General features: G+C 62.4%; 58 protein-coding genes and 2 tRNA genes (2 of these 60 running past the window's edge). 28 read left to right on the forward strand and 32 right to left on the reverse strand.

The genetic code is table 11. The features are described 5' to 3' along the window. The 3 genes from J2X43_RS05995 to J2X43_RS06005 all read right to left on the reverse strand — a co-directional run. Window positions 1-842, reverse strand: partial view of an EAL domain-containing protein gene (locus tag J2X43_RS05995; RefSeq protein ID WP_310291750.1) — the 5' portion only. The gene continues 964 nt to the left of window position 1, outside the view; 842 of the gene's 1,806 nt are visible here — the first part of the coding sequence; its start codon is at window positions 840-842; its stop codon lies off the left edge, out of view. Window positions 843-996: 154 nt separating this feature from the next. Continuing rightward, window positions 997-1,239 (reverse strand): type II toxin-antitoxin system ParD family antitoxin, encoded by a 243-nt coding sequence (locus tag J2X43_RS06000; protein ID WP_310291753.1) that lies wholly within the window; start codon window positions 1,237-1,239, stop codon window positions 997-999. A 175-nt stretch (window positions 1,240-1,414) separates the two neighbouring features. Continuing rightward, window positions 1,415-1,969, reverse strand: a complete 555-nt coding sequence (locus J2X43_RS06005) for an HdeD family acid-resistance protein (protein WP_310291756.1) — start codon at window positions 1,967-1,969, stop codon at window positions 1,415-1,417. 141 nt (window positions 1,970-2,110) lie between these two features. Between J2X43_RS06005 and betI the strand changes: the two genes are divergently transcribed. The 3 genes from betI to betA all read left to right on the forward strand — a co-directional run bounded on the left by betI (window position 2,111) and on the right by betA (window position 6,229). Then, window positions 2,111-2,698: a transcriptional regulator BetI gene (gene betI, locus J2X43_RS06010; protein ID WP_310291760.1), complete on the forward strand. Its 588-nt coding sequence runs from the start codon at window positions 2,111-2,113 to the stop codon at window positions 2,696-2,698. A 194-nt stretch (window positions 2,699-2,892) separates the two neighbouring features. Then, a complete protein-coding gene (gene betB, locus J2X43_RS06015) occupies window positions 2,893-4,356 on the forward strand; it encodes a betaine-aldehyde dehydrogenase (protein ID WP_310291763.1) in 1,464 nt (487 codons plus the stop codon). Window positions 4,357-4,576: 220 nt separating this feature from the next. Next, the gene (betA, locus tag J2X43_RS06020) at window positions 4,577-6,229 is read left to right on the forward strand and encodes a choline dehydrogenase (protein ID WP_310291766.1); all 1,653 of its coding nucleotides are present in this window, start codon (window positions 4,577-4,579) and stop codon (window positions 6,227-6,229) included. Between the two features lie 4 nt (window positions 6,230-6,233). Here betA and J2X43_RS06025 read toward each other — a convergent pair whose 3' ends face one another. From J2X43_RS06025 to J2X43_RS06050, 6 genes are all read right to left on the reverse strand, one after another. Further along, the gene (locus tag J2X43_RS06025; RefSeq protein WP_112386392.1) at window positions 6,234-6,533 is read right to left on the reverse strand and encodes a type II toxin-antitoxin system RelE/ParE family toxin; all 300 of its coding nucleotides are present in this window, start codon (window positions 6,531-6,533) and stop codon (window positions 6,234-6,236) included. Next, a complete protein-coding gene (locus J2X43_RS06030) occupies window positions 6,530-6,805 on the reverse strand; it encodes a YlcI/YnfO family protein (protein WP_112386393.1) in 276 nt (91 codons plus the stop codon). Before J2X43_RS06030 ends, J2X43_RS06025 begins: the two co-directional genes overlap by 4 nt. Window positions 6,806-6,871: 66 nt before the next feature. After that, window positions 6,872-7,237, reverse strand: coding sequence for a type II toxin-antitoxin system VapC family toxin (locus tag J2X43_RS06035; RefSeq protein ID WP_112386394.1), 366 nt, complete (start codon window positions 7,235-7,237; stop codon window positions 6,872-6,874). Then, entirely contained in the window at window positions 7,231-7,446 is a 216-nt protein-coding gene (locus J2X43_RS06040; RefSeq protein ID WP_310291771.1) for a ribbon-helix-helix protein, CopG family, read from the reverse strand. The genes J2X43_RS06035 and J2X43_RS06040 overlap by 7 nt, the downstream gene beginning before the upstream one ends. Window positions 7,447-7,528: 82 nt before the next feature. Continuing rightward, the gene (locus J2X43_RS06045; RefSeq protein WP_310291773.1) at window positions 7,529-8,005 is read right to left on the reverse strand and encodes a DUF6644 family protein; all 477 of its coding nucleotides are present in this window, start codon (window positions 8,003-8,005) and stop codon (window positions 7,529-7,531) included. 3 nt (window positions 8,006-8,008) lie between these two features. After that, complete coding sequence (locus J2X43_RS06050) at window positions 8,009-8,392, reverse strand: DUF6152 family protein (protein ID WP_112386396.1); 384 nt, start codon at window positions 8,390-8,392, stop codon at window positions 8,009-8,011. A 149-nt stretch (window positions 8,393-8,541) separates the two neighbouring features. On the opposite strand from J2X43_RS06050, the gene J2X43_RS06055 reads away from it, so the two are divergent. Then, window positions 8,542-9,891, forward strand: coding sequence for a chloride channel protein (locus J2X43_RS06055; RefSeq protein ID WP_310291777.1), 1,350 nt, complete (start codon window positions 8,542-8,544; stop codon window positions 9,889-9,891). Here J2X43_RS06055 and J2X43_RS06060 read toward each other — a convergent pair. Continuing rightward, on the reverse strand, window positions 9,888-10,334 hold the full coding sequence (locus J2X43_RS06060; RefSeq protein WP_112386399.1) for an Rrf2 family transcriptional regulator: 447 nt from the start codon (window positions 10,332-10,334) through the stop codon (window positions 9,888-9,890). The two genes, J2X43_RS06055 and J2X43_RS06060, sit on opposite strands and share 4 nt — an antisense overlap. 420 nt (window positions 10,335-10,754) lie before the next feature. Between J2X43_RS06060 and J2X43_RS06065 the strand changes: the two genes are divergently transcribed. The 3 genes from J2X43_RS06065 (at window position 10,755) to cysN (ending at window position 14,049) form a co-directional block, all read left to right on the forward strand. Continuing rightward, window positions 10,755-11,498 carry a phosphoadenylyl-sulfate reductase gene (locus J2X43_RS06065; protein WP_310291782.1) on the forward strand — a complete coding sequence of 248 codons (744 nt, stop codon included), beginning with the start codon at window positions 10,755-10,757 and terminating at the stop codon, window positions 11,496-11,498. A 114-nt stretch (window positions 11,499-11,612) separates the two neighbouring features. Beyond that, window positions 11,613-12,566, forward strand: a complete 954-nt coding sequence (gene cysD / locus J2X43_RS06070) for a sulfate adenylyltransferase subunit CysD (RefSeq protein WP_112386401.1) — start codon at window positions 11,613-11,615, stop codon at window positions 12,564-12,566. A gap of 1 nt (window position 12,567) precedes the next feature. Beyond that, on the forward strand, window positions 12,568-14,049 hold the full coding sequence (cysN, locus tag J2X43_RS06075; protein WP_310291786.1) for a sulfate adenylyltransferase subunit CysN: 1,482 nt from the start codon (window positions 12,568-12,570) through the stop codon (window positions 14,047-14,049). A 32-nt stretch (window positions 14,050-14,081) separates the two neighbouring features. Here the strand turns inward: cysN and J2X43_RS06080 are convergent, their stop codons facing one another. The 3 genes from J2X43_RS06080 to J2X43_RS06090 all read right to left on the reverse strand — a co-directional run bounded on the left by J2X43_RS06080 (window position 14,082) and on the right by J2X43_RS06090 (window position 15,737). Beyond that, window positions 14,082-15,116 (reverse strand): LacI family DNA-binding transcriptional regulator, encoded by a 1,035-nt coding sequence (locus tag J2X43_RS06080; RefSeq protein WP_310291789.1) that lies wholly within the window; start codon window positions 15,114-15,116, stop codon window positions 14,082-14,084. Window positions 15,117-15,359: 243 nt separating this feature from the next. Beyond that, window positions 15,360-15,596 carry a hypothetical protein gene (locus J2X43_RS06085; protein ID WP_162698651.1) on the reverse strand — a complete coding sequence of 79 codons (237 nt, stop codon included), beginning with the start codon at window positions 15,594-15,596 and terminating at the stop codon, window positions 15,360-15,362. Between the two features lie 64 nt (window positions 15,597-15,660). After that, window positions 15,661-15,737: transfer RNA gene (locus tag J2X43_RS06090), tRNA-Pro, on the reverse strand. 271 nt (window positions 15,738-16,008) lie between these two features. On the opposite strand from J2X43_RS06090, the gene J2X43_RS06095 reads away from it, so the two are divergent. Next, on the forward strand, window positions 16,009-16,422 hold the full coding sequence (locus J2X43_RS06095; RefSeq protein ID WP_112386511.1) for a hypothetical protein: 414 nt from the start codon (window positions 16,009-16,011) through the stop codon (window positions 16,420-16,422). Between the two features lie 160 nt (window positions 16,423-16,582). Here the strand turns inward: J2X43_RS06095 and J2X43_RS06100 are convergent. After that, a tRNA-Gln gene (locus J2X43_RS06100) sits at window positions 16,583-16,657 on the reverse strand. Between the two features lie 161 nt (window positions 16,658-16,818). On the opposite strand from J2X43_RS06100, the gene J2X43_RS06105 reads away from it, so the two are divergent. Genes J2X43_RS06105 through J2X43_RS06120 form a run of 4 tightly spaced genes read left to right on the forward strand, consistent with a single transcriptional unit; the run spans window position 16,819 to window position 20,218 of the window. Continuing rightward, window positions 16,819-17,115 (forward strand): cupin domain-containing protein, encoded by a 297-nt coding sequence (locus J2X43_RS06105; protein WP_112386405.1) that lies wholly within the window; start codon window positions 16,819-16,821, stop codon window positions 17,113-17,115. Window positions 17,116-17,118: 3 nt separating this feature from the next. Then, a complete protein-coding gene (locus J2X43_RS06110; RefSeq protein ID WP_310291794.1) occupies window positions 17,119-18,033 on the forward strand; it encodes an MBL fold metallo-hydrolase in 915 nt (304 codons plus the stop codon). Then, the gene (locus tag J2X43_RS06115) at window positions 18,033-18,491 is read left to right on the forward strand and encodes a thiol-disulfide oxidoreductase DCC family protein (RefSeq protein WP_310291796.1); all 459 of its coding nucleotides are present in this window, start codon (window positions 18,033-18,035) and stop codon (window positions 18,489-18,491) included. The genes J2X43_RS06110 and J2X43_RS06115 overlap by 1 nt, the downstream gene beginning before the upstream one ends. Beyond that, window positions 18,488-20,218 (forward strand): DUF4166 domain-containing protein, encoded by a 1,731-nt coding sequence (locus J2X43_RS06120; protein WP_310291800.1) that lies wholly within the window; start codon window positions 18,488-18,490, stop codon window positions 20,216-20,218. The genes J2X43_RS06115 and J2X43_RS06120 overlap by 4 nt, the downstream gene beginning before the upstream one ends. On the opposite strand, the gene J2X43_RS06125 is transcribed toward J2X43_RS06120, so the two are convergent. Further along, entirely contained in the window at window positions 20,170-21,078 is a 909-nt protein-coding gene (locus tag J2X43_RS06125) for a DUF1499 domain-containing protein (RefSeq protein WP_310291802.1), read from the reverse strand. The two genes, J2X43_RS06120 and J2X43_RS06125, sit on opposite strands and share 49 nt — an antisense overlap. 257 nt (window positions 21,079-21,335) lie before the next feature. Here J2X43_RS06125 and J2X43_RS06130 point away from each other — a divergent pair, with 257 nt between their 5' ends. Continuing rightward, window positions 21,336-21,725, forward strand: coding sequence for a hypothetical protein (locus J2X43_RS06130; RefSeq protein ID WP_310291803.1), 390 nt, complete (start codon window positions 21,336-21,338; stop codon window positions 21,723-21,725). Window positions 21,726-21,824: 99 nt separating this feature from the next. Next, window positions 21,825-22,100, forward strand: a complete 276-nt coding sequence (locus J2X43_RS06135; protein WP_310291805.1) for a hypothetical protein — start codon at window positions 21,825-21,827, stop codon at window positions 22,098-22,100. An 8-nt stretch (window positions 22,101-22,108) separates the two neighbouring features. On the opposite strand, the gene ppdK is transcribed toward J2X43_RS06135, so the two are convergent. The 5 genes from ppdK to J2X43_RS06160 all read right to left on the reverse strand — a co-directional run bounded on the left by ppdK (window position 22,109) and on the right by J2X43_RS06160 (window position 30,264). Beyond that, complete coding sequence (ppdK, locus tag J2X43_RS06140; RefSeq protein WP_310291809.1) at window positions 22,109-24,775, reverse strand: pyruvate, phosphate dikinase; 2,667 nt, start codon at window positions 24,773-24,775, stop codon at window positions 22,109-22,111. Window positions 24,776-25,188: 413 nt separating this feature from the next. Beyond that, a complete protein-coding gene (locus J2X43_RS06145) occupies window positions 25,189-28,650 on the reverse strand; it encodes a chromosome segregation SMC family protein (RefSeq protein WP_310291811.1) in 3,462 nt (1,153 codons plus the stop codon). 90 nt (window positions 28,651-28,740) lie between these two features. Continuing rightward, window positions 28,741-29,433 carry a DsbA family protein gene (locus J2X43_RS06150; RefSeq protein WP_112518146.1) on the reverse strand — a complete coding sequence of 231 codons (693 nt, stop codon included), beginning with the start codon at window positions 29,431-29,433 and terminating at the stop codon, window positions 28,741-28,743. Between the two features lie 109 nt (window positions 29,434-29,542). After that, window positions 29,543-29,725: a hypothetical protein gene (locus tag J2X43_RS06155; protein ID WP_310291814.1), complete on the reverse strand. Its 183-nt coding sequence runs from the start codon at window positions 29,723-29,725 to the stop codon at window positions 29,543-29,545. A 53-nt stretch (window positions 29,726-29,778) separates the two neighbouring features. Next, window positions 29,779-30,264, reverse strand: a complete 486-nt coding sequence (locus tag J2X43_RS06160) for a DUF721 domain-containing protein (RefSeq protein ID WP_112518220.1) — start codon at window positions 30,262-30,264, stop codon at window positions 29,779-29,781. Between the two features lie 95 nt (window positions 30,265-30,359). On the opposite strand from J2X43_RS06160, the gene mutY reads away from it, so the two are divergent. Genes mutY through J2X43_RS06185 form a run of 5 tightly spaced genes read left to right on the forward strand, consistent with a single transcriptional unit; the run spans window position 30,360 to window position 33,606 of the window. Next, window positions 30,360-31,451 (forward strand): A/G-specific adenine glycosylase, encoded by a 1,092-nt coding sequence (gene mutY / locus J2X43_RS06165; RefSeq protein ID WP_310291820.1) that lies wholly within the window; start codon window positions 30,360-30,362, stop codon window positions 31,449-31,451. Between the two features lie 3 nt (window positions 31,452-31,454). Beyond that, the gene (locus J2X43_RS06170; protein WP_310291822.1) at window positions 31,455-32,063 is read left to right on the forward strand and encodes an HAD family phosphatase; all 609 of its coding nucleotides are present in this window, start codon (window positions 31,455-31,457) and stop codon (window positions 32,061-32,063) included. Window positions 32,064-32,065: 2 nt separating this feature from the next. Continuing rightward, a complete protein-coding gene (locus J2X43_RS06175; protein WP_112386415.1) occupies window positions 32,066-32,431 on the forward strand; it encodes a nuclear transport factor 2 family protein in 366 nt (121 codons plus the stop codon). A 17-nt stretch (window positions 32,432-32,448) separates the two neighbouring features. Then, window positions 32,449-32,676, forward strand: coding sequence for a hypothetical protein (locus J2X43_RS06180; protein WP_112386416.1), 228 nt, complete (start codon window positions 32,449-32,451; stop codon window positions 32,674-32,676). Between the two features lie 9 nt (window positions 32,677-32,685). Next, on the forward strand, window positions 32,686-33,606 hold the full coding sequence (locus J2X43_RS06185) for a hypothetical protein (RefSeq protein WP_310291828.1): 921 nt from the start codon (window positions 32,686-32,688) through the stop codon (window positions 33,604-33,606). A gap of 75 nt (window positions 33,607-33,681) precedes the next feature. Here J2X43_RS06185 and J2X43_RS06190 read toward each other — a convergent pair whose 3' ends face one another. The 5 genes from J2X43_RS06190 to J2X43_RS06210 form a co-directional block, all read right to left on the reverse strand. Further along, window positions 33,682-34,152: a DUF6790 family protein gene (locus J2X43_RS06190; RefSeq protein ID WP_310291831.1), complete on the reverse strand. Its 471-nt coding sequence runs from the start codon at window positions 34,150-34,152 to the stop codon at window positions 33,682-33,684. A 169-nt stretch (window positions 34,153-34,321) separates the two neighbouring features. Next, the gene (locus J2X43_RS06195; RefSeq protein WP_112518152.1) at window positions 34,322-35,452 is read right to left on the reverse strand and encodes a site-specific DNA-methyltransferase; all 1,131 of its coding nucleotides are present in this window, start codon (window positions 35,450-35,452) and stop codon (window positions 34,322-34,324) included. A 148-nt stretch (window positions 35,453-35,600) separates the two neighbouring features. Further along, entirely contained in the window at window positions 35,601-36,974 is a 1,374-nt protein-coding gene (locus tag J2X43_RS06200; protein WP_310291833.1) for a pilus assembly protein TadG-related protein, read from the reverse strand. A gap of 203 nt (window positions 36,975-37,177) precedes the next feature. Continuing rightward, the gene (locus J2X43_RS06205; RefSeq protein ID WP_310291835.1) at window positions 37,178-37,534 is read right to left on the reverse strand and encodes an antibiotic biosynthesis monooxygenase; all 357 of its coding nucleotides are present in this window, start codon (window positions 37,532-37,534) and stop codon (window positions 37,178-37,180) included. Then, window positions 37,531-37,860, reverse strand: a complete 330-nt coding sequence (locus tag J2X43_RS06210) for an NIPSNAP family protein (RefSeq protein WP_310291837.1) — start codon at window positions 37,858-37,860, stop codon at window positions 37,531-37,533. Before J2X43_RS06210 ends, J2X43_RS06205 begins: the two co-directional genes overlap by 4 nt. A gap of 72 nt (window positions 37,861-37,932) precedes the next feature. On the opposite strand from J2X43_RS06210, the gene J2X43_RS06215 reads away from it, so the two are divergent. Next, window positions 37,933-38,619 carry a helix-turn-helix transcriptional regulator gene (locus J2X43_RS06215; protein WP_310291839.1) on the forward strand — a complete coding sequence of 229 codons (687 nt, stop codon included), beginning with the start codon at window positions 37,933-37,935 and terminating at the stop codon, window positions 38,617-38,619. A 5-nt stretch (window positions 38,620-38,624) separates the two neighbouring features. Here the strand turns inward: J2X43_RS06215 and J2X43_RS06220 are convergent, their stop codons facing one another. Then, complete coding sequence (locus J2X43_RS06220; RefSeq protein ID WP_310291842.1) at window positions 38,625-39,290, reverse strand: GntR family transcriptional regulator; 666 nt, start codon at window positions 39,288-39,290, stop codon at window positions 38,625-38,627. A 180-nt stretch (window positions 39,291-39,470) separates the two neighbouring features. Here J2X43_RS06220 and J2X43_RS06225 point away from each other — a divergent pair, with 180 nt between their 5' ends. After that, a complete protein-coding gene (locus tag J2X43_RS06225; protein ID WP_112386425.1) occupies window positions 39,471-40,160 on the forward strand; it encodes an HAD family hydrolase in 690 nt (229 codons plus the stop codon). Here J2X43_RS06225 and J2X43_RS06230 read toward each other — a convergent pair whose 3' ends face one another. Both J2X43_RS06230 and J2X43_RS06235 read right to left on the reverse strand, forming a co-directional pair. Beyond that, the gene (locus J2X43_RS06230; protein WP_310291844.1) at window positions 40,161-41,078 is read right to left on the reverse strand and encodes a diacylglycerol kinase family lipid kinase; all 918 of its coding nucleotides are present in this window, start codon (window positions 41,076-41,078) and stop codon (window positions 40,161-40,163) included. A gap of 60 nt (window positions 41,079-41,138) precedes the next feature. Beyond that, window positions 41,139-41,837 (reverse strand): hypothetical protein, encoded by a 699-nt coding sequence (locus tag J2X43_RS06235; RefSeq protein WP_310293753.1) that lies wholly within the window; start codon window positions 41,835-41,837, stop codon window positions 41,139-41,141. Between the two features lie 198 nt (window positions 41,838-42,035). Between J2X43_RS06235 and thrC the strand changes: the two genes are divergently transcribed. The 5 genes from thrC to J2X43_RS06260 all read left to right on the forward strand — a co-directional run bounded on the left by thrC (window position 42,036) and on the right by J2X43_RS06260 (window position 49,690). Further along, the gene (gene thrC, locus J2X43_RS06240) at window positions 42,036-43,436 is read left to right on the forward strand and encodes a threonine synthase (protein ID WP_310291846.1); all 1,401 of its coding nucleotides are present in this window, start codon (window positions 42,036-42,038) and stop codon (window positions 43,434-43,436) included. Window positions 43,437-43,460: 24 nt separating this feature from the next. After that, window positions 43,461-44,759 (forward strand): pitrilysin family protein, encoded by a 1,299-nt coding sequence (locus tag J2X43_RS06245; RefSeq protein ID WP_112537179.1) that lies wholly within the window; start codon window positions 43,461-43,463, stop codon window positions 44,757-44,759. A gap of 28 nt (window positions 44,760-44,787) precedes the next feature. Then, entirely contained in the window at window positions 44,788-45,402 is a 615-nt protein-coding gene (locus J2X43_RS06250) for a GNAT family N-acetyltransferase (RefSeq protein WP_112537178.1), read from the forward strand. After that, on the forward strand, window positions 45,399-48,311 hold the full coding sequence (locus J2X43_RS06255; RefSeq protein ID WP_310291852.1) for a sensor domain-containing phosphodiesterase: 2,913 nt from the start codon (window positions 45,399-45,401) through the stop codon (window positions 48,309-48,311). The genes J2X43_RS06250 and J2X43_RS06255 overlap by 4 nt, the downstream gene beginning before the upstream one ends. Before the next feature lie 278 nt (window positions 48,312-48,589). Continuing rightward, window positions 48,590-49,690 carry a porin gene (locus tag J2X43_RS06260; protein WP_112518162.1) on the forward strand — a complete coding sequence of 367 codons (1,101 nt, stop codon included), beginning with the start codon at window positions 48,590-48,592 and terminating at the stop codon, window positions 49,688-49,690. 64 nt (window positions 49,691-49,754) lie between these two features. On the opposite strand, the gene J2X43_RS06265 is transcribed toward J2X43_RS06260, so the two are convergent. Beyond that, entirely contained in the window at window positions 49,755-50,153 is a 399-nt protein-coding gene (locus tag J2X43_RS06265; protein WP_310291856.1) for a RidA family protein, read from the reverse strand. 196 nt (window positions 50,154-50,349) lie between these two features. On the opposite strand from J2X43_RS06265, the gene J2X43_RS06270 reads away from it, so the two are divergent. Beyond that, window positions 50,350-50,943 (forward strand): TetR/AcrR family transcriptional regulator, encoded by a 594-nt coding sequence (locus J2X43_RS06270; protein WP_310291859.1) that lies wholly within the window; start codon window positions 50,350-50,352, stop codon window positions 50,941-50,943. Here J2X43_RS06270 and J2X43_RS06275 read toward each other — a convergent pair. The 3 genes from J2X43_RS06275 to J2X43_RS06285 form a co-directional block, all read right to left on the reverse strand. Next, window positions 50,940-52,025: a putative zinc-binding metallopeptidase gene (locus tag J2X43_RS06275; protein WP_310291861.1), complete on the reverse strand. Its 1,086-nt coding sequence runs from the start codon at window positions 52,023-52,025 to the stop codon at window positions 50,940-50,942. The genes J2X43_RS06270 and J2X43_RS06275 overlap by 4 nt on opposite strands. 85 nt (window positions 52,026-52,110) lie before the next feature. Beyond that, window positions 52,111-52,302, reverse strand: a complete 192-nt coding sequence (locus J2X43_RS06280) for a CsbD family protein (protein ID WP_112386435.1) — start codon at window positions 52,300-52,302, stop codon at window positions 52,111-52,113. A gap of 87 nt (window positions 52,303-52,389) precedes the next feature. After that, window positions 52,390-52,995, reverse strand: coding sequence for a YqgE/AlgH family protein (locus J2X43_RS06285; RefSeq protein WP_112386436.1), 606 nt, complete (start codon window positions 52,993-52,995; stop codon window positions 52,390-52,392). A gap of 142 nt (window positions 52,996-53,137) precedes the next feature. On the opposite strand from J2X43_RS06285, the gene J2X43_RS06290 reads away from it, so the two are divergent. Then, a protein-coding gene (locus J2X43_RS06290; RefSeq protein ID WP_310291864.1) for a protein-disulfide reductase DsbD domain-containing protein crosses the window boundary here: on the forward strand, window positions 53,138-53,902 show its 5' portion. The gene runs 72 nt beyond the window's last position; 765 of the gene's 837 nt are visible here — the first part of the coding sequence; it begins with the start codon at window positions 53,138-53,140; its stop codon lies off the right edge, out of view.

The raw sequence follows: 53,902 nt of genomic DNA on the forward strand, positions 1-53,902 counted from the left end.
AGGATTTCGTCGAGCGACTGGGTGTTGCGCTTGTTCTGGCCGAGTTCCTGCAGATGCGGGAAGGCCGGAACGAGCTCGGAAATATGCGTGGTCGGGCGGGCGATGAACCAGCCCTGGACGAGATCGACGCCATATTCGCGGCAAGCCAGAAATTCGGCTTCGGTCTCGATACCCTCGGCGATGACGCGGGTGCCGAGAACATGGGCGATGTTGACGATGTTCTTCAGGAGATGGCGCTTGCGCGGCTTGCTGTCGATATCGGCGACGAAATGCCGGTCGATCTTCAGGTAGTCGACGGCATAGTCGCAGAGCAGCTTCATCTCGCCGTGGCCGACGCCGAAATCGTCGATCGCCAGCTTGAAGCCGGTGCGGCGCAGCTTGGACACCAGCGCCTCGAATTCCGGCACGCTGGTGTTGTCGAAACGCTCGGAAAACTCGAAGCAGACGGAGGACGGCGGCAGGTTTGCAGCCTTCAGCTGCTGCAGCAGGTTTTCGATCAGCCGGTCGCCATGCGGGATCAGGCGGACATCGAGATTGAGGAAGAGCGTCGAGGTGGCGTAGTTGCCGAGGGTGGCGAACTTGGCAAGCGCACGGCTGGCGACCATCTGTTCCAGCGGCAGAAGCTGGTTGGCGCGAAAGGCTTCGTCGAGGATTTCAATCGGGGAATCGAAGCCGATCCGCTCCTGCCCGCGCATGAGGGATTCATAGCCGAATACCGTTCCGGTTCCGGCCTCTACGATCGGCTGGAAGGCGTTTTCTACGACAAGCTTTGCAAGCGTCACGATCTGATCGCTGGCATAGCGACGAACGACGCCGGGCGCGACGGCGGCAGTCAAAGACATGCCAATCTCCACTGTGAAGTCTTCTTTTTCACAGCGAAGATGGGGGAGAAGGGTCAACGAACCCTTTCCCCAATGTGAAAGTTTTGTGAAAGCTGCGGGCACCTGTGGCGCCCGCCCCACAATTCAGATTCTTCTTATTTTATCAACTACTTGACTAAGCCGTGCGGCGGCGGACCGCTTCATGATCGGCGAACATGTCGGCCACGCAGCGGCCGCTGCGGGCATGGCTTTCGCCAGCGAGAACTTCGTCCTTGTATTCGCCGAGCTTGCGGGCGGCGTCCCAGAGGCGGAGCGCCTCACGGACCACTTCGCTGCTCGATGCATAACCGCCGCTATCGACGGCATCACGGATGCCTGCTGCCTGTACCGGTGATATGGAAACTGTGACCATCGGCATGAAATTCCTCCCTTCGTTTTGCCGGGCAGAACCTGCCCAACGGGGGACGCATGACCATTCTTGGCATTCTTTCCGGCTGTCCAATCGCCGCTGCCTTGGTATGCGTTAATTTTAGACCTGCGCCATATGCTTGTCAAAAAAAGAAATAATCCGTGATCGGGCCTGTGGATTACGGTCATAAACTCCGCCGCAACGCCAGGCCGAAAGCGAGCATGGTGGAGCCCTGCAGCAAAAGGTCGGCGGCGAGGAAAAGCCCGAGGATCCAGAGGCTGTTGACCGGCCAGCCGAGGGCGATGACGAAGCCGGCCAGCGCGGTGACGACACCGCTGGCGACGATCCAGCCCCAGCCCTTCACCGGCTTCATGCGGCGGCCGATGAAGACGCGGAAAACCCCGGCAATGATGAGGGCGACGGCGAGAAACAGCGTCAGCGCCGCCGATGCCAGGATCGGGTTGATGAAGGCGAAGACGCCGGCCAGCACATAGAGAAGGCCGCTCAGTATCCAGAAGAGAATGTGATCCCAGCCCCGCACCTGAAAGGCATGGGCGAGATAGACGATGCCGCCTGCCAGCATCAGCATGCCGACATAGTAGACCGAGGCGACGGTGGCGACAAACAGGTTTGCGAAGGCGATGACGCCGCAGATCATCAGCAGGACGCCGAGCCCGGCGAACCACATCCATTTCGGCTGCAGGGACGAAGACGGAATTCCGTTTGCGACACTTGCCATGGCACACCTCCTGTTCCGGTTGATATGCTGCAGAATTGCAATCCGGAAAGGGCTGAGTTTCGAGGCGGGAGCACGAAAGATTTTTATTGATTGGTCAGTCAATCAAAAATAAGGTGCTGCCAATCTGGAAAGATGGACATCATGCCGAAGGTCGGAATGGAACCCGTGCGCCGCAAGGCGCTTGTCGATGCCGCGCTGCGCGTGATCGGGGATCACGGCTCGCTGACCGTCACCATGTCCGAAATCGCCCGGCAGGCCGGTGTGTCCCCCGCCCTTGCCCATCACTATTTCGGCAGCAAGGAACAGCTGCTGATCGAGACCGTCCGCTCGCTTCTACGCCAGTTGCGCAACGACGCGGTGACAGCGCTGAAGGCGGCCGCTACGCCACGCGAAAAACTCTCCGCCGTCATCCGTGTCAGCTTCCAGGCCGATCAGTTCGCGCCGGAGACGATTGCCGCCTGGCTGGCCTTCTATGCCGAGGCGCAGAGTTCGGAGGAGACGCGCCGGTTCCTCGTCATCTATGCCCGGCGGCTGCGCTCCAACCTGCTCGCCAACCTGAAGCCCCTCTGCCCTGCCGATGCCGCAGAACGCATCGCCGAAGGCGCTGCGGCGATGATCGACGGGCTCTATATCCGCCAAAGTCTGAGATCGGCACCGATCAGTATCGAGGCTTCGATCGGGCTGACGGAGGATTATGTGACGATGCAACTGAAGGGGATGGAGCGATGACAGCACTCAATATCTCCCTCATTCCTGTGCTCGTCACAGGAATGCAGTGCGCCCAAGTCCTTGGGCGCGGAAGAACCAATTCAGACGCAGGAAAGTCTCTCACGGCGCGGACGCGCCGTGGCTGGATTCCTGTGACAAGCACAGGAATGAGGGCATCTTGTTCCCCGTGCCGCCAACCGTACAAAGGATAGACCATGAAAGCCCAGCCGAAAGCATCGCATTTCATCGACGGCGAATATGTCGAGGATGACGCGGGCAGCGTGATCGAGAGCATCTATCCGGCGACCGGCGAAGTGATCGCCCGGCTGCATGCTGCAACGCCTGCGATCGTCGAGAGGGCAATCGCCGCGGCCAAGCGCGCCCAACCTGAATGGGCAGCGATGAGTCCGACGGCGCGCGGCCGTATCCTGAAGCGGGCGGCCGAGATCATGCGCGAGCGCAACCGCGAGCTCTCCGAACTCGAGACGCTCGACACCGGCAAGCCGATCCAGGAAACCATCGTTGCCGACCCGACCTCGGGCGCCGACAGCTTCGAGTTCTTCGGCGGCATTGCGGCGACGGCGCTGAACGGCTCCTATATCCCGCTCGGCGGCGACTTCGCCTATACCAAGCGCGTGCCGCTCGGCGTCTGCGTCGGCATCGGCGCCTGGAACTATCCGCAGCAGATCGCCTGCTGGAAGGGCGCGCCGGCGCTGATCGCCGGTAACGCGATGGTCTTCAAGCCATCGGAGAACACCCCGCTCGGCGCGCTGAAGATCGCCGAAATCCTGCTGGAAGCCGGGCTTCCAAAAGGGCTCTACAACGTCATCCAGGGTGACCGCGACACCGGTCCGCTGCTGGTCAATCACCCTGACGTCGCCAAGGTTTCGCTGACGGGCTCGGTGCCGACGGGCCGCAAGGTCGCGGCATCGGCGGCCAGCCATTTGAAGCATGTGACGATGGAGCTCGGCGGCAAATCGCCGATCATCGTCTTCGACGACGCCGATATCGACAGCGCCATCGGCGGCGCCATGCTCGGCAATTTCTATTCGACCGGCCAGGTCTGCTCGAACGGCACGCGCGTCTTCGTGCATAAGAAGATCAAGGGCGAATTCCTGGCGCGGCTGAAGAGCCGCACCGAGGCGATCGTGATCGGCGACCCGATGGATGAAGCCACGCAATTCGGACCGATGGTCTCTTGGGCACAGCGCGAGAAGGTGCTCGACTATATCGAGAAGGGCAAGGCCGAGGGTGCGACGCTGCTCAGCGGCGGCGGCATTCCGAACAACGTCTCCGGCGAAGGCTATTACGTGCAGCCGACCGTGTTTGCCGATGTCACTGACGGCATGACGATCGCCCGCGAGGAGATCTTCGGACCTGTGATGTGCGTGCTCGATTTCGACGACGAGGCCGAGGTACTCGCCCGCGCCAACGCCACCGAGTTCGGCCTCTCCGGCGGCGTGTTCACCGCTGACATGACCCGCGCCCATCGCGTCGTCGACCAGCTGGAAGCCGGCACATTGTGGATCAACACCTACAACCTCTGCCCGGTCGAAATCCCCTTCGGCGGCTCCAAGCAATCCGGCTTCGGCCGCGAGAACTCGGCAGCGGCGCTGGAGCACTATTCCGAACTGAAGACCGTCTATGTCGGCATGGGGCCGGTGCAGGCGCCTTATTGAGACACTAACCGCCAGCCCCTGAGCAAGTTCACCCCCTCTGGCCTGCCGGCCATCTCCCCTCAAGGGGGGAGATCGGCAAGTGGCTGGCTTCCCGCCAAGCCGGAGAGGTCGAGCGAGCGGCTGCGCCCAGCCGATCTCCCCACCCGTGGGGGAGATGGGCGGCAGGCCAGAGGGGGGCGGCCACGGCACAACCTGAATATTGCAGCTGGAGCATATTGAGATGCAGCAAGCAGATTTCGTCATTATCGGCTCCGGCTCGGCAGGCTCGGCGCTTGCCTATCGTCTCTCCGAAGACGGCAAGAATACCGTCATCGTCATTGAGGCAGGCGGATCGGATTTCGGGCCGTTCATCCAGATGCCGGCAGCCCTTGCCTGGCCGATGAGCATGAAGCGCTATAACTGGGGCTATCTCTCCGAGCCCGAGCCGAACCTCAACAACCGGCGCATCACCGCGCCGCGCGGCAAGGTGATCGGTGGCTCCTCCTCGATCAACGGCATGGTCTATGTCCGCGGCCACGCCGAGGACTATAACCGCTGGGAAGAGCTTGGCGCTCGGGGATGGGCCTATGCCGACGTGCTCCCCTACTTCAAGCGCATGGAACACAGCCATGGCGGCGAGGAAGGCTGGCGCGGGACGGACGGGCCGCTGCATGTGCAGCGCGGCGTCTTCCGCAACCCGCTGTTCCAGGCCTTCGTCGAGGCCGGCAAGCAGGCGGGCTTCGAGACGACGGAGGATTACAACGGCTCGAAGCAGGAAGGCTTCGGGCTGATGGAACAGACGATCTTCCAGGGCCGCCGCTGGTCGGCTGCATCAGCCTATCTGAAACCGGCGCTGAAGCGGCCGAACGTCAAGCTGGTCTATGGTCTCGCCCGCAAGGTGGTGATCGAGAACGGCCGGGCTACCGGCGTCGAGATCGAGCGTGGCAATACGGTCGAGGTGATCAAGGCGAACCGCGAAGTGATCGTCTCGGCCTCGTCCTTCAATTCGCCGAAGCTGCTCATGCTCTCCGGCATCGGCCCGGGCGCGCATCTGCAGGAGATGGGCATCGAGGTGAAGGCCGACCGGCCCGGCGTCGGCGCCAATCTGCAGGACCATATGGAATTCTATTTCCAGCAGGTCTCGACCAAACCGGTGTCGCTCTATTCCTGGCTGCCTTGGTTCTGGCAGGGAGTTGCGGGCGCGCAGTGGATGTTCACCAAGTCGGGCCTGGGCACGTCGAACCAGTTCGAGGCCTGCGCCTTCCTGCGCTCAGGCCCGGGCGTCAAGCAGCCCGACATCCAGTATCACTTCCTGCCTGTCGCCATCAGCTATGACGGCAAGGCGGCGGCCAAGAGCCATGGTTTCCAGGTACATGTCGGCTACAATCTCTCGAAGTCGCGCGGTAACGTGACGCTGCGCTCATCCGATCCGAAGGCCGACCCGGTCATCCAGTTCAACTATATGAGTCACGCCGAGGACTGGGAGAAATTCCGCCACTGCGTGCGCCTGACCCGCGAGATCTTCGGTCAGCAGGCCTTCGACCAGTATCGCGGTCCGGAGATCCAGCCGGGCGAGAGCGTGCAGACCGATGATGAGATCGACGCCTTCCTGCGCGAGCACCTGGAAAGCGCCTACCACCCCTGCGGCACCTGCAAGATGGGCGCCAAGGACGACCCGATGGCCGTCGTCGACGCCGAAACCCGCGTCATCGGCGTCGATGGCCTGCGCGTCGCCGACAGTTCGATCTTCCCGCATGTGACCTACGGCAACCTCAACGGCCCGTCGATCATGACCGGCGAAAAGGCGGCCGATCATATTCTCGGCAAGCAGCCCTTGCCCCGCTCCAATCAAGAGCCGTGGATCAATCCGCGCTGGGAAGTGAGCGACCGATAGACGGTCAGTGGTAGTCGTCTTCGCGCTGGTGGCGGATGGCGGCTACCGTGACTGTTTTGCTGTTATCGATCCTGAACAGGATAATGTAACCCGCTGATCCAAACGGCACCAATAGTTCGCGCAACAGAGAGTTTTCGCCGGGTGCCTTGCGGCATGAAAAGGGAAACTCTTCGATGACGCCCATGGAAGATGTTATGGTCTGTAGCGCTCGCATGGCGGCTTCTTCGTCTCTATCCAACATATAGGCGTAGAGACGCTTCAGATCGGCTCGGGCTTTTGCGGTAAGCCGAACCTTGTAGCTCAAGCGGAAGGCTTTCCAGAGCGCTTGGCATCGAGCATGTCCTTCAGCTCACCGAGAACCTCCTCGGCGCTATAGTAGATGCCCGTCCGTTCGGCCTCGGCCAGCGACGCCAGCCCCCGCGCGATAAACTCCGCCTGCGTCTTGCGATAGTGAACCTGACGCCGCAGTGAATCTTCCATCAGCGCCGAAAGGGTCTCCCCCTCCTTCAACACGCTCTCGGCGGCTGCCCGCAGCTCGGGGTCGACGCGAAGGGATGGCAGTGTTGCGGTTTTCATGGCTCGCTCCATGCGTTGCAATTGCGATGCATGATGCTCTCAAACTGTGCTGCTTTCAAGCCTGCGCTAGCGCTGGTAAGGCACGCGGATGCCCGGATTGCCTGCCGGGAAATCCTTGGTGTTGCGGGTAACGAGCAGCATGGCGTGAACGTCTGCGCTGGCCCAAATGATGGCGTCGGGCAGCTTGATGCGATGCTTCTGGCGGAGTGCGACGGCGCTTTCGGCGATGCTGCCGTCAAGCGCTATGACATCGAAGCTGTTCAGGAAGCCGCGAGTGGCGGTTGCGTGTTCGGGCCGGGCGCCGATCAAAACCTCCATCCAGGTGATGATGCTGATTGCCTGCTGCTCATAGCGCAATAGTTCATCACGGGCCTCCGGCACCGCGTTCAAATAATCGATCAGGATGTTGGTGTCGAAGAGCGCCTTCACCATTCGCTGCGAAGCTTTTCCTGGTAGGCCAAACCATCGGCAGCCTGATCGCCCCAGAGACCGAAGGCCTCCTCATCCTTCAGCCGGTCGCGGCGTTTCAGGAAGTCGTCCACAGCCTCGCGGATCAACGATGAGCGGGAAACCTTTTCCTCGCGGGCGATCTCATCCAATGCTTTCAGCTCGGCCTCGCCGATGTCGATCAGTGCGCGCATCAGTCTCTCCGCGATATCATATATGTATATCGTATCGCGAACTGCGGCTCAAATCGATGCCGAACTTCAAGTTCAGAATCAACTAGAGGAAGCCGATCCAACGTCCTGCGAGCAGACTCGCAATCCAGGCGGCGGCGGAGATGGCGGCGGCGATGCGGATGCGTGTTGGCGCGATCTCGTCGGCGAGTGTCTTGTGCCAGCCCCTCCCCGCGTGGACGAGCGCCGCGTTGGCAATGCCGAGGGCGATGATCGAAAGCTTGGCGAGGAGGGCGGGGTTTTCGGCGTACTCGGCGGGGCGGACGCTGAAGAGGAGCGTGCCAGTGACGATCGCCAGCGCGAGGCCGGTGGCTGCCGCGGCGGAGAGGAACGGGCCGATGACGGCGAGCGGCACCGATGGGAACCAGCCCATGAGCCGGAGATCGAGCGGCAGGATCGCGCCGATCAGCAGCGCGATCGAAAGAATGTGGGCGGCATTGACGACGATGTAGAGCAGCGCCGAGCGCCTGAGGGCGACGGCAGGCGGCGCTGCGGCGATCCATTCGAAGAGCTCTGCGGCCATCCGTCAGTTCGTCTGGATGCGTTCGGGATAGATGTCGTAGCGCTTGCCTGATACCGTGATGCGCACGGCCTTCATGCGTTTCTCACTGGCGTCCTGCGAACGGTTGCCGAGTGCGACGATCGCATCGCCGTTCCTGGCCGAACCCTCGACGAAGCCGGATCGCTCCGTCTGGCGCGGATTGCCGAGCTCGACCCGCCAGACGCCATCGGCCGCGGCGACATAAAGCGACGGATGCGGGCCGCCCATCGAGATCTGCTGGATCGTGCCCTTCAGCTCCATCTGCTCGGCTTCGGCCCAGGACCAGCCGTGATGTGCGGCAGCGCCGGTTGCGAAGATCGCCGCGAGTGCTGCGGCAGCGATCGATTTTTGGATCAAGGATATGCGCATATGAGGTCTCCCTACCCTGTTGCGGCAAAGGGCAAGTGGCGCAGCACCCGGGCTTCGGAAGGTATTTCACCGAATGTTGAAACAAGGGGTGATCTTTCCCGCCGATTGGGACTAGAAGATTAAGCCCCCATCACGTGCCAGAGTCCCCCATGCCTGCCTTCTATCGCAATTCCAAGCTGCTCCGCCGCTCCCGTATCTTCTGGGGATCCTTCTCGCTCTGGCGGCCGCGGCTGGTGTTCTGGTGCGGTGCCTTGGCGATCGGGGTGATCAGCGTCGCCTTCGCAAAGCTCGCCGATCTGGCGCAGAAAGCGTTTGGCAGCCTGACATCCTCGGGCGAATGGGCCTTCCTGCTGCCGCTGATCCTGACACCCACGGTCTTCATGCTGTCGGCCTATCTGGCGGCGACGCTGTTTCCGAATTCGCAGGGCAGCGGTATTCCGCAAGCGATTGCCGCGCGGCATCTGCGCGAAGAGGAAGACCGGACGCGGCTGCTGTCGCTCCGGATCGCCTTCGGCAAGATCGTGCTGACGGTACTCGGGCTGTTTTCCGGCGCCTCGATCGGCCGCGAGGGGCCGACGGTGCAGGTGGGCGCCTCGATCATGCTTGCGGTTGCCCGCTTCGGCGGCATGGCGCAGGCGCGCGGGCTGATCCTTGCCGGTTCGGCGGCAGGCATTGCTGCCGCGTTCAATACGCCGCTTGCGGGTATCGTTTTCGCCATCGAGGAGATGAGCCGCACCTATGAAGCGCGGGCCAACGGGCTGGTGCTTACGGCCGTCATCCTCTCCGGTCTCGCGGCCCTCGGGCTGGCAGGCAGCTACACCTATTTCGGCGAAGCCTCTGTTGCGCCAACGCAATTGCGCGACTGGGGCCTCGTGCTCGTCTGCGGCATCGGCGGCGGCGCGCTGGGTGCGGCCTTCAGCGGCTTTGCCCTGCATTTCGGCCAGAAGATTCGCCGCTGGGCGCAGCCGCAACCCTTGAAGCGCATGCTCGTGCTGGCCGGTACCTGCGGACTGGCGATCGCCGTCATCGGCGTTCTCTCCGGCGGCACCACCTTCGGCACCGGCTACGAGCAGGCCCGCGGCGCCGTCGAGGGACATGCGCTGCCGCTGCTGTTCTTCGTCGAGAAACTGGCCGCCAGCTTCCTGTCGATGCTTTCAGGCATTCCGGGCGGCATCTTCGCGCCGTCGCTTGCGGTCGGCGCCGGTTTCGGCAGCACGGTCGGATCGGCTCTCGGCACCAGCATCGCGCTGGCGGCGATCCTTGGCATGGCCGGATATTTCGCCGGCGTCGTGCAGGCGCCGATGACAGCCTTCGTCATCATTCTCGAAATGACCGGCGACCACCAGGCCGTGATCCCGATCATGGCGGTCTCGATGATCGGCTACGTGACCTCGCGCATCCTCTCGCGCGAACCGCTCTATCACGGCCTGTCACGGGTGTTCATCGCCGCCGCCATTCGGGCGCGGCGGGCAGTCGAGAGGGAAGAAGCGGCTAGCTAGGCCAGCATCCGCGTGACCACAGCGCCCTTGGCGGGCGCGACGGCGTCGGCGATTGTTGTCGAGAACAGCACCTTGCGGGTGGCGTCGGCGACCTTGGCGAAGACGTGGCGGATTTCGCAGTTTTGTTCGCCGTCGCAGTCGTCGCATTTGCGGTAGGCGGTGATCGACAGGCAGGGGAGCGGCGCGATCGGGCCGTCGATGATGCGCAGGATTTCGCCGAAGGTGATCATGTCGGCGGGCTTCAAGAGCAGATAGCCGCCTGCCTTGCCGCGGCGGCTGGCGACGATGCCCTGGTGCTTGAGGTCGAGAAGGATCTGCTCGAGAAACTTTTTCGGGATTTTCTGCTGTGCAGCAATGTCCGAGATCATCACCGGTTCGCGGGCGTCGGCCTCGGCCAGCACCGTCAGCGCCCGGAGCGCATATTTTGCTTTCTGCGTAATCATTTTAGACCGTCACACACACCAGCGGCCCTTCAGCCCTGCCGCTTTTCAAGCTTTGCTTATCCCCTATGGCACAGCCAGCATGAACGGAATTTGAACGTGCCGGCAAAAGCCTTGAGATACAAGCATTTTGGCCTTGTTTTTGAACCTCGGCCAATGGGCGCAATTCTACGTCAAAATTGCGCCTTTCGCACGTTTTCGCGCATCACTTCAGATTTCGAATTGACAGGCGCCGTGTAACTCTACTAAATCACTAGAGATTGAGTTGCCTGACGGAGTTTTGACGCCGGGGCGGCTGCTTTTCTGCATTGCGGCAGCTTAGGAGAGATATTTGCTCCTGCTTATGCTGCTTTCGAAATCCCTTTTTCTGTCCGACCCATCCTGTTGCTGCGATACTCCGGCCAACTTGAGGACAGGATTGCCATGACTGTTATCCATACAATCGAAGAGGCCGAGGCGCTGAATGCGAAGCTCTCGTCTCTCGACCTTGCCGGAAGGCTGGCCTTTGTTGCCGGCCTCGGCGGCCGCGTGGTCTTCACGACCTCGCTCGGCATCGAAGACCAGGTGATCACCGCCGAAATCGGCAATCACCGCCTGCCGATCGACGTCGTGACGCTGCAGACCGGACGCCTCTTTCCGGAAACGCTTTCGCTGATCGACGAGACCGAGAGCCAGTACGACATCAAGATTTCCCGCTACGAGCCTGAACAGGCGGATATCGACGCCTATGCGGCGAAATACGGCCTGAACGGCTTCTACGAGAGCGTCGAAGCCAGGCATGCCTGTTGTGGCGTGCGCAAGCTGAAGCCGCTTGCGCGCGCACTCAATGGGGCAACCATCTGGATCACCGGCCTGCGCCGCGGCCAATCCAACAATCGCGCCGATACGCCTTTTGCCGAATATGACGCCGAGCGTCATCTCCTGAAGGTCAATCCGCTGGCCGATTGGGATATCGACGTGATCAAGGCCTATGTCGCCGACAACAGCGTGCCGGTGAACCCGCTGCATGCGCGCGGCTATCCCTCGATCGGCTGCGAGCCCTGCACCCGCGCCATCAAGCCCGGCGAGCCCGAGCGCGCCGGCCGCTGGTGGTGGGAACAGGACGAAAAGCGCGAATGCGGCCTGCATGTTGCCGAAGAGGCATCGGCGATCCCGGCCCAACAATAACCTGCCGGTTTCCGGATCAAATGCGGCCACCGCCGCCAACCGGAAACCAGCTGTCACAAGATTTCATTGCGGCAACCTCCCGTCCGGCAATGAGTGAGAAGTCTGGAGTAACACATGCCCGATACCCGTCAGGATACGGAACTCAGCAATCCGCAGAGCAGCAAGCCGCCGCTCGATCCGCATCTGAAGGCACTGGAAAACGAAGCGATCCATATCTTCCGTGAGGTTGCCGCCGAGTTCGAACGCCCCGTCATGCTGTATTCGATCGGCAAGGACTCATCCGTCCTGCTGCATCTGGCGCGCAAGGCCTTCTATCCGGGCCGCGTCCCCTTCCCGCTGCTGCACGTCAATACCGGCTGGAAGTTTGCGGAGATGATCACCTTCCGCGACAAGATCGTGAAGGAATATGATCTCGACCTGATCGAGCACATCAATCCGCGCGGTGCGGCCGAAAACATCACGCCGTTCACTTATGGATCGGCCCGCTATACCGACATCATGAAGACGGAAGCGCTGCGCAATGCGCTCGACGCCGGCAAGTTCGACGCTGCCTTCGGCGGCGCGCGCCGCGACGAGGAAGCCAGCCGCGCCAAGGAACGCATCTATTCGTTCCGCACGCCCGACCACCGCTGGGACCCGCGCAACCAGCGCCCCGAGCTCTGGAACATCTATAATGGCCAGATCCGCCAGGGCGAAAGCGTTCGCGCCTTCCCGCTGTCGAACTGGACCGAAGTCGATATCTGGCGCTACATCCAGGCCGAGCAGATTCCGATCGTGCCGCTCTATTTCGCCGCCAGGCGCCCGTTCGTCGAGCGCGACGGCATGATGATCGATGCGACCGATCCGCGCCTCGAGCTTTTGCCCGGCGAAGTCAAGCAGGAGGATTCGATCCGTTTCCGCACGCTCGGCTGCTTCCCGCTGACGGGCGCGATCCGCTCGACGGCCACCACCCTTGAAGACATCATCGCGGAGCTGGAGATCGCCACGGTTTCCGAGCGCCAGGGCCGCGCCATCGACCGGGATCAATCCGGCTCCATGGAAAAGAAGAAGCGTGAAGGATATTTCTGAGATGACCGCAGCAAACCTCGCCAACGCCGTCGCCCCTGCAGCCGAGCCTGTTGCGGCCGTGCGCGATACGCGGCCGTTGCGCCTCATCACCTGCGGCTCTGTCGATGACGGAAAGTCAACGCTGATCGGCCGTCTGCTTTGGGACACCAAGGCAGTCAAGGAAGACCAGGCGGCAACGCTGCAGCGCGATTCCACCGGCAAGCAGAACGATCTCGGCCTGCCCGATTTCGCATTGCTGCTCGACGGCCTGCAGGCCGAGCGCGAACAGGGCATCACCATCGATGTCGCCTATCGCTATTTCTCGACCGACAAGCGCTCGTTCATCGTGGCCGATACGCCCGGCCACGAGCAGTACACCCGCAACATGGCGACCGGCGCCTCTACCGCCGATCTCGCCGTTTTGCTGGTCGATGCCCGCGCCGGCATTCTGGAACAGACCCGCCGCCACGCCACCATCGCGTCGCTGATGGGCATCCGGCAGTTCGTGCTGGCGATCAACAAGATCGACCTGACCAACTACGACCGCGCTGGCTTCGACAAGATCGTCCACGAATTCAAGGAATTCGCGCTGTCGCTGGGCGTCAAGCAGATCACCGCGATCCCGATGTCGGCGCTGAAGGGCGAGAACGTCGTCTATTCCGGCCAGGCCGCCATGCCCTGGTACAACGGCCCGACGCTGGTCGAGACGCTGGAACTGGCGAGCGTCCGCTCCGGCCAGTCAACCGGATTCCGCTTCTCGGTGCAGCGCGTGTCGCGCCCGGGTGAAAGCTTCCGCGGCTATCAGGGCACGGTTGCCGGCGGCTCGGTGAAGCCGGGTGACAGCGTCATGATCCTGCCGTCGGGCATGGTTGCCAATGTCTCCAAGATCGTCACTTTCGATCTGGTGCGCAATGCGGCTGTTGCAGGCGATGCGATCACTCTGGTGCTCGATCGCCAGGTGGACGTTGCCCGCGGTGACATGATCGTCTCGATCGATGCGCAGCCGCAGACGGGTGTGAACTTCGACGCCCAGATCGTGGCGCTCCAGCCCGAAGGCATCGAATCAGGCAAGCGCTACTGGCTGAAGAGCGGCAGCCGCCGCCAGCGCGTCCAGGTGCAGCCGATCGCCCAGCTGGAGCTGAAGAGCGGCGCCTGGGCTCCGGCCGAGCGTCTCTACATGAACGCCATCGGCAAGGTGCGGCTGATCTTCGACGAAACGGCGATCTTCGATCCCTATGAGCTGAACCGCGCATCGGGCTCCTTCATCCTGATCGATCCGGAGACCAACAACACGATCGCCGGCGGCATGGTCAGCGGCAAGCGCAGCGATGTCAGCGGCCTGCATGGCAACGAGGCTCGCGTCATCCTCTCGCTCCCGGCCGATCTCGCCGAGCAAATCATGGCAAGCGAGCTCTTCGCCAGCCGCCGTGACGAGGCGCATGTGCAGCGGATGACGGCAGCGGAAGCCGCCGATCTCTGGAAGAACGCCGCCAGCGACATCTGAGACGAAAAAAGGGGCCGAAAGGCCCCTTTGCTTTACCGGGTCGAGCCGCGCTCGATGACCTGGAAGCCGAAGTCGATATGGGCGATGCCGGGCTCCTCCTCACGGACCGCGTTCAGCAGCATATCGGCAACGCGATGGCCCATCTGATAGCGCGGAATACTGACGGTCGTCAGCGCCGGCTCGCAGTGAATGGCGTAGTCGAGATCGTTGAAGCCGCAGATGCCGATATCGTCGGGAACGCGCAGGCCGCGGGTCCAGCATTCAAGAAGCGCACCGACGGCAAGATCGTCGTTCTGGCAGAACACCGCATCCACATCGGGTGCAGCTTCCACCAGATTGCTGAAGAGTTCGCGTCCGGCGCCAATGCCGTTCATCCCGAGGCAGCTTGCAACGAGCGCCTCGTCAAAATACCCGGCCTGGCGCATCACATCCGCATAGCCTTCGAAACGGCGGCGCGGACGGGTATCGCGGCGGCATCCGACAAAGGCGATGCGGCGGTAATTCTTCGACAGAAGCATGCGGGTGGCGGCGGCGCCGGCCTCGTAGTGATCGACAGCGGCCACCAGTCCCTCTGCCTTCTGGCTGACATCGACGATATGAGCAACCGGACAGGCGGCGGCGCTGAGCAGCGGCGCCAGGGCATCGTAATATTCTGCACCGGCAACAATGATACCCGCCGGTTTCTGCGCCAGGAAAGATTTCAGCTGGCTCACTTCCTGATCGGGATCATAGAGCGTATTGGCATATTGCACGCGCAGATCCGTCGCCCGCAGGCGATCCTCGATGCCGGTCATGATATCGGTAAAGGCGTGCTGATGAAGCGCAGGCGTAATGACGCCGACAACGCCGCTGTGGCGGCTGGCAAGCGCCCGGGCGGCCAGGTTGGGCACGTAGCCCATTTCATCGACGGTGCGCAGGATAAGCTGGCGCAAATCTTCGGAAACGATTTCGGGATTGCGGAGTGCCCGGGAAATGGTGATAGGGCTGACCCCCACCTTCTTGGCAACGTCACTCAATCTCACATGCGCAAAGCGCTTACTGTCCCTACCAGGCACTGCATTCCCCATTCCGGCATTACACGCTGCGAACCTGCCTCCCCTTCGACTCGCCATACCTTTGTGAAGAGAAATTAAATTAGAGTCCACTAACCCTTCTCCGTTTTGCGACGAAAGGTGTAGCAAAACCGGGCAGGCGGAATTCGCGCTGAAATGCTTCTACGCGGGATATCCTATGACGGATCACCGCAGGCGGAAATTGACTGCAAAATAGCCTTTTGTCATCCGGCGTTTCGAGGGAACGAGCGCGGCGCGCTATTCCATGACGACCAGCAGCTCGCCGCTATCGACGACTTCGAACATCGAGCTGTCGATGAGACGCACCGCAGCGCCCTCGCCCGTGCACCAGAAGCGGGCGCCGGGATAGCGGCGCATACCGGCGGCGGTATTCGTGACGATCAGATGGCGGCGCTCGTAAAGCCTGACCGGCAGGCCATTGCTGTCGATGCAGGCGCGCTCGCCCAGCGTCTCGACCGATGTCTCGCCATCCATTTTCATCGTCTATGCACCTGCGATGCCGCAAAAGAAAAAAGCCCACTTGCGCGGGCTTTTCGGCTGGTCGGAGTGGCAAGATTCGAACTTGCGACCCCCACGTCCCGAACGTGGTGCGCTACCAGACTGCGCTACACTCCGTGACCAGCGGCGCCTCTATAGAACGGCGCCTGTTATTGCGCAAGCGCCAAATTTCAAAAAACTGACGCATTCAGCAGCACCTTGCGCGGCACCCGCAAGGCCTTGCGAACCTGCAACAAAAAGACACACCTGCAGCAAATTTCGCAAACGCGAAGGCGGGGCAATTTTCTTTTGCCGGGTTCCGCGCTAAAGCGCTTTCCGGGACAAGCGGAAACCGCTCCATTGCAGCGATTCCCGCCGTCGAATGCGCGACAATTCAGGGACGATACATATGAAACTCCGCACCTTTGCCGCGGCCGGGCTTGCCATTGCGCTTGCCGGCTGCACGACCATTCCTTCTGCCGGCGATCCCGTTTCCGCACGCTGGAACGGCCAGTCGGCCGGCAAGTTCTTTGCCGCCTACGGCCCGCCGCTCAGCGACGCCGAAAATGGCTCCTCCGTCGTCTACACCTGGAAGGGCGGCTACAAGACCGTGCGCGTTCCAGCAAAATATGCCGAAGGCGAAAACGGCAAGCGCGGCAAGCAGACGGCCCCTGCCCGCACGCTCTACCTGCGCTGCCAGGCCGAAATCACCACCAATTCCGACTACACGATCCGCAACATCCGCACGGTCAACGATATCCCGGGCGAAAGCGGCAAGTCCTATTGCGCCGAATTCCTGGCCCCGGCCCAGCCGGCTGGCTGATCGGACTCAGCGTTCGAGATTTATGGCAGGCGGTCGAGAGGCCGCCTGTTTTCGTTTGTGGATATGTGTCGCGTGGAGGAAATGAATACGTCGCGCGGAAAAGCCGAGCGACGCGAATGAACGCGTTCTGGCATCCTATGCAAAGACGCTGAAGAGATAGTGGCTGGGGCGCCAGGATTCGAACCTGGGAATGCCGGTACCAAAAACCGGTGCCTTACCGCTTGGCGACGCCCCACCAGGCATTGAGCGGAAACCGCTGTGCCGAAGCGAGGCCTGATTAGCAAAGGTGCCGCCTCGTCACAATCACTAAGTTCGGCGCAGCCGCATATTTCTGTGCGATGCGGCGGGAGGCATGATAGGTCTTTGATCAGACGAGAACGCCTTTCTGGAGTAGTGATGAGCCAGTACCGTGCCCGCCCGCCTGCCCTCGCAACGCTGCTGCTCGATGACGCCGTGGTGCGGATCACCCGCTGGGATTTCGAGCCGGGCGCGGATACCGGCGTGCATACGCATGGTTACGGATATGTCGTGGTGCCGATGACCGATTGCCGGTTTCTGATCGAGGAAGGGGCCGAGAGCCGCCGCGTCGATATTGCCAAGGGTGCGGCCTACCGGCGCGAAGCGGGGACAGAGCACAATGTCGTCAACGCCGGCGACGAGCCGATGTCCTTCATCGAGATCGAATACAAGTAAGCCATGCCGAGCCCGCGTTTCGACCTGACATTCGTGCCTTCCCATGGCATGCCGGTGACGGTGGCGCCCGGCATCCAGCGGCTGACGGTGAACAATCCGAGCCCCTTCACATTTCACGGCACCAACAGCTATATCGTCGGCGCCGGATCCTCTGTTGCGGTCATCGATCCGGGGCCCGAGGGCGATGCGCATTTCGAGGCGCTGATGGCAGCCCTTTCCGGGCGCCGCGTCTCGCATATCCTGATCACCCATACACATCGCGACCACTCGCCGCTTGCCGCCCGGCTGAAAGCCGCAACCGGGGCGCTGACGGCGGGCGAAGGCCCGCACCGTGCCTCGCGGCCGCTGCATGCCGGCGAGATCAATCCCTTTGCCGAGAGCTCGGATACCGGCTTCGTGCCCGATATCACGCTTTTAGATGGCGACGTGATCGAAGGCGAAGGATTTGCACTCCGCGCCGTGCTGACGCCCGGGCATGCGGCGAACCATGCGGCCTTCGCGCTCGAGGGCACGGAGATCCTGTTTTCAGGCGACCATGTCATGGCATGGGCGACGTCTATCGTTGCACCGCCCGACGGCTCGATGCGTGATTACATGGCGTCGCTCGACAAGCTGATTGCAAGGCGCGACCATCTGCTGCTGCCCGGCCATGGCGGGCCGGTGAAGCATCCGCTGACATTCCTGCGCGCGCTGAAAACGCACCGGCGCATGCGCGAACGGGCGATCCTGGAACGCATCAAGGGCGGCGACCGGCGGATCCCCGACATGGTCAAGGCGATCTACCGCGATACCGATCCGCGGCTGCATGGAGCCGCCGGCCTTTCGGTGCTGGCGCATATCGAGGATCTGGTGGAGCGCGGCAAGGTGAAGACCCACGGACCACCGGCACTGATGGGCGAATATTGGGCGGCGGGATGATGACAAACGGGCAGGCAGCCTACAGCTACCGCATGGATGACAGCGTTCCGGCCTTTGCCGATGACGCGCCTGTCATCGTCTTTGACGGCGAATGCATCTTCTGCTCCGGCTGGGTGAAATTCGCACTGAAACACGACAGAACAGGGCGCTACCGCTTCCTGACCGCACAATCGCCACTCGGCGAGGCGCTTTACCGGCATTATGGGCTCGATGCCCGTGACTACGAGACCAACATCTTCATCGACGGCGGACGCGCCTATTTCAAGTCCGAGGGGTCGATCCGGATGATTGCCGGGCTTGGCTTCCCATGGTCTCTCATCTCGCTACTGCGCATCCTGCCGCGGCCGCTTGCCGACCGTCTCTACGAATTCATCGCCCGCAACCGGCTGCGTATCGCAGGCCGCAGCGCCAGTTGTTTTGTGCCGACGCCTGAGGTCAGGAGCCGCTTTCTCGGATGAGTACAAGCGGGCTTCGCGTGCTGATCATCGGCGGCTACGGCGCGTTCGGCAGCCGGCTGGCACGCTTGCTGGCCGGGGATCCGCGCTTCCATCTGCTTGTCGGAGGGCGGTCGGCGAAGAAGGCCGAGACGTTTGCCGCCGGGCTCGAGGGACGTGCAAAGGGCGTGGTCTTCGACCGCAATAGTGATGTGCAGGCCCAGCTTGCGTTGCTCAGGCCCGCGGTCGTCGCCGATCTCTCGGGACCGTTTCAGGAGATGGGCGAGGATCGCTATCGGGTCGCCCGCGCGGCGATAGCGCTCGGGATCGACTACATCGACGTTTCAGACAGCCGCGAGTTCGTCAGCGGCATCGACGCGCTCGACGTCGAGGCGAAGGTGCGCGGCGTCTTCGTGCTTTCCGGGCTCAGCAGCTTTCCGGCGCTCTCGTTTGCGGCGGCCGAAAAGCTCGCGATCGAATTTGCCGAGGTCCACAAGGTAAGCAGCGGAATTGCCCCCTCGCCGCGCGCCTCGATCGGGCTCAACGTCATCAGGGCGATCGCCAGCTATGCCGGAAAGCCGGTCAAGGTCACGCGGGGCGGCATCCCGGCAGAGAGTACGGGGCTTGCCGGAGGACCAGGCATGGTGATCGCGCCGCCCGGCTGCGTTCCGCTCCGCTGGCGCCGCTTTCTGCTGGCCGATACGCCAGATCTTTCGCTTCTGCCACAGCGGTTTCGCCATTTGCGGGAGGCCTTTACCGGGGCTGGTACGGAGCCGCAATGGCTGCAATCACTCCTGATCTTTGCCGCCCGCCTCGTTCGCTACCGGCTGCTGCCGTCGCTTGCGCCATTTGCGCCGCTGATCCATGCCGCGAGCCGCCGCCTTGCATCCGGCGAAGCCCGCGGCGGCATGTTCGTGCGCCTGGAAGGCTTGGGGCATGACAGGCAAGCGTTTGCCGCCACCTGGCATCTGGTTGCCGAAGGCGATGATCCCTTCATTCCGGCGATGGGTGCAGCCGTGCTGTTGCGCGCGCTGGCAGACGGGAAGCGGCCGGGCAGCGGGGCGCGCGCGGCGATAGCGGAGCTTCCGCTTGGCGCCTTCGAGGATGGGTTTCGGCCCCTGGCGATCCGCACAGGCATCCGCCGGCAACGTGCTGGCGATCGGCGCCTTTCGCTTTATCAGCGGGTGTTGGGCGATGAAGAATGGCGGATGCTGCCGCCGGCGGTGGCGGCGATGCATGCGTTAAACGATGGCGAGATGCGTGTTTGCGGCCGGGCGCGAGTGGAGCGCGGGAGCGGCCTGCTTGCCGGCCTCGTCGCGGCAATCATCGGCTTTCCGCGTGCCGCTGACGATATCCCTGTCAGCGTGACGTTCAAGGAAAAGCATGGGCGGGAGACGTGGACGCGGAACTTCGGCGGCCGGCGTTTCCGCAGCCGTCAATCGGAAGCGTCGGGACACCACGCGCACCTGCTAGCGGAGGACTTCGGACCGGTCCGTGTGTTTATCGCGCTAGTGCCCGAGGGCGAACGGCTACACCTCATCATCCGCGGCTGGCGGATCTTCGGCCTGCCCCTACCACTGTTTCTGGCGCCTGACGGCAATACATTCGAAGAGCAGCGCGACGGGCGCTTCCACTTCCACGTCGAGATCGGCGGGCGGCTGACAGGACTGATCGTGCGCTATACCGGCTGGCTCGAGCCGGATCAGCCGGCGATGCCGAGCAGCTCGACATCGAGCGCTTCGAGAAACTGATCGGCGATACCGGCGCTGAAACCGAGGTCGTTCTGGCCATAGCGCGAGGCGACCCGGATATCGACGAAGGTGGTTTCGGCTTCTTCGCGCAGGCGGATGACGATGTCGAAGCGCAGGCCGAGGATCAGCGTGCGGCGTTCGCCCTGCAGCGTCACGCCATTGGCGCCGCGGATCAGTTTGGCGACGTCATCATCGAAGGGGCGCGGCGTCGGCACGGGCACCTGGTCCGGGGCCTCGGCGACCGCATCGCCATTCGGCTGCGGCGGCTTGGCCGGAGCATCTTCCAGATCGCGAGCCGGTTCGCTTTCGCCCTTGCTTTTGGTGATGGTGATGCCGTTCTGGCGCGCGACCTTCTTCACCGCATCGAGAACACGGTCTATGGCGCCCTCATAGCGGCGGCCGGTCAGTTCGGGATAGGCTTCCAGCTGCTTTTCGCGATCGGTACCGGCAATCTCCGTGCTGCGCTTCATCCAGATCTGGTCGGCATGCGGCGGAGACAGCCATTCCGGCGCCGAGACGAGATCGGTCGAGACGTCGTAGATAGCAGGGAGGGTGAAATAGCGCTCGGCTGCCAGACCGCCGAAAGCCAGCGGGGCGGCGGCGAAAATGATGGCCTTCATGGCATCGAGGCCGCCTTCGGCACCCGATATCCAGAGGCTTCTCAGACCCGCGAAGGCAAGCAGGAAGGCGAGCAGCGAAAATCCCGTCGATACCAGGACGAGCAGGACCATATAGGGCGTCGCCAGCCCGCCGAAGCGGTGCGCCAGAAGCACGGCAGCCCAAAGCACCAGCGCAAACGCCCCGAAGCGCCGCGCGAAGCGGGCCGAACTGGAAACGGGGCGGTCGAAACGGATGGCCATCAAACTTACCAGTTACAGGCGGGCACACGCCCGGCGCGGACGCACGAAGCACCCGCACCTTGTTTATGGCAAGATTCGCCTAGATTTTGAAACTGTTGTCTCTCGCGGGAGGCCTCAATCCACCAAAAGGCGGAGATGGCCTGCATGAGCAATGTCTGATATGCCGTAAAAAGGCCATTCTGGCGGGTTTTCCTGCCGATTGGGAGGTTGTGGGGCATGTTTCGTCAGCGAGGCATGCGCGTTTCAGGAGAAGAGCCATGCTTTCACCGGAAATGACAGAACGACATAAGGCGCCGGCGCTGGGTGCGGTCGATACATCCGAGCCTTTCCTGCCGATGGAGCTTCTGGAATTGGAGCTCTCGCTGGAAGGCTATACCGGCGGCGAGGCAGGCTTCTGCGAAGCGGTGCGGACGGCTGCCGGAAAGGCCGGCGGCGAATTCCTGTTCGATCTTCCGGCTGCCGGGCTGATCGACGATTGCCGCCGTATCGCGGTGCTGCGCGTTCCGACGTCCGGGTCGGACACGCGGGTGGTGCTTGCCGTTCTCGATCGCGACGGCATCGAGATCCGCATGCAGGCACCGGACGACGAGACCGTGCATCTGGTGCGGTTCGCCGATGCGTTCATCGAGGTTCTGGAACGAATCTGATGCACCGCGCGTTTTCCGCTGCGGATTGATGTGGAGTTGACGCGGCCCGGCAAATCGCCTCATGTCCGCAGCACCGCTTCCCGCACCGGAGACTGTACCATGCGTTTTTCCGCCCTTCCCTTCACGCTCGCAGCGCTGGCGATCGGCCTTTCGGCCTGCCAGACGATGACGCCTGAAGAGCGGCGCGCCGCCGACGAGCGGCAGTGCCTGAGCTACGGTTTCAAACCCAGCACCAGCGCTTTTGCCACCTGCCTGCAGCGCATCGATCTCGACCGGCGTGCCGATGCCCGCGCCTTCCGTATCCAGGCCGACGAAAACTTCGACGACTTCATGGCCGGGCCGCGCTACTATCCGCGTTACTACTATCGCCGCTAGTACCGGTCTCAGTGGCCGCCGTTGATGGCGGCCTGCGCTGCCGCCAGCCGGGCGATCGGCACGCGGAAGGGCGAGCAGGAGACATAGTCGAGGCCGATCCGTTCGCAGAAATGGATCGAGGCGGGATCGCCGCCATGTTCGCCGCAGATGCCGAGCTTCATGTCATTGCGGGTGCGCCTGCCGCGCTCGGCGGCGATGCTGATCAATTCACCGACACCATCAAAATCCAGCGAGATGAAGGGATCATGCTCGATGATGCCCTTGCGCTGATAGGTCGGGATAAAGGCCGAGGCGTCGTCGCGCGAGATGCCGAAGGTGGTCTGCGTCAGGTCATTGGTGCCGAAAGAGAAGAATTCGGCGGCTTCGGCGATGGTGTGAGCCCTGAGAGCTGCGCGCGGCAGCTCGATCATCGTGCCGACCAGGTAGTCGATCTTGATATCCGCTTCCGCCATGACCGCCTTGGCGATCGTATCGATCCGCTCCTTGACGTAGTCGAGCTCAGAGCGGAGGCCGACGAGCGGCACCATGATTTCAGGAACGACAGCGGCGCCGGTTTCGTGGGCCGCCGCGATCGCCGCCTCGAAGATGGCACGGGCCTGCATCTCGACGATTTCGGGATAGGAGATGGCGAGACGGCAGCCGCGGTGGCCGAGCATCGGATTGAACTCGTGCAGCGCATCGACGCGCTGGCGAAGCGCCAGGGGCTCCATGCCCATGGCCGCCGCCACATCGGCGATTTCCTCATCCGTCTTCGGCAGGAATTCGTGCAGCGGCGGATCGAGCAGGCGGATGGTGACCGGCAGGCCATGCATGACGTTGAACAGGCTGGTGAAATCCAGCCGCTGCATCGGCAGAAGCTTGTCGAGCGCGAGGCGGCGGCCCTTCTCGTCTTCGGCGAGGATCATCTCGCGCATCACATGGATACGGTCGCCTTCGAAGAACATGTGCTCGGTACGGCAGAGCCCGATGCCTTCGGCGCCAAACGAGCGGGCCGCGCGGGCATCCGCCGGGGTGTCGGCATTGGTGCGCACGGTCATGCGGCGGACGCGATCGGCCCAGCCCATGATGCGGCCGAAATCGCCGGAGAGCTCCGGCTGGATCATCGGCACTTCGCCCTTCAGCACCTGGCCGGCTGAGCCGTCGATGGTGATGATGTCGCCCTTCTTCAGCGTCACGCCGACGCCGATCAAGCGTTCGTTGCGCAGATCGATGCGCATGGTGCCGGCGCCGACGACGCAGGGGATGCCCATGCCGCGGGCGACGACAGCCGCGTGGCTGGTCATGCCGCCGCGTGTCGTCAGGATGCCTTCGGCGGCGTGCATGCCATGAATATCTTCGGGGCTTGTCTCGACGCGCAGCAGGATGACCTTGCGCCCCTCCTCCTCGGCCGCCACGGCCTCTTCGGCGGTGAAGACGATGGCCCCCGTCGCAGCCCCGGGCGAAGCCGGCAGGCCGCTGCCGATCACCTGGCGCTGGACGCGCGGATCGATCGTCGGGTGCAGCAGCTGGTCGAGCGTCGAGGGCTCGATGCGCAGCACCGCTTCCTCCTCGGTGATCAGCTTTTCGTCTACCATATCGACGGCGATCCGCATGGCGGCACGTGTCGAGCGCTTGCCGGAACGGGTCTGCAGCATCCAGAGCTTGCCGCACTCGATGGTGAACTCGATATCCTGCATGTCGCGGTAATGGGCTTCGAGCTCGGAACAGATACGGGTGAGCTCGGCAAAAGCCTCCGGCATCAGTTTTTCGAGCGACGGACGCTCGGAGCCTGAGTTCAGGCGTCCATCCTCGGTGATGCTCTGCGGCGTGCGGATGCCGGCGACGACATCCTCGCCCTGCGCATTGACCAGGAACTCGCCATAGAAGGACTTCTCGCCGGTCGAGGGATTGCGGGTGAAGGCGACGCCGGTGGCCGAGGCATTGCCGAGATTGCCGAAGACCATGGCCTGAATGTTGATCGCCGTGCCCCATACTTCGGGGATATTGTGCAGCATCCGGTACGTGACGGCACGGGCGCTCATCCAGCTAGCGAAGACAGCGCCGACAGCACCCCAGAGCTGGACTTCCGGCTCCTGCGGGAAGGCTTCGCCAAGCTCTTCCTCGATCATGTCCTTGTAGAGCGAGACGACATGCTGCCAGTCGCCGGCCGAAAGCTCGGTATCGTATTCGTGGCCGAGACGTGCCTTTTCGTCTTCGAGGATTTCCTCGAAGACCTCATTGTCGAGGCCCATGACGACATCGGCATACATCTGGATGAAGCGGCGATAGCTATCCCAGGCAAAACGGGCGTCGCCGGCATCATGGCCGAGCGCCTGCACCGTCTCGTCGTTGAGACCAAGGTTGAGGACAGTGTCCATCATGCCCGGCATCGAGACGCGGGCGCCGGAGCGCACGGAGAGAAGCAACGGATGATCAGTGGCGCCGAAACGGCGGCCGGTGGCCTTTTCAATGCCTTCCACGCCGGCGCGGATCTGTGTCTTCAGATCATCGTCGAGCTTGCGGGAGTTCTTGTAATAAGTGGCGCAGGCATCGGCGACGATCGTTAGACCGGGCGGGACCGGCAGCCCCAATGCGCACATTTCGGCAAGGTTGGCGCCCTTGCCGCCCAGCACGTCACGATCACGCGCACGGCCTTCCGCCTGCCCGTTTCCGAACGTATAGACCAGCTTGGACATATTTCCCCCGCCTCATTCTCCGGGACCACCTTAATCCCTTGGTCCGGAAATGAAAATCGACAAATACGGCAAAATGTTGCACCGCACAATCAATGCAGCACATCAAACCGTTTGAATGTGGGGAACGCATAAAAAAGCTTTGCGGGACTGCAACAACGGTCCCGCAAAGCCTTATTTCCGTCCAGCCAGGAAAACTGGACGGGGGGTCCACCTATGCCATCAAGCCCGGTTTTGCCCTCGTCCCGGAGTTGTCAGCATTATCCAACATGCGCGACAGAAATCGTTTTTCGGCGATCTCCTCATTCGCTAAGGACAACTTCTAATGCAAAAACAAGGGGAAAGCATCACCCAATTGGGTTAACGTATGAGCAAGACCCTAACTTTTTTGGGGTTTTCTCGAAACGCCTTTGTTTTCAAGCGGTTTCGCGCAGGCGCTCAGCCGTCTGCAGGTCGACGGATACAAGCTGCGAGACACCCTGTTCGGCCATCGTTACACCAAAGAGGCGATTCATGCGGGCCATCGTGATCGGATTGTGAGTGATGATCACGAATCGAGTTTCGGTCGAAGCGGCCATTTCATCCATCAGGTTGCAATAGCGCTCGACGTTGTGATCGTCGAGCGGCGCATCCACTTCGTCGAGCACGCAGATCGGCGCCGGATTGGTGAGGAAGACCGCAAAGATCAGTGCCATCGCCGTCAGCGCCTGCTCGCCGCCTGAGAGCAGCGTCATGGTCTGCGGCTTCTTGCCGGGAGGGCGGGCGAGGATTTCGAGGCCGGCTTCCAGGGGGTCGTCGGATTCGATCAGCTGCAGCTCGGCCGTGCCGCCGCCGAAGAGATGGGTGAAGAGCCGCTGGAACTGGGCGTTGACGACATCGAAGGCGGCAATCAGGCGTTCGCGGCCTTCGCGGTTGAGGCTCTGGATCGCGCCGCGCAGCTTGCGGATCGCATCGATGACGTCGTCGCGTTCCTTGATCAGCGCCTCCAGCTTGTCGCTGAGCTCCTTCTGCTCTTCCTCGGCGCGCAGGTTGACGGCGCCGAGACGCTCGCGCTCGATCTTCAGCCGTTCCAGGTCACGCTCGACTTCGCGCGGATCGGGGATCGACTGCATCGGCTGAAGGCCGGTCAGGCGGAAGGCTTCGTGGGGCGCGACATTCAGCGCCTCGCGGATGCGGCTTTCGCTTTCCTGGCGTTTTTCGCGGGCGGAGACCAGGCGCTCCTCGGCGCGGCCGCGGCGCTCGCGGCTTTCGGCAAGTTCGGACAGTGCGGTGGCCGCCTTGTGGTCGGCGTCGCGCTGAACAAGTTCGGCGGCGGCCAGAAGATCGGCTGCGGCGCGGCGGGCCTCGTCGGCCTTCTGCAATTCGGTCAGCAGCGCGCGGCGCTTGTCGTCGAATTCGTCCGGCGCCATTTCCAGCTCTGAGGCCTCGTCGCGCGCTTCCTCTTCGCGGTCGCGCAGCGTGGCAATATGGTCTTCGGCGCTTGAGGCGCGCTGGCGCCAGGTTTCACGCTCCTGGCCGATGGCGACGATCCGGCGCTGGCGGGCATCATTTTCGCGGTTCAGGCTGTCATGGCGGGCGCGGGCTTCGGCAGCGAGACCGCGATCGGTCGCGACTTCCATCTGCTGCAGGCGCAGGCGCTCGTCGATCGCCGTCAGATCCGGCGCGTCCTCGAGCTCGATGCGGGCATTCTCTTCCTGGATGGCGATGTCTTCCTGCTGCGACTGCAGCTGGCTGACGGCCTCTGCCACCACGTCACGGCGGCGGACGAGATCACCGGAGGCCCGCTCGGCCGCGGCCAGCGCCTCGCGCGCTTCGGCCAGATGACGGGCGGACAGGCGGCTCATGTCGCGGGCGTCGTTCAGCCGGCGCTCCTCGCCGCGGATCGCTTCAGCGGCAACGGCAAGCTGCTCTTCGGCTTCGGCAAGCACATCGCGGGCGATCGAGACTTCGCTTTCGAGCTCCGCCAGACGGTTCTTCTGGGCGAGCCGCAGTGCCGCAGCACTTGGGGCATCGGCACCGGTGACATGGCCATCCCAACGGTAGACGGCGCCCTCACGGGTCACCAGACGCTGGCCGGGCTTCAAGTCGCGCACCAGACGATGGGCATCGGCGGCGGCGACAAGGCCGATCTGCTTCAGGCGGCGGGTAAGTGCCGATGGCGCCCGCACATGGTTCAACAGCGGGACAGCGCCTGACGGCAGTGCCGGATCGGCCGATCCGTCGCCATTCTCCGACCAGTGCGCCGGCGCCTTCGGATCGAGTGGGGATTCCAGATCGTCACCAAGCGCGGCGCCGAGCGCCGTTTCGAAGCCGCGATCGACCCGCAGCTCTTCGGCAACCGGCGGAAACTCGCCTGCGGCGGCACCGGCTGCCAGCATCCGCTGGATGGTGCGGGCCTCGGTTTCCAGGCCGTTCAGCTTCGAACGCGCCTCATCGACAGGCGCGCGCGACAGGGCTTCGGTACGGCGGGCCTCGGCAAGCGCCTGCTCGACGGCCTGAATGCCTGCCTCGGCTTCGGCAAGGGCGATCTCGCCTGCCTCGACCATGGCGCGCTTCTCTTCCGGATCCGCCAAAGCCGAGACCTTTTCGGCGATCGCCGTCAGTTCGCGGTTCGCCTCGTCCATCTGGCGTTCCAGGCGCATCTTGCGATCCGTGAGGTCGCGGATGGCGCGTTCCAGCTGGTTGCGGCCGGCAGCGGCTTCGGCGCGCTCGGCGGTCACAGATGTGAAGATACGCTCGCTATCGGCAAGCTTGGCCGCGGCTTCCTCGAAGGCTTCGCGCAGTTCTTCGGCATGGCGGCCGGAATCGGCGAGGATATCGTTGATCTCGGCCTCTTCGGCATCGAGGCGCGCGAGGATTTCGGCGTTGTCGGAGACCAGCCGCTCTTCGCGGCGGATGTCTTCGGCAAGCTGGGCCAGACGGCGGGTCAGCTCGTCGCGGCGGCGCAGGATGCGGTTGGCATCCTCTTCCAGCTGCGTCTTGGCAATCTGCAGGCGCTGCAGCGCGGCGGCGACCCGGGCTTCCCCTTCGCGCAGTTCCGGCAGCTTCAGGCTGGCGATCCCTTGCGTCTTCGCCGCTTCCATCTGCATCTGCGCCTTTTCGGCGACGACGACGGTTGCCTGGTTCAGCGCACTGTCGGCCTCGGCTTCGGTCTCCTTCGCCTGCACCCAGCGGATATGCAGCAGCATCGCTTCGCGGGCACGGATATCGGCAGACAGCGTCTTGAAGCGGTTGGCCTGACGGGCCTGACGCTTGAGGCTTTCGATCTGGCTTTCAAGCTGCGAGGTGACGTCGTCGAGACGCTCAAGATTGCCTTCGGCGGCGCGCAGGCGAAGCTCGGCTTCGTGGCGGCGCGAATGCAGGCCGGAGATGCCGGCGGCCTCTTCGAGCAGCTGGCGGCGGGCCTGAGGCTTTGCCGAGATCAGCTCGCCGATGCGGCCCTGCCCGACCATCGACGGCGACCGGGCGCCGGTGGAGGCATCGGCAAACAAGAGCTGCACATCCTTGGCGCGGCTTTCCTTGCCGTTGATGCGGTAGACCGATCCCTGCTCCCGCTCGATGCGGCGCGTCACCTGGATTTCGTCGCTGTCGTTGAAGGCGGCAGGCGCGGTGCGATCGGCATTGTCGAGATAGAGCGCGACTTCGGCGGTGTTGCGCGCCGGGCGGTTGCCGGAGCCCGAGAAGATCACGTCATCCATGCCGGATGCGCGCATGTTCTTGTAGGAATTCTCGCCCATCACCCAGCGGAGCGCTTCCACGAGATTGGACTTGCCGCAGCCATTCGGACCGACGACGCCGGTCAGCCCGCGCTCGATGACGAATTCCGCCGGTTCGACGAAGGATTTGAAGCCGACAAGGCGCAGCTTGTTGAACTTCATGCGGCCCTCTCCCCGACGGGGAAAAGAAGAGGCGCAAAATAAAAGACGGGCAGCCCGAGAGGGCCGCCCGTCAGATTAGAACGGTACGGTTCAGAGCAGGCTGTCGATAAGTGCCGACATGGAGTCAACCGTCATGTCCCCAGCGTAACGCTTGCCGTTGATCAGGAAAGTAGGCGTCGCGTTGACGCCGAACTCCTTAGAGCCCCTTTCCCGCGTAGCGTTCACTTCATCCAGAAGCTTCTGGTTCGTCAAGCACTTCGTAAAGCTATCCTCACTAAATCCAGCAAGTTTGGACATCTGCAGAAGGGCAGCGCGGCGATCGTCGGCTGCGGCCCAGGTTTCCTGCTGCTTGAAGAGCATCGAGACCATCGGGAAATACTGTTCCGGCGTGCTGAGCTTCGTCGGATCGGAAGCGTTGCAACGGGCCAGCATGAAGGCTGCAGCAGCGGCCGGATCGAACGGGAATTCGCGGATGATGAAGCGGACCTTGCCGGTCTCGACATACTTCTTCTTGATCTCGTCGAAGGTGGTGTTGTGGAAGTGGGCGCAGTGCGGGCAGGTCATCGACATATATTCGACGATCTTGACCTTGGCATCTTCCGGACCGAGCGCCATCTCCGGCAGTTCACCGGGCTTGAGCACCGCTTCCATGTCGACATCGCCTTCGGGCTGCGGAATTTCGACCGCCGCCTGCGCTGCCGTGGAGAGCGCCAAAGTCGCGCCTGCAGCGGCGACACCGCTCAGGAGCTGGCGTTTCGTCATTTGCATTTCAGAGATGTGCATGGATTCCCCATAAGCAAGAGTAGCGGCTGAATGTGCGATATAACGGCTAAAGGCCGCGAACAAGGCACGCTTCGCCAACTTTCTTCAAAGAATTGTGACCTTGCAAAGGCTAAGGGATGAATTGTTCTTCATCTGACATGGTCAGAAGTGGAAATCCGCTTCGCGTGATGCGATCGAAGACGGTTTCGGCGTCGATATCGATACCCGAGTCATTGATCGACTCCTGGATGCTTCGACGCATCGCCTCGTCCGGCGCCTCACGTTCACTGTCAATCGACTTGTCTTTACACATCGCCTGCTCCTCGCCTGAAAACCAACCCAGAAGCTTCCAATCGCAAACAGCGGCTACCGCCGCTTCCCCAGCACCGCGGTGCCCAGCCGTTTCACCGCCTCGCGCAGCTTGTCGCCCTCGATGCCCTCCAGCATGCCTTCGAGCTTGCGGGCCGCCTCGCCTTTCAGCGGTGGCGGGGTGCGGGAGCGTTTGCTGGCCTGGGAGACCGGTTTCTGGACGATGCGGATCTGGTGGACGGCGGAGAAGCCGAAGAAGCTGTTGATGCGCTGGATCAGTTCGCCCTGGGCGTGGGTGAGGAAGAGGGCGCGGGCGCCTTCGCAGGCGATCGTCAAGACGCCGGGCTTGTAGGTGCCGTCCTCGCCGCCGCGGGCCCAGGCGATCTTTTCGGGCCGCGTGCAATCGGCAAAATCCTCGCCGGCGATCTCGTCCCAGGAACCGAGCAGCGCGGTGTTGATGCCGGCACGCTTGGCGAGCACCGGATCGATCAGGCCGTTGGCCAGTTCGGAGATCTGCTTCTCACCTTTGCGTGGATAACTCATCGAAACCTTCTGATGCTGCCACCAATCGGCAGGGCCGCCTTGATCCGCGGCAATGCTTCGCCAATTATAGGCCACTCCCCTGCCTCCGGTAAACGATGACTTCAAAGACATTGACCGCGCCCAGCGCAAAGCCCCTGCTCGAATGGTACGACCGCCACCATCGCGATCTGCCCTGGCGCATCTCGCCGCCGATGGCGGCGCGCGGCGTCAAGGCCGATCCCTATCGCATCTGGCTGTCCGAGGTCATGCTGCAGCAGACGACGGTGCAGGCGGTAAAGCCCTATTTCGCCAATTTCCTGGCGCGCTGGCCGACGGTGAACGATCTGGCGGCGGCGCCGAGCGACGATGTCATGGCCGCCTGGGCAGGACTCGGCTATTACGCCCGCGCCCGCAATCTGAAGAAATGCGCCGAAGCGGTCGCCGCCGGGTATGGCGGCATCTTCCCGGATAGTGAAGAGGGCCTGAAATCGCTACCCGGTATCGGCGACTACACAGCGGCGGCCGTTGCGGCGATCGCCTTCAACCGGCAGGCGGCGGTGATGGATGGCAATGTCGAGCGGGTGATTTCCAGGCTCTATGCCATTTCCACGCCGCTGCCCACGGGCAAGCCGCTGATGAAGCAGAAGGTAGTGCTGCTGACGCCCGCTGACCGGCCCGGCGATTTCGCCCAGGCGATGATGGATCTGGGCGCCACGATCTGCACGCCGAAGCGTCCTGCCTGTTCGCTCTGTCCGTTCAATGGATCGTGCGAGGCGTTGCGGCTGCACGATCCCGAGCTGTTTCCGGTCAAGGCGGCGAAGAAAGAGAAGCCGGTGCGGCACGGTGCGGCATTCGTCGCGGTCACCGGAGAGGGCGCGATCCTGCTGCGGCGGCGCATCGAAAGCGGGCTGCTCGGCGGTATGACGGAGGTTCCGACAACGGGGTGGACGGCGCGGATCGACGGGGCGACGAGCACGGATGCCGCGCCCTTCCCGGCGGAATGGCAGCCCTGCGGCACCGTCATTCACGTCTTCACCCATTTTGAACTCAGGCTGCAGATCTTTCGCGTGGCGATCTCCGATCCCGTTGAAATCAATGACGGATGGTGGGAACCGGTTACAAATCTTGAAGCCCAGGCGCTGCCGACGATCATGAAAAAAGCGATCGCAGCGGCTATTCCTCTCGCGTTCAAATCAGTCAAGGAATGATAGATGCCCATCAATCATATTGTCTTCGATATCGGTAAAGTGCTGATCCACTACGATCCGAGCCTGCCCTACCAGCGGCTGATCCCCGATGCCGGAGAGCGCAAGTGGTTCTTCGACAATGTCTGCACCCATGACTGGAACATCGAGCAGGACCGCGGCCGCTCCTGGGAAGAAGCCGAGGCGCTGCTGATCGGCGCGCATCCGGAGCGCGAAGAGCAGATCCGGCACTTCCGCAAATACTGGCACGAAATGGTGCCGCATGCCTATGACGACAGCGTCGTCGTGATGGAAGAGCTGATCGCGCGCGGCCATGATGTGACGATGCTGACGAATTTCGCTTCCGACACGTTTCGCGAGGCGCAGGTTCGCTATCCCTTCCTGACGAAGACGCGCGGCGTTACCGTCTCGGGCGATGTGAAGCTGATCAAGCCGGATGTGGCGATCTACGAGATGCATGCCGAGAGCTTCGGCCTCGATCCGGCAACATCCATCTTCATCGACGACACCATCGTCAATGTCGAAGGTGCGCGGAAGGCAGGCTGGCAGGCCGTGCATTTCACCGGTGCGGACAAGCTGCGCGCCGACCTCAGAGCGTATGGCGTGGAGATCTGATCATGGCATTCGATCCGGTCGAAGAGATCAAGCTTTTCCATGGCGCGATCAATGCGCTCGATTTCCAGACGATCGAGAACTATTTCGCCGATGACGCGACCTATGTCTCGAACGGCGTCGGCAGCCTTGCTGGGCGCGAGCAGATCATGACGGCGTTCCGCAAGTATTTTGACGATTACCCGGATCAGACGGCGATCGACATGCTGGTGGAAAAGGTGAGCCCGCGGGCCGGGCGCGCGGTCTGGTCGGTCCGGGCAACGCATAGCGGCACCGGCAAGCCGCTGATCCGCGAGGGCGAGGAAACCATCACCTTCAACGAGGATGGCCGCGTCACGCATGTGCAGGTAACCGATTATCAGGCATTCTGACCAGAAGGGCGGCAGCGATGCCGCCCTTTGCGCAACAATTTCTGCAAATCGCACAACCAGCTGAAAGACTTCAGGAACATTCTTCTTTTCCGGTTGTTTTGATCTCAGCCGCTTCACTTGCGGCAGGCATCAATCAGCAGCCCGGCAGAGCCGGCAGGAGGAATAGGATGGGTAGAGGTATTTTGCTTTGGTTTCTCGGGGTTCCGATTCCGCTGATCCTGATCATCCTTCTTTTCTGGCACTAGGAGATCACGATGTCGCAACCCGTATCGAGCGTCGTTACCGGCGCTCCGCAGGAATCGTCGTCCTCGGCCGTCAGCTGGGGGCCGATTCTCGCCGGCACGCTGGCCGCCACGGCGATCACCCTGATCTTCATGCTGATCGGCTCCGGACTTGGGCTGACGATGATTTCGCCCTTCGCCAACAGCAGCAGCTCGCTGGCGACGATCGGGGCGACGGCGGCTGTGTGGCTGATCGTTGTGCAATGGGCGTCGTCGGCGCTCGGCGGCTATATCACCGGCCGGCTTCGCTCAAAGTGGGTCGGGGTTCACACCTATGAGGTGTTCTTCCGCGATACGGCGCATGGCTTTCTGGCCTGGGCGCTGGCAACGCTTATTGTTATCGGCCTGCTGGGCTCGGCGGTATCCTCGCTCGTCAGTGCCGGTGCCAGTGCGACCGCGACTGCGGTTGGAGCAACAGCGGCAGTGGGTGGCGCGGGAGCAGCGGCTGCAGTGTCCGGTTCAGACAATACGGGCGGCTTCTCGACATCCTACTTCACCGATGCGCTGCTGCGCCCGGCTGATGGCAGAGCTGCGCCTGAGAACCAGAGCAACGAAGCGGTCAGCGCCGAGATTTCCCGCGTGCTGATCAGCGGTGCGGCGCAGGGCGAAATCTCCGCCGACGATCGTGCCTATCTCGACCAGGTGGTTGCCTCGCGCACCGGGCTTTCCGAAGCCGATGCAAAAACCCGCGTCGATGGTGTGCTGAAGCGTATCGATGATGCGAAGGTAGCGGCGCAGAAGGCCGCCGATACGGCCCGCAAGACGGCATCGGGTGTTGCGCTGATCGGCGCCATGTCGCTGCTCGTCGGCGCCTTCATCGCCAGCGTTTCGGCGGCGATCGGTGGACGCCAGCGGGACGACGATGAAGAGCGCGAGGCGCTTCTGAGGCGCTGACAGCCCGACCTGCGATCAAACTCGACGCCCGGATCAGTTCCGGGCGTTTTTCTGTTTGCCTGACGCGACGCGTTTCTACGCTGCGAAAGTCAGGGCGCGGGCGACGAGATAGATGGCAAGCACGGCAGAGATGCCGATGTCGGAGAGCATGGCAATGGTCTCGCTTCTGTTCCTCGACGGCTGCGTAAGGTGTTTCAGCCCAGCCAGACCGAAGAAAATGCAGCCGACCAGTGCAGCCGGCACTACCCAGTTCGGCTGGAAAAGGCTCGCTGCACCCAGCAATCCGATCGAAAGATTGCCGAAGCCGATCTCCTGGACCAGCGGAAATGCTTTCTCGTCAGTGACGCCGAAGATCTTTTCAGCCGTAAAGGACGGCTGGGCGACCTGCTTGAGACCAGCGAGCAGAAGGCGCAGGCCGACGCCCCAGAACACGAACCACTTGCCGACGAGAAAAAACAGATCGGCATTGGCGGCGAAGACAGCTTCCGAAACTACGGAAACGATGGGCAATACCAGCATCAACAAAAGCACTGTTGCGAAATACATGACAGCCCCCAAGATCACGCATTGGCTGCCAGTTAACGATGGGACGCGACAAGTTAGCAAGATCAAAAGAAAGGCGCCCAGGGTGTTGATCCCGGGCGCCATGAGCCTTCTTCCGTAACTGGAGGTACAAACACCGGAAGAAGGTAGTCTCGATCGGTAAAGGCTTACGTTATTCGGCCTTCGCCAGATCACTGCGGATGACGGCCCGGAGATCGTCGATCGGGCGAAGGGTCTGCCCGTCTTCGAAATGCCAGAAGGTCCATCCGTTGCATGCATCAAGACCCTGGACCTTCGCGCCCAGGCGATGAATGGAGCCGGCGTCGCCGCCGGAGGCCACGGTGCCATCGGCGCGGACGATCGCGCTGTAGCGGCGGCGTGCATCGTAGAGCACCTGGCCGGGCTTGATCAGACCGCTTTCGACGAGCACATTGAAGGCGACGCGCACTTCCTGCTTCTTGCCGGTCATCACAGTCAGTTCCGCCTTGCCGAGCGGCTCGACGGCGGCGATGCGGGCCGAGGCTGCATCGATGTAATCCTGCTCGCGCTCGATGCCGACGAAGTGACGGCCGAGGCGCTTGGCGACGGCGCCCGTCGTGCCCGAACCGAAGAACGGATCGAGGATCACGTCACCCGGCTTCGAGGAGGCCATGATGACGCGGGCGAGCAGTGCTTCCGGCTTCTGGGTCGGGTGAACCTTCTTGCCGTCGTCACCCTTCAGGCGCTCGCCGCCGCTGCAGATGGGGAACAGCCAGTCCGAGCGCATCTGCACATCGTCGTTCGATGCCTTCAGGGCATCGTAGTTGAAGGTGTAGCCCTTGGCCTTGGCGTCCGGGCTTGCCCAGATCATCGTCTCATGGGCGTTCTGGAAACGGCGGCCCTTGAAGTTGGGCATCGGGTTGGTCTTGCGCCAGACGATGTCGTTGAGGATCCAGAAATTCAGATCCTGCAGCGTGGCGCCGACGCGGAAGATGTTGTGATAGGAGCCGATGACCCAGATCGTGCCCGTCGGCTTCAGAACGCGGCGGCAAGCCAGCAGCCAGGCGCGCGTGAAGGCATCGTAGGCCTCGAAGGAAGCGAACTGATCCCACTCGTCATCGACCGCATCGACCAGCGACTGATCGGGACGGTGCAGCGTGCCGCCGAGCTGCAGGTTATAGGGCGGGTCGGCAAAGATCACATCGACGGAATTGGTCGGCAGGGCCTCGAGGGCAGCGACACAATCACCCTTGATGATCGTGTCGATCCAGGAATCCGGCTTAACGGAGGTCTTAAGATCGGCAAGCGGAAAGACAGACGCCATTATGTTACTCGCTCATACACTTACGCTTTTAACTGACCGTTATGGTTACCCAGTTTGGTTACCAAAGCCTGAAGCGGTGAGCGATTTCGGGAAATTATCGAACTATACACGCAGAAAATGAAAAGGCGGGCACCTGGCCCGCCTCCCCTCAATTCGTCAGCCTGAGGCCGCTCGTGGCACTCGCCGCCTTGCTGAACAGGGCCGACATCGAGGCGGCCATGTCGTCGGTGGGTTTGACCTCGAAGAACAACCCCTCGGTGGCGCAGGCTTTCAGGTTCGGTCCGATATTTTTGGCAAAGACCGGATTGATCGCCTGGTTCCAGATCGGATCGGTGGGGATCGGCAGGTAGGTGGTGTAGAGCACGGCGACCTTGATACCGCGATCCTTCAGCGCCGAGCAGAGCTTCGGGTCGATCGGCTGCAGGCAGCGGTCCGGATTGGACCACCAGGAGCCGCCGGTGCAACTGCTCTTGCGGCTATCGCCCAGGCCGTCGGTCACGAAGAACACCACTTCCTGGCGGTCGCCGGTGCTGGCGCCGGTGCCGCCATCGGTCTTGATTTCCTTGCCGATGCTGGTCAGCGCCGTGTCGAAACTCGTCAGCGCATCCTCGTTGAACTGATGATGCTGCGTCGTCATCAGGTTGATCTGGCCAATGGCGTTGCGCATGGTCGAGAGATCGCCGGTCAGGGTTGCGATCCGCTGGATACCGTAATAGGGCGCCGTTTCAGAGGCCGCGGCGCCGAACGTATAGGCGGCGAAGCGGTACTGGTTCGGCTGGGTTTCCCCGGCCGCATCGTCCATCAGCCCCTTGACGGCCTCGGTCACCACGTCGATCCGCAGCGTTATATCGTTGGCGCGGGCAATGAGATAGTTGCTGTCCGTGTTTTCAACGCCGCTGCCCCAGACCATATGGCAGGCGAAGGCACAGTTGCGGCCCGCGGCATCCGGGGCATTTGCGGTCGCCTTTACAAGCGCGTCGATATCGGCCTGCGTCGCGCCGATGCCCATCGACGGCGTATTGTCGAGCAGCAGGTAGAAGTCGGTGTAGCTGGCGCTCGACATGCCGCCGCTGGAGGCGGTCGCCGTGCCGCTGACAGGCATGGAATTGATGCCCAGGATCTTCATGAACGTGGTCGGCGCCTGCGTGCCGAAATTGACGGTGGCGGTGACGACACCGCTTTGCTTGGCAACCTTTATCGAGACGTTGATAGGCAGCGAGCCGGCAGTCTGGCTAAGGCCGCTTGAGCGCTGCGCCATGAACATCTGTTGCGCATCCTGCTCGGCAATACTGACCTCACCGTCGCCAGTCATCGACTGGATCGCCTTGTAACCTGACGACTGCGGGGATATGGCGCCGAGGGCTGCAGCATCGGCTGCCTCCATCAGCTCGGTCCGAAGCTCGCTCTGGTCGCTGTAGTCGACAGCAAGACCTGCAGCGCCGAGCAGCGGCACCATCAGGATTGCGGTCATGACACCGAAATTGCCGCGCCGGTCCTTGAGAAAGGGACGTAAAGAACGCATTTTGAGTATGCCTCGGAGCTAAAATATAGTGCCGTTATGCACACCATTCGATAATATAGAGTAAGCATGGAAGCGTTTTCACGGCTTCGTGACTGAAATAGAAAGGCGATAAATACTTTAGATAGAAGTGATATTTCAATTTTATTCTATCACTGGTGGCATGCCGGAGTTGACGCCGGCACGCCTTCGTTGTCTTGGCCCTTTCAAGCCCCGGCGGTGTCGTGGACCTTGCGGCTGTCATCCGGCGCCTCGTCGCGCTCGAACATGCCGTAATCGCGGACGATGTGGCCGATACGCAAGCGGTAATCGGCAAAGACGCCGTTGCGGCCGGCGGCTTGGGCGTTGCGATGCGCCTCGCGATTGCGCCAGCCCTTGACGGCGTCCTCATCGCGCCAGAAGGAGAGCGACAGGATCTTGCCGCGCATCGTCAGGCTTTCGAAGCGCTCGATGGATATGAAGCCATCCATGCTCTCCAGTTCGGCGCGCAGCTCTCCCGCCAGATCGAGATATTTGTGGCGCTCGCCCAGAAAGGGCACGACCTCGAAGATGACGGCGATCATGGCAGCACCAGCTTGGCATGGGGTGCGGAGACATTCTTCAGGAAGATCCGGTCCTCCCTGAGGATGAAGCGCTCGCGCTTGGCGAATTCATAGTTCTCGCGGCCGCGCGGATCAGCGGCGAGCCTCGCACGGTAGGCCTCGTATGCGGCAAGGCTTTCGATGTTGTAGACACCGTAGGCCGTCGTCAGCGAGCCCTCGTGCGGGGCGAAATAGCCGATCAGGTCGGCGCCGTTCTGCGGGATCGCCTGTCCCCAGTTACGGGCATATTCGGCGAAGGCGTCCTTCTTGAACGGATCGATCTCGTAGCGGATGAAGCAGGTGAGCATCTCTTTCTCCTGTTGTCGTGAGAAGAGTTTTGCCATGTTGCGGCACCGGCATGCTTCGGTTACGATCGAAGTATGAAAGAAGGACCAGACATCGCACAGATCGGCTCGCTCATCGGCGATCCCGCCCGCGCCAATATGCTGACGGCGCTGATGGGTGGCAAGGCGCTGACGGCGACGGAGCTTGCGGCCGCCGGCGGCATCACGCTGCAGACGGCAAGCACGCATCTTGCCAAGCTTGAGGCCGGCAGCCTGCTTTCGCAGCGCAAGCAGGGACGCCACCGCTATTTCACGCTTGCCGATGACGGCGTCGGTAAGCTGCTGGAAAGCATCATGGGCTTTGCCGCCGGGCGCGGGCATCTGCGCCACCAGCCGGGACCGAAGGAACCGGCGCTGCGCAAGGCACGCATCTGCTACGATCATCTGGCCGGCGATTATGGCGTGCGGATGCTGGACAGCCTTGTCGGCTCAGGAGCGATCGACGCCATCGGCGATGGACTGGCGGTGACGGCAAAGGGCGAGGACCGGTTCCAGTGCATCGGCATAGACCTGCATGGCCTGAAATCGTCACGCCGTCCGCTCTGCCGCTCGTGTCTCGACTGGAGCGAGCGGCGTGCGCATCTGGCGGGCAGCCTCGGCAAGGCGCTGCTTTCCAACTTCTTCGACAAGGGCTGGGCGCGGCGCACGGCCGAAAGCCGCTCGGTGATCTTTTCGCCCGAAGGCGAGCGGCAGTTTCTGCAGCTCTTTCCGGTCGAGACCTGAGCCAATCAGCCGACGATGGCGAAGGCTTCCGGCTCGCCGGGCTTTCGCGCCGAGGGAGAACGGCCGATCCATTGCACATGTTTCTGCAGGATGACGGCCGCCTCATCGATGCGGCCCTGGCGTAGCGCCAGCAGGATGGCGCGGTGATCGTGGTCGGTGCGCTTTTCCCATCCGGAACGCCACGCCGAGTACAGGAAGCGAGCGCTTGCCGCATGCAGATCGTCGATCGCCGCCAACAGGCGGTTCATGTTGCAGGGCGCGAGGATCAGCCGGTGGAAGCGGCGGTTCGCCTCTTCCCAGGCATGCACGTCGGCGGCCGCATCGCCATCCCGGGTCGCCTGCTCGGCGGCATCGAGGATCGCCGATGTCAGGTGCTTGGCGGCGTGGCGGAGCGCCAGAACCTCAAGCGCCGCGCGCATTTCGGCGACTTCACGCACCTCTTCCAGATCGAAGGAGGCAACGCGCACACCGCGGCGCGGCTCGCTGATCGCCAGCCCCTGCGCTTCGAGGCGGCGGAAAGCTTCGCGCACCGGCACATGGCTGGTGCCGAATTCCTCGGCGATATGGTCCTGCCGAAGCCTGACGCCGGCGGCCAGTTCACCATGCACGATACGCTCCGCCAGGATGCGGCTGATGCGGCTTGCGATCGTGTCTTCGGGTTCCTTGGCCATGCTGTCCAATAATGCGCGGGAATCGGCTTGGCGAGGCTATCCTGCGGTGCCTTCCGGCGCAAATGGCATTCGGCGGCGACAAGCCGCCCACAGCGCGCATCGCTGCCATGTCAACGCCCCCGTTGAGCTTTGGAACGCCATCGTGTAAACCGCCGCCATCCCCAACAAGGCTGGACGAACATGCAGGGCTTCGACCTCATTATCTTCGACTGTGACGGCGTTCTGGTCGATTCCGAAATCATCGCGGCGCAAGTCGAATCCGCCCTTCTCACCGAGGCCGGTTACCCGATCAGCCCGGAAGAAATGGCCGAGCGCTTCGCAGGCCTGACCTGGAAGAACATTCTTCTGCAGGTCGAGCGTGATGCCAGCATCCCGCTTTCGGCCTCGCTGCTCGACAAGTCCGAGAAGCTGCTCGATCTCAAGCTCCAGCAGGATGTCGAGGCGATCGCCGGTGTCGCCGCTGCTATCGCCAAGCTCGATCTGCAGCGCTGCATCTGCTCCAATTCGAGCTCTGCACGCCTCGACATGATGCTCGGCAAGGTCGGCCTCAAGCCGCTGTTTGCGCCGAACATCTTTTCCGCCAAGGACCTTGGCCCCGACCGCACCAAGCCGAAGCCGGACATTTTCCTGCATGGCGCGGAGAAGATGGGCGTTTCGCCGTCGCGCACCGTTGTCGTCGAGGATTCGGTTCATGGCGTCCATGCGGCCCGCAGTGCCGGTATGCGCGTCATCGGCTTTACCGGTGCATCGCACAGCTATCCCTCGCATGCCGACCACCTGACGGATGCAGGTGCGGAAACCGTGATCTCGCGGATGAGCGATCTTCCTGGTGTCGTTGCCGCACTTTCCGAATGGGAAGGCGCGCTCTGATCAGACGAGCAGGTTAACGGCGCCGGGCAGTATCTCGAAACGTGCCGGAATATGCCCCGGCGCCTCGCCGTCGCTATCGACAGGTGCCGCCTCGCCGGCCGGCCAGACCTCGACCAGACGCGCCCGGTGGATGCTGACCAGCGGGCTTTTCACGTGATTGCCGCTGTAGATGCTGTTCATCAGCGTCAGCAGGCGCAGCCTCGCGGCACCTCTGATAATCACCACATCGAAGAGCCCGTCGGAAACATCGGCGCCGGGCGCCACCTTCATGCCGCCGCCGAACCAGGCGCCGTTGGCGACCGCAACGGCGGTGATCGGCCCGTCATAGACATCCTCGCCATCGAGCCGCAGGCGGATCTTGCAGGGCTTGTAGCGCAGGATCTGCATCAGGCTGTGATAGAAGAACACCATCGGGCCCGGCAGCCGCCTGCCCCGCCGTGCCTCGTTGACGGCGCTGACGATCTTTCCCGAAACGCCGAAGCTGGCGATATTGATGAAATGCCGGGTGCAGCTCACGCCGTCTTCGTTTTCGCAGGTCAGCAGCCCGGCATCGACGGAGCGCACCGGTGCGGTCAACAGATGTTCGGCGATCCTCGAGGGTTCACGGGGGATGGCGAAATTGCGGGCGAAATCGCAGCCGGTGCCCGTCGGAATGAAAGAGAAGACCGCGCCCGGACGCCTTGATCTGAGGATACCTCCCGCCACCTCGCCAACCGTGCCATCGCCACCGACGGCCAGCACCAGATCGCAGCCGTCTTCGGCGAGTTCCCGACCATGGCGCCCAGCATCGCCGAAACCCTTGGTTTCACGCAGGCTGATATCGGCCGAGCGGGCTTCGAGCGCACGCCGCAACGCGGACCAGAACAGCCGCCTGCCCCGCCTTCCCGACGCCGGATTGAGAACGATGCCGATTTTCATCGCGAAGAATCTCTCCCGCCATGACAGAAGCATGACGGGGAGGCCGAAACAAGCGGCGTATTAGGAGCTCTTGGCTTTCTTCTTGGTCTTCGGGGCGTTGCCCTGATCGAAGCCGATATTGACGCGAACCAGCGAACCCGAACCCACCGGCAGCTTGAAGCCGTCGTGGCGGAACAGGACCTGCGTCGACGTCTGGCCAGCCGGTATCTGCGCGGTGAAGGGCACGGTCTCGCTGTTGATTGCACCCTGGCTGTCGACAGCGCTGATGCGAATCGGCAGCGACACGGTACCAGGGCCGCCTGCCGGACCGGCGAGTACGCGAACCTGCGCAACGATGGTCATCGTCAGGTTCTGGTCGTTGAGCGTGCACTGGCGCGTATAGTCGCCGAATGCGGCCTGATAGACGATCTGGTCGGTCGGCTGCGCATCCTGCTGGCCTGCGGCGCTGTTGACGACAGCCTTCTTGCCGCCCTTGGCATAGGTGCGGAAGATAGCATCCTGATCGCGCATGTAGATCTGCGGGCAAGCGCCCTGAACGACCGGCTGCACGGCACCTGACGCATTGGTGGCGGTGCCGATCGGCTTGTCTGTCGAAGATGGATTCTGCGGGGCCATCGGCATGATCTGCGCGGTGCCACCGGTCTGCGCGGAAGCCTCTGCGGGCTTGCTGTCGCCGCCCATTCCGAGCGAGCTGCAGCCTGCGAGAAGAGCGGCCAACGATGCGGAAGCGATGAGACGCGGGACTTTGCCGAACACGATTATTCCACCCTCTTACAAAGTTTTTTGGCAGGCCCGAAGTCGCGTTTGCAAGGCCTTTCGTCACAGTTTGCGATGGTCTATATCAGCGGCGCAAACAAAAATCGATTGGGTAAGCGCCGTTTTGATGCACATTTCGGCTCGCAGCATTTCAGGCGCTTGCTTTCCTTCTCCGGATCGCTTCCGGCCATAACGTCAAGGATGAAGAACGTGGACTATATCTCGACCCGCGGCGAGGCCCCTTCTCTCGGCTTTTGCGATGCGCTTCTGACGGGTCTTGCCCGCGACGGCGGTCTCTACGTTCCGCGTCAATGGCCGCAGTTCTCCAAGAAGGAGATCCGGGCGCTGCGCGGCAAGAGCTATCAGGATATCGCGTTCACGATTCTCTCGCCCTTCACCAATGGCGAAATCCCGACCGAAACCTTCCGGGCGATGATCGACGAGGCCTATGGCACCTTCCGCCACCCGGCGATCGCGCCGCTGGTGCAGACCGGACCGAACAGCTTCGTCATGGAGCTGTTCCACGGCACGACGCTCGCCTTCAAGGATGTGGCGATGCAGCTGCTCGCCCGCCTGATGGACTATGCGCTGGAAAAGCGCGGCGAGCGCGCGACGATCGTCGGCGCCACCTCCGGCGATACCGGCGGCGCGGCGATCGACGCCTTTGCGGGACGCAAGCGGACCGACATCTTCATCCTCTTCCCGCATGGCAAGGTGTCGCCGGTGCAGCAGCGCCAGATGACCACCTCGACATCGCCGAACGTGCATGCGCTTGCCGTCAACGGCAATTTCGACGACTGCCAGAATCTGGTGAAGGCGATGTTCAACGACGGCGCCTTCCGCGACAAGGTGAAGCTCTCGGGCGTCAACTCGATCAACTGGGCCCGCATCATGGCTCAGATCGTCTATTACTTCACGACATCCGTGGCGCTTGGCGGACCGGACCGGAAGATTTCGTTCACCGTGCCGACGGGGAATTTCGGGGATATCTTTGCCGGTTATGCCGCCAAGAAGATGGGCCTGCCGATCGGCAAGCTGGTGATCGCCACCAACGAGAACGACATCCTGGCGCGGACGATGAAGACCGGCCGCTACGACATGAAGGAGGTCAAGGCGACCACCTCTCCGTCCATGGATATCCAGATCTCCTCCAACTTCGAAAGGCTGCTGTTCGAGGCCTATGACCGCGACGCTTCCAAGGTGCGCCACGCCATGGACAGCCTGAAGCAATCGAACGGTTTCGAGATCGCTCCGAAGGCGCTTGCCGCCATCAAGAAGGACTTCCGCGCCGGCCGCGCCAGCGAAAAGCAGGTGGCCCAGACGATCAAGGAAACGCTTGCCGAGACGGGCTATCTACTCGATCCGCATTCGGCGATCGGCGTCTTCGTTGCCGCCAAGCACGAGAAGCCGAATACGCCGATGGTGACGCTTGCCACCGCCCACCCGGCTAAGTTCCCGGCGGCCGTAAAATCGGCCTCCGGTATTGACCCGGCGCTCCCGACGTGGCTTGCTGATCTGATGCTTAAGGAGGAGCGCTTCCAAGTCATCGATCCGGAACTTAAGGCCGTTGAAAGCTTTATCGGCAAGCATGCCCGGACGTAATTCGGCAGCGCAGAAAGATAGCCAATGACAGTTGAGTGCACCCGGCTCAAATCCGGGCTGACAGTAGTGACACAGACCATGCCGCACCTTGAAAGTGCCGCACTCGGGGTCTGGATCAAATCAGGTTCGCGCAACGAAACGGAAGACGAGCATGGCATTGCCCACCTGCTCGAACACATGGCTTTCAAGGGAACCGCACGCCGCTCGGCACGCGATATCGCAGAGGAAATCGAGGATGTCGGCGGCGAAGTGAACGCCGCAACCTCGACCGAAACGACCTCCTATTATGCCCGCGTCCTCAAGGACCACGTGCCGCTCGCCATCGACATCCTCGCCGACATCCTGACGGAATCGGCCTTCGAGGAAGATGAGCTGGAGCGCGAAAAGCAGGTCATCCTGCAGGAAATCAACGCTGCCAACGATACGCCCGACGACGTCGTTTTCGACAAGTTTTCGGAGACCGCCTACAAGGACCAAACGCTCGGCCGCGCCATTCTCGGCACGCCGGAGACGGTCGTTTCATTCTCGCCGCAGCAGATCCGCACCTATCTCGGCCGCAACTACACGACCGACCGGATGTTCGTGGTCGCAGCCGGTGCCGTCGATCACGACGAGTTCGTCAAGATGGTGGAGCAGCGCTTCGCCGGCCTGCCGACAGCGCCGATCGCGACGCCCGTGATGGAGCCCGCGCGCTATATCGGCGGCAATATCCGCGAGACCCGCGATCTCATGGATGCGCAGATCCTGCTCGGCTTCGAAGGCAAGGCCTATCACGCCCGCGACTTCTACTGTTCGCAGATCCTCGCCAACATCCTCGGCGGTGGCATGTCTTCGCGGCTGTTCCAGGAAGTGCGCGAAATTCGCGGCCTCTGCTATTCGATCTATGCCTTCCACTGGGGCTTTTCCGACACCGGCATCTTCGGCATCCATGCTGCGACCGGCGGTGAGAACCTGCCGGAACTGGTGCCTGTCATCATCGACGAGCTGCACAAGTCTGCCGGCTCGATCGAGCAGAAGGAAATCGAGCGCGCCCGCGCCCAGATCCGCGCCCAGCTTTTGATGGGTCAGGAAAGCCCGGCCGCCCGCGCCGGCCAGATTGCCCGGCAGATGATGCTCTATGGCCGTCCGATCTCCAATCCGGAGATGATGGAGCGGCTAGAGGGCATCACCGTCGAGCGCCTGACCGACCTTGCCGGACGGCTGTTCTTCGACACCGTTCCGACGCTGTCGGCGATCGGACCGCTGGAGCAGCTTGCGCCGATGGAAGACATCACTGCTTCGCTGTCCGCCCATGTGCCGCAATCCAAACAGGCAAGCCGCTAGACCGCTTTCAGCCCGCCGGGAGTGATCGATGCCCAAATCGGTATTTCGGTTCCTGTCGCGGCAGCCGGAAGCAGTCGAGCTGGAGAACAGCCGCTATGCGTTGCGGCTGCCGCGCTATCAGGATTTCAACCAGTGGCACAAGCTGCGCTCGGAAAGCCGCAAGTTCCTGGAACCCTGGGAGCCGACCTGGCGGCGTGACGAACTGACGGAGGGCGCCTTTCGCGCCCGCGTCATCCGCGGCAAGCAGGAATATGCCTCCGGACAGGCGATCCCGCTCTTCCTGTTTTCCAAACCGAACATGGAACTGCTCGGCGGCATCACCATCGGCTATATCCGCCGCGGGGCGGCGCAGAGCTGCATGATCGGCTACTGGATGGGCGAGAAACACGCCGGTCAGGGCCATATGTTCGCCGCACTTCAGTTGGTTATACCCTATATCTTCGCAGGGCTTGAGTTGCACCGTATCGAAGCAGCCTGTATTCCAGACAACGCACGGAGCATTCGCCTGCTTGAGAAAGCCGGGTTTCAGCGGGAAGGCTATCTGCGCGGATACTTGAAAATCAACGGTCAGTGGCATGACCATGTGATGTTTTCACTGATCGCCACCGATACGGATACAGGCAGGAAAACCGACAGCCGATGACCACGAACCGCATGCTGCACACATCACCGTCCGGCCGATTGATCGCGGTGATCGCAGCTCTCTTCCTGTCGGTGCTTGCGCTGGCCGCCGGTACCGCACATGCGGCTGAGCCGGTGAAGATTTCGCGCGACGACACCGCGCTCGACCTCACCAAGACCACCGAGATTTACGCCAACCAGGGCGAAGCCTTCCAGGTGTCCACAGCAGCCGGTGCCGACGGCATCCGGCGCCGTATTGAGGTACGTGCCAGCTCCGACAATCACCAGGGCGACTGGGCGGTCTTCGCGCTCGCCAACGTTTCGGAAGAACAGCTGGAGCGCGTCATCGTCGCCCCGCATTTCCGTCTGGTGAATTCCAAGCTTTTCTGGCCTGACCTCGGCTCTCAGCGCATCATGGCGATCACGCCGAGCGAAGGCTTCGCGCTGGACCGGCAGCCGAGCGACGAGGCCGATGTCTTCCGCATCACGCTAAACCCAGGGGCCGTCATCACCTTCGTCGCCGAGCTTGCAAGCCCCGACCTGCCGCAGATCTATCTCTGGGAACCGGACGCCTACAAGGACACGATCAACGCCTTCACGCTCTACCGCGGCATCGTGCTCGGCATTGCCGGTCTGCTCGCCGTGTTCCTGACGATCCTGTTCGTCGTCAAGGGAACCTCGATGCTGCCGGCAACGGCAGCGCTCGCCTGGGCGGTACTCGGCTATATCTGCGTCGATTTCGGCTTCCTCGGCAAGCTGATCAGCATCGCTTCCGCGGACCAGCGAATATGGCGCGCCTGCGCGGAAGTGGCGCTGGCCTCGAGTTTCGTCATCTTCCTGTTCACTTACCTGAACCTCAATCGCTGGCACACGCATCTCGGCTACGCGACGCTCGCCTGGGTGCTAGGCCTCGCCCTGCTCTTCGGCGTGGCGATCTACGACCCGTCGATCGCCGCGGGTATCGCCCGGCTTTCCTTCGCGCTGACGGCGACGATGGGTCTGGTGCTGATCGTCTATCTCGGCCTCAACCGCTATGACCGCGCCATCCTGCTCGTGCCCGCCTGGGCGCTGATCCTTGTGTGGATCTTCGGGGCATGGCTGACGATCACCGGCCGGCTCGACAACGACATCATCCAGCCGGCGCTTGGCGGCGGTTTGGTTCTGATCGTGCTGCTGATCGGCTTTACCGTGATGCAGCACGCCTTTGCGGGCGGTGCGTTCCAGCAGGGTCTGTTTTCCGATCTCGAACGCCAGTCGCTGGCGCTGACCGGCTCCGGCGACATGGTCTGGGACTGGGACGTTGCGCGCGACCGCGTCGTCACCATTCCCGATGTTTCCGTGAAGCTTGGCCTGTCGCCCGGAACGATGCATGGCGCTGCGCGCAACTGGCTGCCGCGGCTGCATCCTGACGACCGCGACCGTTTCCGTGCCACGCTCGACGTGCTGCTCGAACATCGCCGCGGCCGCCTGAACCACGAGTTCCGCATCCGCGCCGAGGACGGCCATTTCCACTGGCTGCTGATCCGCGCCCGGCCGGTGCTCGGCTCCAACGGCGAAATCATCCGCTGCGTCGGCACGATCGTCGATGTGACGGAGCAGAAGAATTCCATCGAGCGGCTGCTGCACGACGCGCTGCACGACAACCTGACCGGCCTGCCGAACCGCCAGCTGTTCATCGACCGCCTGCAGTCGGTGCTGGCGCTGGCGCCTTCGGGCGATACGCTGCGCCCGACGGTGATGGTGATCGATATCGACCGCTACAAGCTGGTCAACGATGCACTCGGCGTTGCCGCGGGCGACAATATCCTGATCGCGCTGACCCGGCGCCTGCGCCGCCTGTTGAAGGCGCAGGACACGCTGGCGCGTCTGGCGGGCGACCAGTTCGGCCTGATCCTGGTTTCCGAGCGCGATCCGGCGAAGATCGCCGATTTTGCCGATGCGATCAGCAAGGCGATCATGGTGCCGATCAATTTCGCCAATCGCGAGATCGTCCTGACGGCGTCGATCGGCCTCTCCTCCTGGGTCGACCAGCAGGAGAATGCGGCCGGCATGCTGAGTGACGCCGAGCTGGCGATGTACCGCGCCAAGCGCGCCGGCGGCAATCGCGTCGAGCCATTCCGCCCGGCATTCCGCGATTTTGGGGCCGACCGGCTGCAGCTGGAATCGGATCTGCGCCGCGCCATCGAGCGCAAGGAACTGTCGATGGTCTATCAGCCGATCGCCCGGCTCGAGGATGTCGAGATCGCCGGTTTCGAGGCGCTGATGCGCTGGGAGCATCCGAAGCGCGGCAATATCCCGCCATCCGAGTTCATCCCGATCGCGGAAGCTTCCGACATCATCGGCCCGCTCGGGCTTTTTGCGCTGGAACAGGCGACCAACGACCTGATGGGCTGGCAGAACCAGACCGGCGAATTGCCGATCTTCGTGTCGATCAATCTCTCCAGCGTGCAGCTGCTCAACAACGAGCTCTATGACGATGTGCGCTCGGTACTGGCCAAGACCCATTGCGAACCCTCGCGCCTGAAGCTGGAGCTGACGGAATCGATGGTGATGGAAAACCCGGAACAGGCGCGCCTGGTGCTGCAGAAGCTGAAGGAAGCGGGCCTTGGCCTGGCGCTCGACGACTTCGGCACGGGCTATTCCTCCCTCTCCTACCTGACGCGCTTCCCGTTCGACACCATCAAGCTCGACAAGGCGCTGGTGCGCGACAATACCGACAAGAAGGCCACCATCCTGCGCTCGGTGATCAACATGGCCCGCGAACTCGACATGAAGGTCGTCGCCGAAGGCATCGAGTCCAACGAGGACGCGATCGAGCTTGCCAAGATGGGCTGCAGCTACGGCCAAAGCTACCTTTTCGGCCCGCCAATGCCTGCAGAATCGGTGCTGCGGCTGTTGAAGGAACGGTTTCCGCTGACGAAACGGGCGTAAGCTATTCCATTGCCTATGCGGGAAACGATCCCGCGCAGGCCATCCTTCCGATTGCAGATTGTGACAGGACGATGTGGCAAAGGCGTCACGTTTGTGGCGCTTTGCCACTTTTTTATACATATGCGTTTAGCATATAATTGACGAGCCCGTTCTCCGCGAGCTTACTGTTTCCGTTGCCAATCGGCGCGTTCCCTCTCCGGCGTCCCCCTCGCGGCACCGCACGCCTCGCGCCACATACGGGCCAGCCACAGTGCCGGTCTGCAAAACGGAGACACAGCATGAACATCAAGAGCCTACTTCTCGGCTCCGCTGCTGCATTTGCAGCAGTTTCCGGCGCTCAAGCTGCCGACGCCATCGTCGCCGCCGAGCCGGAATCCGTGGAATATGTCCGCGTCTGCGACGCGTACGGAACAGGCTACTTCTACATTCCAGGCACCGAAACCTGCCTGAAGATCGGCGGCTATCTGCGCTTCGAAGTCGGCTACGGCTTTGGGGACGGCTATGAGAACAACGGGCCGGGTGGCGCCGGCGGCGAGGACTGGGAAAGCCACACCCGCGCCCATGTGAGCGTCGATGCCAAGAGCGACACCGAATACGGCCCGCTGACGAGCCGCATCGTTCTCGAATCCAACTATTATGGCGGCGGCGGCCCTGCCACGCGTACCACCGAGTTTGTCGGCTGGTCGAATGCCGCCGCCTATGGCACGGACAATACGATCATCGACGAAGCCTATCTGGAGCTTGCCGGTATCCGCGCCGGCCGCTTCGCGAGCTGGTGGGACAACGACTTCTCCGGTGAATCCGATCTAATGACCGGTAACGACACCAAATGGAACGCGATCCGCTACGAATATGACAGCGACAGCTTCAATGCTGGCCTGTCGCTGGATGAACTCCCTGCGGACTTCGACGGAGCCGAGAGAGGTCTCGGCATAGACGCCATGGTCGGCGGCAAGGCTGGCGGGTTCACCTGGCAGGTCTATGGCGGCTATGACGCTGCCATGCAGGACGGTTCCGTCACAGCCCGCATGGGAGCGGAAATCGGCCCCGGCCTGTTCGAGCTTGCCGGCATCTATTCGAGCGGCCCGAATACCTATTACCAAGCCAGCGAATGGTCGGTGATTGCGCAATATGCCCTGAAGATCAACGACAAGTTCACCGTGACGCCGGAGGCGCAGTACAGCGGCAGGATCCGCGAGGCCGACGACGAATATCACAATGGCAGCATGTGGCGCGGCGGCGTGACGTTCGACTACAAGATCGTCGACGACCTGACCCTGCATACGGCTGCGACCTATGTGGCGGAGAACCACGACTTTCCGGGCACCGACGACTCGCATTATGTCGAAGGCTTCGTCCGGCTGGAGCGGGATTTCTGAACCTCTCGGCATCGCGACCAGAGAGACCCGGCTCGACGCCGGGTCTCTTGCTTTTGGGCCTTGCTCAGGCTGCCTGCGGAACCCTTGCGATCACCTTGATCTCGAAATCGAAGCCTGCCAGCCAGTTGACGCCGACGGCAGTCCAGTTCGGATAAGGCGGCTCGCCGATGATGCGGTTGCGCACCGCCATGATCGTTTCGAATTGATTTTGCGGGTCGGTGTGGAAGGTCGTGACGTCGATGACGTCATCGAGCGTCGCGCCCGCAGCCTTCAGGACGGCCTTCAGGTTCTCGAAGGCCAGTTCCACCTGGCGGGCGAAGTCGGGCTCCGGCGAGCCGTCGGCATGGCTGCCCACCTGCCCCGAGACGAACAGCAGATCACCGGAGCGGATCGCTGCGGAATAGCGGTGTTCGGCATAAAGCGCGTGGCGGCCGGCCGGGAAGATTGCTTCGCGTTTGGTCATGTTCACTCCTGATGACAATAGCGGACCCTCGGGCAGACGCGATCGCCTTCCCGTTCCATTTGCCGTGTTCTCCAGCGAGGTCCGCGCTTCACAATGCGGGGCGCAATTGATATACGCTCCGTATGTCCATATATTTGGCATACATTTCGTATGTCAATACGCATACGTGGCGTATGTGAACTTCGAGGAGAACGCCGTGGCTGGAAAACGCCGTGCGGAAATGATGGAAGAGACCCGGGCGAAGCTGATCCAGGCGGCCAGAAAGGCTTTTGCGACAAAGGGTTACTCCGGATCGTCGATGGATGATCTCACCGCGGAAGCGGGGCTTACGCGCGGCGCGCTCTATCACAATTTCGGTGACAAGAAAGGTCTGCTGCAGGCGGTGATCGACCAGATGGATGCCGAAATCCTCGTGCGGATGCGCGCGGCGCATGCAGCCGCGGCCACTCCCTGGGAAGGGTTCGTGGCCGAAGCCATCGCCTATATAGAAATGTCGCTGGAGCCCGAAATCCAGCGGATCATGCTGCTCGACGGGCCCGCCGTTCTCGGCGACCCCTCGCAATGGGAAAACCAGAACGCCTGCCTGCGCACGACGGCGCAGACGATCCAGGCGCTGATCGACGACGGAACGGTGAAGCCCGTGAATGCCGAAGCTGCGGCGCGGCTCGTCAATGGCGCCGCCCTCAATGCCGCCCTGTGGATTGCCGCAGCGGATGACCCGGAAACCGTGCTTGCCAATGTCGTCGATGCCTTTCGCCAGCTGACCGGCGGGCTGCTGAAAACCGCCTAGGCGGCAAAGCGCTGCGACGCCTCCGTGGCGCTCTGGATGAGCGCGTGGAGATATTCGAGCTTGGCAACGACCGGCGGTGACAGCACGAAGGGATAGGCATCCGGCTGCCCCATGCTGCGCTGAATGGCATTGATGGCAACGCTGAGCGGTATCCAGGCGCTGATCAGCTGTCCGGCGCTCTTTGCACGGTAGGGCTGAAAGTCCACCTCCGCCGCCATTTCCTCATGACCACGCGGATCGATGGCGATGCCGAAGGCGCGCGCCGTTTCCAGCGTGTCGACGATGTGGAGATAGTGCGCAAAACACTCGGCGAAATCCTCCCATGGGTGAGAGGCGGCATAGGCGCTGATATAGCTTTCCTGCCATCCGGCGGGCGCACCATTGGCATAGTGGCTCTGCAGGGCTGCGCCATAATCCTGACGCTCGTCGCCGAAGGTGGCGCGGAAGGCATCGAAGGCGCCGCGGTCGCGCACCAGCTTGTTCCAGATGAAGTGGCCAGTCTCGTGGCGGAAATGACCGAGCAGCGTGCGGTAATTCTCGTCCATGGCGCTGCGGGCGAGCTCGCGCGTCACATCATCGGCCTCGGCGGCGCGGATGGCGATCAGCCCCTCCTCGTGACCGGTCATCGCCGGAACGACATTGCCGTCGAACTGAACCGTGTCTTCGAGGAAATCGAAGACAAGGCCGCCCTGCGGATCCTGCTCGCGGTCGGGATGCGGCAGATTGAGACGCAACAGCGAGTAAAACAGATGGCGCTGCGCCTGGCTGATGCGCCGCCACCGGTCGATGCCGTCCTGCGTGTTGATGTTGGGTACCAGCCGGTTGTGACGGCAGGCGATGCAGAATGGGTTCTGATCGTCGGACGCGACAAGCCAGTTGCAGATATCGAGGCCAGCATTGGCGCAAAAGCGGACCGTGCGCTCCGGCCGGGCCACCAGCTGCCAGGCGGTCTCGTCCCGCGGCTCCAGCGCATGCATCGTCATGTCGCCGGGCAGGAAACCCAGCCGGTGATTGCAGCGAACACATTGGCGATTGTCGAAATGGACGACCTGATCGCAATTGTCGCAGTCGAAAAGCCTCATGGCACTACCCCAAGCATAGCGTACGGACTAAAAATGCCTGCCGCGCGGAGGCGCAACAGGCATTGTCATTGAAATCGTTGAAGGATCAGAGCCGATCGACGGCGCCCTTCAGCTTGTCCTTGGCCTTGCCTGCGGCGACCTGGGCTTTGCCCTTGCCTTCCTGCACGGCGCCCTTGGCCTGCAGGCTGTGATCGTCGGTGGCCTTGCCGATGGCCTGCTTGGCCTTGCCTGCAATTTCGTTGGTCTTGCCGGAAATCTTGTCGCTGGTGCTACCCATGTGAGATGCCTCCTAAATCGCACCGGGCAGGTTTGCCCGGGTTTGCGGAGAGGAAACGTCGCCTGTCAGATTTCGTTCCGAAGAAATTCAGGCGTGGCCGGCATCAGCGGAAAGCATCGCCGCCGTCACACCCATGCCCGCAAGAGCACGTTCATATTTGTCATCGAGGCCGCGATCGAAGATCAGCGTCTCGTTGGCGGCGCAGGTCAGCCAGCCGTTGTTTCCGACTTCGCTCTCGAGCTGTCCGGCCCCCCACGAAGAATAGCCGAGCAGCATAGTCGCCCGCTTCGGGCCGCCGCCCTTGGAGATGGCGCGAACGATATCGAGCGTTGCCGTCAGGCAGATATCGTCGCTGACCGGGATGCTGGAATCGCTCAGATAATCGTCGGAATGCAGCACGAAACCGCGGCCGCTCTCGACCGGGCCGCCGGTCTGGATCGGGAAATCGCGCGCGAAATCGGGCAGCACGATGGAATCGCTGTCCTTGATCATGTCGAGATGCAGCAGCACATCGGTAAATGTCAGGCTCTGCGGCCTGTTGATGACGAAACCCATGGCTCCGGCGTCGGAATGGGCGCAGATATAGACGACCGTGCGCGCAAAATTCCTGTCTTCCATGCCAGGCATGGCAATGAGGAACTGCCCGTCGAAAAAGCCACGTTCCCGTCTGTTCTTCAGCGTCGATAAGGACATAATTCCTCCTGCTGCCAGACCGGTGAAAAGGCCCCGACAGTGGAAACATGGGGCAATGTCACAAATCAATCAACCGAAAATGAAGAAATAGACCTGCTGTCCTTGTGGCAGGCTGGTGCAGTTTTCGATAAACCTTTGTTCCATGACGATTATTTCTTTCGCATCCGGCAGCGCCCGGCTCCTCTGTCTTTATGCCGCAGCCTCAGGCTGCCTGGCAGGCACCGCATGGGCGGAGATGAGCCCCTGGGTCGACAACGAAGGCGGCCGCATGCGGCTGATCGCGCTGCCGCCGGAGCGTGATGGAACGGTTCATGGCGGCCTGCAGATCGAGCCGAAAGCCGGCTGGATCACCTATTGGCGGGAACCCGGAAACAGCGGTATTCCGCCGCAGATCAGCGTTGCGCCCGGAAGCGGCATGACGCTGACGGAGGTGCGCTATCCGGTGCCGAAGCATATCAATGACGGCAAGGTGGACGACATCGCCTATGACGCGCCCGTCATCCTGCCGCTGACATTCAAGGCGGAAGACCAAGCCGCCGAAATCAAGGCGACAGCCTTCATCGGCATCTGCAAGGATCTTTGCGTGCCCTTCCAGGCGGCGTTTTCGCTGCTGCTGTCGAGTGCGAAGCAATCGCGGCCGGAGGAGGAAGCGTTGCTGAAGACGGCCGAGGCATCGCTGCCGGAAGCAGCATCCGCGGACTTCAAGGTGGTGTCGCATAGGCTTTCGCCCGACATGAAGGAACTCTGGCTCGACATCGCGCTGCCCGGCGGCGGCGACACGGCGCCGGCGGTGATCGTTACCGGGCCGAGCGGCTATGTCTTCACCAAGCAACTGATGAGCAAGCGCGACGGCAAGACCTTCTCGACCTCCGTGGCGATCGGCAAGCTGCCGAAGAACTACAGCATC

Source organism: Rhizobium sp. BE258, from assembly GCF_031457345.1.
GTDB lineage: Bacteria > Pseudomonadota > Alphaproteobacteria > Rhizobiales > Rhizobiaceae > Rhizobium.

Excerpts from the sequence above, each read along its gene's own strand:
- J2X43_RS06000 (WP_310291753.1), bottom strand. The coding sequence starts at position 1,239 with ATGCCGATGGTCACAGTTTCCATATCACCGGTACAGGCAGCAGGCATC.
- J2X43_RS06005 (WP_310291756.1), bottom strand. The coding sequence starts at position 1,969 with ATGGCAAGTGTCGCAAACGGAATTCCGTCTTCGTCCCTGCAGCCGAAA.
- betI (WP_310291760.1), top strand. The coding sequence starts at position 2,111 with ATGCCGAAGGTCGGAATGGAACCCGTGCGCCGCAAGGCGCTTGTCGAT.
- betB (WP_310291763.1), top strand. The coding sequence starts at position 2,893 with ATGAAAGCCCAGCCGAAAGCATCGCATTTCATCGACGGCGAATATGTC.
- betA (WP_310291766.1), top strand. The coding sequence starts at position 4,577 with ATGCAGCAAGCAGATTTCGTCATTATCGGCTCCGGCTCGGCAGGCTCG.
- J2X43_RS06030 (WP_112386393.1), bottom strand. The coding sequence starts at position 6,805 with ATGAAAACCGCAACACTGCCATCCCTTCGCGTCGACCCCGAGCTGCGG.
- J2X43_RS06035 (WP_112386394.1), bottom strand. The coding sequence starts at position 7,237 with ATGGTGAAGGCGCTCTTCGACACCAACATCCTGATCGATTATTTGAAC.
- J2X43_RS06040 (WP_310291771.1), bottom strand. The coding sequence starts at position 7,446 with ATGCGCGCACTGATCGACATCGGCGAGGCCGAGCTGAAAGCATTGGAT.
- J2X43_RS06045 (WP_310291773.1), bottom strand. The coding sequence starts at position 8,005 with ATGGCCGCAGAGCTCTTCGAATGGATCGCCGCAGCGCCGCCTGCCGTC.
- J2X43_RS06050 (WP_112386396.1), bottom strand. The coding sequence starts at position 8,392 with ATGCGCATATCCTTGATCCAAAAATCGATCGCTGCCGCAGCACTCGCG.
- J2X43_RS06055 (WP_310291777.1), top strand. The coding sequence starts at position 8,542 with ATGCCTGCCTTCTATCGCAATTCCAAGCTGCTCCGCCGCTCCCGTATC.
- J2X43_RS06060 (WP_112386399.1), bottom strand. The coding sequence starts at position 10,334 with ATGATTACGCAGAAAGCAAAATATGCGCTCCGGGCGCTGACGGTGCTG.
- J2X43_RS06065 (WP_310291782.1), top strand. The coding sequence starts at position 10,755 with ATGACTGTTATCCATACAATCGAAGAGGCCGAGGCGCTGAATGCGAAG.
- cysD (WP_112386401.1), top strand. The coding sequence starts at position 11,613 with ATGCCCGATACCCGTCAGGATACGGAACTCAGCAATCCGCAGAGCAGC.
- cysN (WP_310291786.1), top strand. The coding sequence starts at position 12,568 with ATGACCGCAGCAAACCTCGCCAACGCCGTCGCCCCTGCAGCCGAGCCT.
- J2X43_RS06080 (WP_310291789.1), bottom strand. The coding sequence starts at position 15,116 with ATGGGGAATGCAGTGCCTGGTAGGGACAGTAAGCGCTTTGCGCATGTG.
- J2X43_RS06085 (WP_162698651.1), bottom strand. The coding sequence starts at position 15,596 with ATGGATGGCGAGACATCGGTCGAGACGCTGGGCGAGCGCGCCTGCATC.
- J2X43_RS06095 (WP_112386511.1), top strand. The coding sequence starts at position 16,009 with ATGAAACTCCGCACCTTTGCCGCGGCCGGGCTTGCCATTGCGCTTGCC.
- J2X43_RS06105 (WP_112386405.1), top strand. The coding sequence starts at position 16,819 with ATGAGCCAGTACCGTGCCCGCCCGCCTGCCCTCGCAACGCTGCTGCTC.
- J2X43_RS06110 (WP_310291794.1), top strand. The coding sequence starts at position 17,119 with ATGCCGAGCCCGCGTTTCGACCTGACATTCGTGCCTTCCCATGGCATG.
- J2X43_RS06115 (WP_310291796.1), top strand. The coding sequence starts at position 18,033 with ATGACAAACGGGCAGGCAGCCTACAGCTACCGCATGGATGACAGCGTT.
- J2X43_RS06120 (WP_310291800.1), top strand. The coding sequence starts at position 18,488 with ATGAGTACAAGCGGGCTTCGCGTGCTGATCATCGGCGGCTACGGCGCG.
- J2X43_RS06125 (WP_310291802.1), bottom strand. The coding sequence starts at position 21,078 with ATGGCCATCCGTTTCGACCGCCCCGTTTCCAGTTCGGCCCGCTTCGCG.
- J2X43_RS06130 (WP_310291803.1), top strand. The coding sequence starts at position 21,336 with ATGCTTTCACCGGAAATGACAGAACGACATAAGGCGCCGGCGCTGGGT.
- J2X43_RS06135 (WP_310291805.1), top strand. The coding sequence starts at position 21,825 with ATGCGTTTTTCCGCCCTTCCCTTCACGCTCGCAGCGCTGGCGATCGGC.
- ppdK (WP_310291809.1), bottom strand. The coding sequence starts at position 24,775 with ATGTCCAAGCTGGTCTATACGTTCGGAAACGGGCAGGCGGAAGGCCGT.
- J2X43_RS06145 (WP_310291811.1), bottom strand. The coding sequence starts at position 28,650 with ATGAAGTTCAACAAGCTGCGCCTTGTCGGCTTCAAATCCTTCGTCGAA.
- J2X43_RS06150 (WP_112518146.1), bottom strand. The coding sequence starts at position 29,433 with ATGCACATCTCTGAAATGCAAATGACGAAACGCCAGCTCCTGAGCGGT.
- J2X43_RS06155 (WP_310291814.1), bottom strand. The coding sequence starts at position 29,725 with ATGTGTAAAGACAAGTCGATTGACAGTGAACGTGAGGCGCCGGACGAG.
- J2X43_RS06160 (WP_112518220.1), bottom strand. The coding sequence starts at position 30,264 with ATGAGTTATCCACGCAAAGGTGAGAAGCAGATCTCCGAACTGGCCAAC.
- mutY (WP_310291820.1), top strand. The coding sequence starts at position 30,360 with ATGACTTCAAAGACATTGACCGCGCCCAGCGCAAAGCCCCTGCTCGAA.
- J2X43_RS06170 (WP_310291822.1), top strand. The coding sequence starts at position 31,455 with ATGCCCATCAATCATATTGTCTTCGATATCGGTAAAGTGCTGATCCAC.
- J2X43_RS06175 (WP_112386415.1), top strand. The coding sequence starts at position 32,066 with ATGGCATTCGATCCGGTCGAAGAGATCAAGCTTTTCCATGGCGCGATC.
- J2X43_RS06180 (WP_112386416.1), top strand. The coding sequence starts at position 32,449 with ATGCCGCCCTTTGCGCAACAATTTCTGCAAATCGCACAACCAGCTGAA.
- J2X43_RS06185 (WP_310291828.1), top strand. The coding sequence starts at position 32,686 with ATGTCGCAACCCGTATCGAGCGTCGTTACCGGCGCTCCGCAGGAATCG.
- J2X43_RS06190 (WP_310291831.1), bottom strand. The coding sequence starts at position 34,152 with ATGTATTTCGCAACAGTGCTTTTGTTGATGCTGGTATTGCCCATCGTT.
- J2X43_RS06195 (WP_112518152.1), bottom strand. The coding sequence starts at position 35,452 with ATGGCGTCTGTCTTTCCGCTTGCCGATCTTAAGACCTCCGTTAAGCCG.
- J2X43_RS06200 (WP_310291833.1), bottom strand. The coding sequence starts at position 36,974 with ATGCGTTCTTTACGTCCCTTTCTCAAGGACCGGCGCGGCAATTTCGGT.
- J2X43_RS06205 (WP_310291835.1), bottom strand. The coding sequence starts at position 37,534 with ATGATCGCCGTCATCTTCGAGGTCGTGCCCTTTCTGGGCGAGCGCCAC.
- J2X43_RS06210 (WP_310291837.1), bottom strand. The coding sequence starts at position 37,860 with ATGCTCACCTGCTTCATCCGCTACGAGATCGATCCGTTCAAGAAGGAC.
- J2X43_RS06215 (WP_310291839.1), top strand. The coding sequence starts at position 37,933 with ATGAAAGAAGGACCAGACATCGCACAGATCGGCTCGCTCATCGGCGAT.
- J2X43_RS06220 (WP_310291842.1), bottom strand. The coding sequence starts at position 39,290 with ATGGCCAAGGAACCCGAAGACACGATCGCAAGCCGCATCAGCCGCATC.
- J2X43_RS06225 (WP_112386425.1), top strand. The coding sequence starts at position 39,471 with ATGCAGGGCTTCGACCTCATTATCTTCGACTGTGACGGCGTTCTGGTC.
- J2X43_RS06230 (WP_310291844.1), bottom strand. The coding sequence starts at position 41,078 with ATGAAAATCGGCATCGTTCTCAATCCGGCGTCGGGAAGGCGGGGCAGG.
- thrC (WP_310291846.1), top strand. The coding sequence starts at position 42,036 with ATGAAGAACGTGGACTATATCTCGACCCGCGGCGAGGCCCCTTCTCTC.
- J2X43_RS06245 (WP_112537179.1), top strand. The coding sequence starts at position 43,461 with ATGACAGTTGAGTGCACCCGGCTCAAATCCGGGCTGACAGTAGTGACA.
- J2X43_RS06250 (WP_112537178.1), top strand. The coding sequence starts at position 44,788 with ATGCCCAAATCGGTATTTCGGTTCCTGTCGCGGCAGCCGGAAGCAGTC.
- J2X43_RS06255 (WP_310291852.1), top strand. The coding sequence starts at position 45,399 with ATGACCACGAACCGCATGCTGCACACATCACCGTCCGGCCGATTGATC.
- J2X43_RS06260 (WP_112518162.1), top strand. The coding sequence starts at position 48,590 with ATGAACATCAAGAGCCTACTTCTCGGCTCCGCTGCTGCATTTGCAGCA.
- J2X43_RS06265 (WP_310291856.1), bottom strand. The coding sequence starts at position 50,153 with ATGACCAAACGCGAAGCAATCTTCCCGGCCGGCCGCCACGCGCTTTAT.
- J2X43_RS06275 (WP_310291861.1), bottom strand. The coding sequence starts at position 52,025 with ATGAGGCTTTTCGACTGCGACAATTGCGATCAGGTCGTCCATTTCGAC.
- J2X43_RS06280 (WP_112386435.1), bottom strand. The coding sequence starts at position 52,302 with ATGGGTAGCACCAGCGACAAGATTTCCGGCAAGACCAACGAAATTGCA.
- J2X43_RS06285 (WP_112386436.1), bottom strand. The coding sequence starts at position 52,995 with ATGTCCTTATCGACGCTGAAGAACAGACGGGAACGTGGCTTTTTCGAC.